Genomic DNA, 41,151 nt, shown 5'->3' with positions numbered 1-41,151 from the left:
GTTTTAGTTCTCTCTCCTAAGGTAGGAGAGAGTTAGAGTGAGGTATGAAAATGATTTTAAGTTTTTTATAAAATTACATTTTAGACTTGGACATCTATACTTAATCTTAAACTTATAATTAAATTTATTAACTATTATTCTCTATAAAATCATCAATCAGTCTTCTCGCAATACTGACCTTCTCTGGAATTTTAGGAAGGTTGTTAACATTAAACCACTGAGCATCTGCAATCTCTTTATCATCAATCACTATCTCACCACTAGCATATTCGGCTGTATAGGCTACCATCAAAGAATCTGGAAAGGGCCAAGGCTGACTACCGAAATATTCAATATTCTTAACCTCTAACCCGACCTCCTCTTTGACCTCTCTTCTAACACACTCCTCTAAGGTTTCAGCAGGCTCTACAAAACCAGCAAGCACACTATAAAATTCATTTGAAAGGCGGTGTGAGTTTGCCAATAAAATTTGATTTCCCTTAGTAATAGCTACTATAATAGCTGGTGATATCCGAGGAAAGATTATCTGATTACATTCAGTACAGATTTTAGCCCTCTCCCTCTTCAAATTCTCTGTTGGGCTTCCACACCTGCCACAATAGCGAGTATCATTAGACCACTGGATAAATTGATGGGCATAGCCGATTAATTTAAATGAATCTTCATCTATTATTCCATAAAGTTCTCTAATTTTATAAAAAGATAAACAATTGAGTACCTTATCTGGTGAGTCAAGTAACCCCACATAGCAAGGCACTCCATCTAAAGTACCAAAAAACTCTGTCACAATCGGCTCTAGATTATCTACAAATCTATTATTGATACTTGGAACAACAGGATTATTATCATTAAATTTAAGTAAAATTTGATTCTCACTAAATAAGAGCCAATAAGCTGAGTCTGATTTATTAGATATAGGTTTGATCAAAGGTTTAAATTCCATATAATATCTTCCTTCCTTTAAATATAATTATAATATTATTAAGCTATCTTATAACTTCTCCACTTCTTGATAATCACCTTGCTACCTCTTTAATTAAAATAAAGTAGATAATTTGTCGAATTAAATTTTAATGTATTAAGAGTTAATGGGGATATTGCGTCATTTTAGTAATATCCCCCACCTAACCTCCCCTACGAGTTTTTAAAAGACCAAAAACTCTTCGTGGAATCCCAATTTTTAAATGTCCCCCTTAAAAGGGGAGGAACAAAAAGAAGTTAAAGTCCTCTCCTTATCAGGGAGAGGATTTAGGAGAGGGTGGTTTACTCACACTCATAGCTCACACTCGACACAAAGTGTCACACTATCTCTCAATTGTATCATTTCTTAAAAATAAAATAGCACCTTAACAGGAGCTATTTTAACTTGTTATCTAATATCCAAATTTAAAATAATTAATTTTGCTAATCACTCGTCACTAATTACTTTGTAACTGTCAGACAATTTCGTTATGAAATTGTCTGACTATATACTCTTGCTTCCCAAGGCCTAAATCGGTTATTTTCTGATAATGATTTTGGTTGCTTAGTATAATTACCTGTGAGCAACTTCCAATCTTGATTAGTATCATCTATTCTATACTCTACACTATCACCTGAAATATTTAATAAGATTAGAAATTCCCTTTCTTCATCTGATCTAGTATAAGCCAATATATGAGAATCTTCTTCTCCATAAAGCTTAAAGTCTCCACGCTTTAAGGCATTATTAGCTTTGCGTAAGGCTATCAGCTCTTTATAATAATTTAAGATAGAATCATCCTCTTGAGACTCTTTTTCTACATTAATATTCTTATAATTAGGATTGACCTTAATCCAAGGCTTGCCAGTAGTAAATCCTCCATGACCTTGACTATTCCATTGCATTGGGGTTCTAGAATTATCTCTATTATGATTAAAGAAGTATTCTAAGGCTTCCTCTTCACTCTTGCCAGATTTTAGTGCCCACTCATACCTCTTCTTACTTGCTTGGTCTTGATAATCATCGATATTGTCAAATTTAACATTGGTCATCCCAAGCTCTTCTCCTTGATAAATATAAGGTGTCCCCCACATAGTTAATTCTAATGTAGCAAATAGCTTAGCTGACTCTTTCCAGTACTCTTTATCATCACCAAAAATTGATAGATGGCGAGGTAAATCATGGTTACTAAAAAAGATTGTATCCCATCCCTTAGGACTTAAAGAATCATACCACTTCTTAAAATAATCCCTTAGCATTGCTGAATCAAGCTTCTCTGCAAGTACATGACCAAAATGGAATACCATATCAAGCTCATTTCTGTCTTCATCTACATAAAGACTTGAAGATTCTGGGGTAGTACCACCAGTCTCACCAACGGTCATTACATCATGATTAATTAATACCTTCTCATACAGCTCTTGTAGATACTGATGAGTCTCTTCAAGATTACGATAATTCTTCTTTTCCCATTCATGTTCTGCTTCAGGAGCATCTGGTAGCCCCTCTGGCTTTCCAATATGATGGATAGCATCTAGGCGAAAGGCATCTATCCCTTTTTCTATCCACCACTCAACAATTTCATATATCTCTTTTCTAAGCTCTGGATTACTCCAATTCAAATCAGGCTGTTTATGATAGAAATGATGTAAGTAATATTCACCACTCTCTTCATCAAAGGTCCAGGCTGAATCTTCAAAGTAAGACTCCCAATTATTAGGTTCTTTAGACCAGATATAATAATCTCTTTTAGGACTATCCTTGGAAGAACGAGCTTCAATAAACCATGGATGCTCATCAGAGCTATGATTTAAAACCAAATCCATCATCACTTTAATATTACGTTTATGGCACTCATCAATCAAGAGTTCAATATCAGCCATAGACCCAAATTCCTTCATAACATCTCTATAATCAGAGACATCATAACCATTATCATAATTTGGAGAGGAGCAAAAAGGACTTATCCAAATAACATCCACCCCAAGTTCATTTATGTAATCAAGCTTAGCAGTTACCCCTGCTATATCTCCCACTCCATCACCATTAGAATCGAAAAAACTTCTAGTATATATTTGATAAACAACTACATCCTTAAACCAATCTGATTTTGTCATATTTATACCTCCAATATTATATAGTCATCCAATTTTAGAATGAAACAATAGAAAGATAGTGTGACACTTTAGTGTCAGTGTGAGTGTGGGTGTGAGTGGTTTAGTGTTATGGTTTACTCACACTCACACTAATCACTCACACTTAAATAAAGTGTCGCTATATATCCATTAACTACTTTCATCCTGCTAACTCCTTATTATTTCTAAACCTAGCAGTCCATACTTTAAATGGATTTTCCTCATAATAGAATCTCATCAAATTGATTCCCCCTCTAATCCCTTCATCTAAGATTAAAGTCAAATACATCCCCATTAGACCTAAGGAGAAACTAAAGATCATTACTGGCGATAAGGAGACTACAAAGATAGTACCAAATATCTGCGAATAGAGCATCCATTTGGTATCACCAGTACCTCTAATTGCATGACCCATCACTACATTAAATACCTGTAGATTGATATGTAACCCTGATAATCGAAGTAATGGCACTGCTCTAGCCATTACACTAGGATCTGAAGTAAAGATACCTGCCAGAAATTTAGGAAATACCAAGAATACCAATCCAAAAACTAAAGTAACTACTACAGATAATCTCTGACAATAAAAACCTATATCTCTTGCTTGCTCAAAGTCTTCATTGCCCCAATATTGCCCAACCTTCGTCATCGCTGCTTTGGCAAAACCAAGATAAATATAGAGTGCCAAAGATTGAATCCCTGCTACCAGTGAATAGATACCTATAGTCATCCCATCAATCTGATTTAATAAACGTACAATTACTAATTGTCCTAAATTCCACAGTAAAGATTCAATTCCACTAGGAATACCAATATTTAAGGTCTCCTTATATAGCTTCCAATTTGGTTTTAACAAAGCTCTTTTAGAGAACTTAAAAGGTAAATCCCGATAAAGTATAACAGCTATAAAGATTCCAATAGCTGCTATAATATTAGATATCATAGTAGCTAAGGCTGCACCCTCTAAACCTAGAGCAGGAAGACCAAACTTACCATAAATCATTACCCAATCTAAAAAGATATTACTTAAGCTTTTGGTAATTCCAAAGATCATAATCGGACGGGTAACTCCTACACCTTGGAAGATAGATCCTGCTGAAATCTCAATCCCTAAAAAGATTAATGAGACTGCTAAAATTTTTACATAAGTAACTGAGTCTTGAAGTATCTGCCCTTCTGCTCCAAAAAGTGAAAATATCCACCTCCCACCTAAAATCCATACTAAAAACAGCCCTATTGAAAATAATGTGGAGTAGAAGAATGAAGACTCTCCTAAACGCTGAACTTTATTATAATCCCTTCTTCCATAATTCTGAGCCACCAATACTGTTAATCCTGTTGCTGCAGAAAAGAAGAAGAAGTTGAGAGCATTATAAGGAATCAAGACATTACCAATTGCAGCCAAATAACGAGATTCCAGATTTCCTAGAAAAGCTCTATCGATCATAATCTGAAAATGCATTACTATATTCTGGATTATAATCGGTAAAGCTATAGTCAAAATCACCTTTAATCTACTTATTTTCTTATTTTCTTTCATCATAACCCTCCAGTCATACCTACCAGTCGGTATGTTTTTGAGATAAAAAAATTACACTTTCAATCTTATCCAATAATTATCAAACAATCTCTTGAACATATTCTGATCTTTTTTGATACTAGGATTGACAAAATTCAAATATGATAAATGCTGTAATAGAGCATCTAACTCAAAGGATAAGACCTCTGGATCTAAATCTTGGCGAATCTCCCCTCTTTTTTGTGATTTCTTAAAAACATCTGTTAAGATTCCTATCTTCAGCTTATCACACTCATCTACCGCCTTTTGGAACTCTGGATACTTTCGAGTAGCTTCATATAAGAAATTATAATAATGTAAAATCGCATCATCATTATCAGAACCTACCAAGTCCTGAATGTATTTTTTCTTCTCTTTAAGAGATTCAAAACCTTTCCAAATTATATCCTTTATATCTAATTCTATATTCTGCAGCCATTCAGGTATTCCATTTGGAGTAAAATAATCTTCTAAAACCTGATAATATAAGTTCTCTTTACTATCAAAGTAATGATAGATGCCACCCTTAGTCAACCCTGATTTTTTAGCAATAGCATTTAGGGAGGTCCCTTGATATCCTTTACGAATGAATAACTTAGACGCAGTTTTAATTATCTTCTCTTTACTATCGATTCCAATCTCCCTCCTTTAAATTAATAAATTAAGTTCAGTATTTTATACAATTATCTATATAATTATAACTAAATTAGTATAAAAATCAAGAAAATCTACAAAAATTTTAATAAATTATCTCTTTAAGTGGATTATAATTCTAATTGAAATATTTCTGTCAATCTATCATTTAATAAATTATTATTCAATCTTTTGTAAAAGTCATTAAAATCAGGTACCTCTCTAAAGTAAAATAAATGTGATTCACAATCACAATCACTTGACCCAAAGCCTGCAAAAGGAATAGAGCTACTCTCTAAACTTTTTAGTAGCTGTGCCCACTTATGTTCATACCTTTCTCTACCATAAATATACCAAATTTCAATAAGCTCTGTCACCTTTCTTAAATAATCGATATGCCAATAGAGCTTCTTATACTTTTTATTATGCCTTCTAACTCTTGAATGTACCCCTCCTGACCCAAAAGCACTCCCTACATAAGCATAGTAGCCTTTTTGAATCTTAAAATATCCTAATTTACCAACTTTAATCTCCTTATCCTCTTTAGCTTCTAAAATCAAGATATATGTTCCAGGCTCTGCTGTGATTGTCTGCTTAATCTTGCGCCATGACATTATCTTCCTCTCCTTTATAATATATAATCTATTTCTTAACCTTAGCACGATACTTTAAAAATACAACTAATATAATTAACATATTTAAAATTTTATCATACTCTGCTGGCAAATAAATAAGTAACAGCACCAATAAGGCAACTACTAAAATATTCAGTAGAACTTTAAAGATTATAATCTTCTTATTTTGCCCCTTCTCTTCTAACCTTATATATTCAGCTATAGCTATAAAGGGTAATAAGGGAATTAAGATTAATAATGGTACAAAATCCTCCATAACATATCAAACTCCTCTTTAAAAATCATCTTAAATAATTATTAAAAAAGTCTATTACCTGCTTGTACACATCCTGATGAAACTCTTGATTAATAATATCAAAGCCATGACCTTCTCCTTCTAAGATATATAGCTCCACTTGATTAGTAAATTTCTTTAAAGCATTATATAATAGCTCACTTTGCAAAAGAGGAACCTCAATATCTGCCTCACCATGAACAATCAAAAAAGGAGGTACTTCTAGACTGATATAATTAATTGGATTCGCTCCTTTTATATCTAATAAATCTGTCATACCATAGAAATTACAGACTGCTTGTACTCTGCTTGAATGTTCTAGATGCTCACCTACATCAAAACCTCTAACATCTCCTGCTGTCCCTAGTAAAGATGCCAAATGCCCCCCGATTGAACGTCCCCAAACTCCAATCTTCTCAGGGTTAAAACCATAATTCTCTTCATTAGCTCTCAGCCACCTAACAGCAGTTTTACAGTCTTCTATCTGAGCTGGAAACTCTGCTTCATTATATAATCGATAGTCTATTATCGCAACAGCATATCCATTCTCAATCAGTGGTCTAGACACACTATAAACCTCTTTATAGCCATTATTAGTACCTATCTCCCACTCTCCACCATGGAGATAAATTACCAACGGAGGCTTTTCACCAGTTAACTGAGGTACATAGATATCTAACACTAAAGACCTCCCCTCCACATTACAATATTCAAGGTTAGTAAATTTATTGACTTCCATATAAAATCCCTCCAGATAATAGCTATCACAAATAATTACCACATCTTAACATATTCTACAAAATAAAGAGGATTACCTTCTTTATTTAGCCAGAAATTAAAATATTATTATAATAGAAAAAGGACGCAATCTCTGCGCCCTAACTTAATCTTTTAATTAAACTATTTTCCTTAATCTTACTTATTCACTCTCTCCATATACTCGCCAGTACTTGTATCAATCTTTAGAATATCACCTTTGTTAACGAATAATGGAACAGTAACTACTACTCCAGTCTCTACAGTTACATCCTTAGTACCACCAGAGACAGTATTTCCTTTGACAGCAGGTGGCGATTGAATTACCTCTAGCTCTACTGCATCTGGTACAGCTATACCAATTGGATTGTTCTGATACATTTGAACTTGGATATCACTATTCTCTTTGATGTATTTATAAGAGTCACCGATCTGGTCTTTAGTCAAAGTAAGCTGTACATAACTCTCTTTATCCATAAAGATAAAGTCATCACCACTTCTATATAGGTATTGATACTCTCTTGTATCAACATAAGCTTGGTTAACTTTTTCTCCAGCTCTAAAACGTTTATTGATGATTCTTCCAGACTCTATCTCTCTAAGCTTAGTCTGTAAAAAAGCTCCACCTTTACCTGGTTTAACATGGTCATAGCCCATAATAGAGTACAGCTTGCCGTCCATTTCAATAGTCATTCCTGGCTTAAATTCACTTGTAGAAATCATTATGTATCCCCCTCGTTTTCAGTTTACAGTTTTCAGTTTACAGTTTACAGTTACTTTAAAAGATGAAATTATAAAATCACTATAGTTACTATCCTCTAATCTTAACTGTCAACTATCAACTGTCAACCGTCAACTCATTTATCTTTCTAATTGTACATTCTCCATTCTCAATTGTCAATTTTCAATTACTAGTAGCTCTTTAGGTGATTTAGTTAGAATCTCACAACCATCCTCTGTTACTACAACTATATCCTCTATTCTAACTCCACCCCAGTTAGGCAGATAGATGCCTGGTTCTACTGTTACTACCATTCCAGCTTCTAAGATTGTATCCCCCTTTGGCGATAGTCTTGGGCCTTCATGGATCTCTAAGCCTACAGCATGACCCAGTCCATGACCAAAATAATCACCAAAACCTGCTTCAGTGATAATGTCACGTGCAATCTGATCTACTTCCTTGCCAGTCATTCCGGCTTTAATTACTTTGATTGACTCCAATTGAGCCTTGAGAACTGTCTCATAAATTTCCTTATGTTTATCGCTAGGTTCAGCACCTACTACTACGGTTCTAGTCATATCAGAATGATAGCCATCATAGACACAACCAAAGTCCATAGTTACAAAGTCTCCTGCTGCTATTCTTTTACCACTGGCTACTCCATGGGGTAAGGCTGAACGCTCTCCAGATGCAACGATAAAATCAAAGGCATTATCACTAGCCCCTGCTCTTTTCATAAAGAACTCTAACTCTAAAGCAACATCGCGCTCAATAACACCCACCTTGAGAAAATCTCTAATCATAGTAAAGGCATCATCAGTAATCTCTACCGCCTTCTTAATCTTTTCGATCTCCTTAACACTTTTGACCATCCTTAATTTCTTGACTATACTCTCAGTAGGCTTTAACTCTACATCTAGCTTCTCTTTAAAATTCAAATATGTATTGTAATTCTCATAAGTAGCTTCAAATCCCAGAGTCTCTACCTGTAGTTCTTTAAGCAGTTCATTGATCTTCTCAAACTTAGAATCCTTAAACTCAACAACTCTATAATCTGGAGATTGCTTTTTGGCCTGTTGAGTATAACGAAAATCAGTAATTAAAATTGCTTCCTCTTGACTGACTAGCACAGTCCCAGCAGTTCCAGTAAATCCAGTCATATATCTGCGATTTTCAGGTGTATTAATTAATAATGCATCCAATTTTGCTTGTTTTAATTCTGTTTGTAATTTAGAGATTCTTTCTTTCATTCTATCACCTCCATATTTATTAATAATGTGTGAGTGTGAGTTGTGAGTGTGAGTAGTCAGTGTGAGTAAATTCAAAATCAATTAACCTCTTTAAAAATCTATGTATCAATTAGCTCTTTACTCACACCCACACTGTCACTAATCACTATTTCAATAATCTTATCACTTGCTCTAAAGCCAAGATATAACTACTAGCCCCAAAGCCTGCAATCTGCCCTGTAACTACAGGAGAGATAACAGATTTATGCCTAAATTCCTCTCTTTTATAGATATTACTTAAGTGTACCTCAATAATAGGAATCTCCAACATTGCTAAAGCATCACGAATAGCTATACTATAATGAGTATAAGCAGCAGGATTGATAATGATGGCTTCTACATCATGGTGAAAGGCTTTATGAATTACATCAATAATCTCACCTTCACTATTTGACTGAATAATCTTCAGCTCTACACCTTTCTTAGATGCAATATCTCGTAAACTACTATTTATATCACTTAGAGTCTTCAAGCCATAGACATCAGGCTCTCTTACCCCTAATAAATTTAAATTAGGTCCATGAATTACTAAAACCATCGCTACCCTCTCAACTCCTCTAATACTTCTCTAATTATATTATGTGGTAAATCAGACTTAATTACTACTTGACCTATCTCTTCTGCCAAAATAAATCTGATCATACCATCCTTGACCTTCTTATCCTTAGACAATGCTTTAATAATACTATCGATATTTAAATCATCAAAAAAGACTGCTAACCCAAAGTCTTCGATTATCTCCTCTTGTTTTTTTAGGTCAGCTGAATCTAAAAGATCTAACTTATTAGCCAATTTAGCTGCCCCTATCATACCGATTGCTACACCTTCACCATGAACAAATCTCTGATAGTTAGTCACAGCTTCTAGGGCATGACCGATAGTATGACCATAATTTAAGATAGCTCTAATTCCCATCTCTCGCTCATCTTGAGCAACTACCTCAGCCTTAATCTCACAACATCTCTTAATCAGATACTCCATCGTCTTAGTATCTAACTCTAAAATCTTAATTCTATTCTCTGTCAAGAAGTCAAAAAATTCTTTATCCCAGATAACACCATACTTAATTACCTCAGCTAAACCTGCTTTTAACTGTCGCTCTTCTAAAGTCTTTAAGACCTTAACATCAGCTACTACTAGCTTAGGCTGATAGAAAGCACCGATTAAATTCTTGCCTTGAGGATGATTAACAGCAACCTTTCCTCCTACACTACTATCTACCTGAGATAAGACTGTAGTAGGAATCTGTACAAAGTTAACCCCTCGCATATAGGTAGAGGCGATAAATCCTGCTATATCACCAACTACACCTCCACCTAAGGCCACTATTGTAGAGCTTCTATCTAAATTAGCCTCTACTGCTTGGTCATAAAGCTCTCTAGCAGTATTCAAGGACTTATACTTCTCACCATCACCAATTTTAGCAATGTGGACCTCAAATCCTGCCTCCTTAATAGCCCTTTCAACCTCTCTACCATATAGACTATCTACCAACTCATTAGTAATAATCATAACCTTAGAACCCAGGTTAAGTTCTTTAAGATATTCCCCAACTTGGGATAATATATCATAACCTATCTTGATATCATAACTTCTCTCTCCTAAATCTACTCTAAGCTGCTCCATACTGCCCTCCCCTTTAATGTACAATTGACAATTTACAATGTACAATCTTAAAAGAACTAATCAATTTAATATTATTTTAATTGTTAATTGTACATTGTCCATTGTCCATTATCTTCTCTATCTGCTCAACTACTTCTTCTGCTGATAATTGATCTGTATTGATCTGATACTCTGTACAATCATACTTATCTTCTCGTTCAACCAGCATACTCTTAATCTTAGCTAAAGGGTCTGCCACTTCTAAAAGCGGACGACCTCCTTCATCTTTAACCCTCTCAAATATAGTTTCAGCAGTAGCTTTCAATAAAACTACTACTCCATTACTCTTTAGATTATCAATATTCTCTTCTCGTAATACAACTCCACCACCAGTTGAGATAACCTGCTTATCACCTTGAGAGATATTTAAGGTAACCTTGCTCTCAACATCTCTAAAGTACTCTTCACCCTCTTCAGCAAAAATTTCTGGTATAGACCTTCCCTCAACTTTGACTATCTCTTCATCAATATCTACAAGTCTATAATCCAATCTTTCAGCCAAAAGCTTAGCCACTGTAGTCTTTCCCGTTCCCATAAATCCAATCAATGCTATATTCATGACTCTATCTCTCCCTTACCATAGCGAGATAATTTTCATAATTTGCTTTAATCTCTTCCATACTATCTCCACCAAACTTATCCAAGAAGGCTTGAGCCAATTCAAAAGCAACTACTGCCTCTCCGACTACACTAGCTGCTGGTACAGCAGTTACATCAGAACGTTCCACACTAGCTTTAAACTTCTCCTTTGTCTCTAAATCTACCGATGATAATGGTTGATATAAGGTAGGAATTGGCTTCATAGCAGCTCTTAAGATGATCGGCTCACCATTGCTCATTCCTCCTTCAATTCCTCCTGCATTATTGCTAGTACGATAAAATTTATCATCATAAAAGATTTCATCATGGACCTTAGACCCCCAGCGCTTACCTGCTTCCATACCTAAGCCAACCTCTACCCCCTTGATTGCTTGAATACTCATCAATGCCATAGTCAAGCGGGCATCTAACTTTCGATCCCATTGTACATGACTTCCTAAACCAACTGGTAGATTATTAGTTCTAATCTCAAAGATTCCTCCCAAAGAGTCTCCTGCCTCTTTACAATGATCAATCTCCTTAATCATCTCTTGAGTAGTCTCTTCATCTACACACCTTAATGGAGAGCCTTCACTTTTGGTCTTAAGCTCCTCTAATTCCATATCTAACTTCTTATCTAAAGCTACAGTACCAACCTGTAAGACATGACCTGCCACTTCAATTCCAAAGTTTTTAAGAAAAGTCTTAGCAATAGCACCAACAGCTACTCTCATAGCAGTCTCTCTAGCACTAGCTCTTTCTAGAATATTGCGAATATCCTCATGATTATACTTTAAACTTCCAGCCAAATCGGCATGACCTGGACGGGGCTTAGTAACCTTTGGTTTAACATGCTTAATCTTAGTCTCTTTTTTTATCACTAGCTCTTCTTGACTATAGCCACTATCACCAAAAGGATCCATAACCTCTTCCCAATTGACCCAATCTCTATTCTCTATCTGTAAAGTAATTGGACTTCCTAAAGTCTTTCCACCTCTAATCCCTGACAAGACATTGGCCTGATCAGTCTCAATCTTCATCCGACCACCGCGACCATAACCACCTTGTCTTCTAGCCAACTCTCTATCAATATTCCCTTTGCTTATCTCCAAATTTGCTGGAATACCTTCCAATATTGCTGTAATCGCTTTACCATGGGACTCTCCTGCTGTTAAATAACGCATCTTCATCTACTCCTCCTTCTCTACTGCTCATATCTAGTAATTTGTTCTTTAACATTCTTGATTATCATCTACAATTCCTGTTTTATTATAGATATTTTTTATATTATCTTAACTTTTTATAATGATAAATTTACTAGCCACAGGTTTCAACCTGTGGTGATGGTGACATGTTACACTACGGGTTAAAACCCGTAGCTAAAACTTAAACTGTCGCAATATACCCATTAACCCCCAGATCAAATCAAGAAAGTATATAGTTTATATAAATTAGGGTTAGAGATTAATCTCTAACCCTAATACTGACTAAATTCTATATTTGATCATATCTAATTTATATTCAATATTCCCCTTCAATAATATAATCTCCTTACTATCTATCTTCTCTACAACAAAATCTTCTAGTTTTTCACCTTGCTTAAGCAGGTAAACTCTATCTTCTACTTTAACTACAGCCAAAGAAACTTTACCCTTCTTTGTAACTCCTAGTAAAGTGAATAAAGAGTTATTTGAATTTAATCTATGTATACTCTTCTTATCACCTTTTACTTGATTATTATAGCTAAACTCTAATTTATTATCATCTGACTCAGTAAATGGTGACTTTCTTTTTGTGTTTTGAAACTTAAACAATTTGCTTCTTTTCGAGCTTTTAATCTGATCAACCTCTAATCTCTGATTATCTGTTTTTTTACTAATATTACCACTAGTCTCAGTCTTAGTTACAGTAACTGACTGATTACTATCATCCATTAATAATATTTTTGTCCATAAGAAGATAGCTACTACAACTAAAATTATTAACAAACTCAGCTTTACCTTCTGCTTAATAATCCACTCTCTTCTCTTTCTTCTAAGTATATTCACCTTTATTTAATTCACTCCCTTGCAGAATAGATATATAAGATAGTCTTAACCTTTAAACTTCTACCTTTATCCTTGCTAATAGATAGCTTCTCTATTGTAACTAGCCTGTCCATCTCTTCTAATTGGGATAAAAAAGTTATTAGTTGTGGATAGTCTGCTGAAAATAATAAGTTGATTGGAGCTTTAACATAATCGTCTTCTATTATAGAATCTTGAGGTGAGAGATTAGCAAGATTAATCTGATCATCATCTATCACCACTTCCAAATCTCTCAAGAATTTAGTCAGCTTCATATCAGCTGGTATAATATTATCTAATCCTAGCTTCTCTTTAAATAATCTATTTTCTATACTTTCCTCTACCTGGGGCTTAGAAGCTAACTGACTTACTGTTTTAATATCATCTTCTTTATTCTTGATAGACATCTTTAACTTTCTAATCTTAACCTCACTTGTCCTAATATTAAAGTAGTAGATTAAGCAAGCCAATAATATAGCTAAAATTAATGGAGTTAATGAGTTTAATCTCTTATCTTTTATATTATAAATCATAGGTCTAACCTCCCTGCCACCCTAAAGCTAATCTTCTCTGCTGTAGACTCTGTATAATCAAGACTAACTTCAGCAAAGTAAGGATACTCTTCTATTTGCTTGACCGTCTCAATTACCTCTCTATTATTAATGCTTCTGGCATTAACCTGAAATTGTTGATTCTGATTAATTATAAAACCTGTCAATACTACACCTTCTGGAATCAAGTGATTGAGATCTATAAGAATCTGCTGATAACTTAACTGTTGTGCCAATCTACCAATTAAGTTCTCTTTATTTCTAAGCTTTGCCTTCTCTTGTTCTAACAGCCGATTCTCTGCTATTACAGGCTTTAAAGAGTCCAATCTCTTATCAAGAACTATTATCTTCTCTTGATAACTTAAGATATTATTATAATTATAAAGGCTAAAACCAACCATAATAAGCAATATAAGCAAAGAGATGATAATATTTCTCTCTTTATTCCTTTTAGCTTTTACCTTTAGGCGATATTCTAATGGAATTAAATTCATCTTTGATCTCTCCTTTCAAACTCACTGCACCTTTATAAACCTTATTACCCTCCTCTTAATATTCTTATCTTTAATACTAACTTCTAATATCACTTTAAAGTTATGTGAAGTTACCTTAATTTTATCCTTTAGCCTAGAGTAGATAGCATCTCCAATTCCATCAACCCCCTTGATCTCATCCTTATTAGCAAAAGGCCTTCTAGCTTTGATATTTGTAGCCAAAATATCACCGATACCACTTAAAGATTTTAAGACCGAACTAGAAGCAGTATTTATATTTATTCTCCCATCTGATTTGACAGTTATATCATTTTTGATAGCTTGATAGGTCTTACTCTCATAATTATCCTCATTATCAATATCTCCTATTCTATTGACTTGAGATAACTCTTCAATGGCACTAAACTCTCTTTTTGTGATGATATTCTCTGCTATAATATCCCCTACTCCTTCTAAAGATGCTAACATCTCTTTACTAGCTTTATTAATATTAACCTTACTACTTTCATCTACTATCTTAAGCATATTATATTTAATTTTTAGCTTATGATTATCACTATCTATTACCTCTAGGGAACCGTTATTTTTGTTATATAAAGACCGCAGATTTGACTTACTAATATATCCTTTATCTACAAGTAACTTACCTAAACTATCACAGGCCTTACTCACTTCTAGATTAGTTATTCCATCTATTAAATAATAATCTCTTATACTATCTTGATAGTTCTTAGCTATCATAAACTCTGTTATAGTCAATCTCAACACCGCTGGAAAGAGCAGAGCAAATATAGTTAAAATTACTAAGACAAGAAACAAAGCATACCCATCTTCTTTAAATACCATGCTTACCACCCAGTCAAATATTATAATTGTTCAGCTCTAATCTTAATTGCTGTTTTTAGTAACTCTTCTCTACCATTTTCTTGAATACTTAGTGTAATATACAAGAGGTCATTTGACCTTTTTAAGTTAAAGGATTTAATCTTATTGCTAATAATATTATAATCAGCATTTAAGCAGAGATGACCTTCTGCTCTATAATAGATTACCTTCTCCTCTCCATTGGGATCTATATAAATAACTCTAGAATCTGATCCCTCCTTGATCTTCTTTATAGATTTAGCCTGTTGGAGATTAGTAATTATCATATTCATACTTATCCTCAGCTCTTGCTCTAAAGTAGACTCTAACTTACTAACCTTCCAAGTATCATAAATATTCTTCTTAACTATATATAAAGAAGAGATTACTATCCCTAAAATAGCAGTTACTACCATTATCTCTATAAGTGTATAACTACTCTCATCTTTTAATCTTATCTTCTTCACCTCCTACATATCCCTTACAAAAGTAAGTAACTCAGCTCTAGGAGTCTCCTTAAAATAAACCTCTACTATAACTTTTTTAACTTTTGTTCTTACATTATTAACCTTAATCAAATATTCATAATTAGTAAAGTTATCATCTTCTATCTTAGTTAAAGGTCTACTACTAATATCTCCAAAATCTTTGCTTCTTTCCTCTTCTAGCTTCAATCTAGCTAAATTAGTAGCTATAGTTAACTGCTTAGCCTCTACTATTTTAGTACTATTATCAATCAACATATCTGTTAAAGGAAGTAGTACCATCGCTAAAATTGAAATGGCTATCAGTAGTTCAACCATTGTAAATCCAGCTTCATTGTTGAAAATATAATTCATCACCCTTCACCCACTTACTCTACATTCAACTCTCCTGCATTAGAAGAATAGGTTATCTTTTTGCTACCATATCCTTCTTTGATTAGCTCTATACTGCCATTACCACCATCAATATTACCAAGAGTCTTAAAAAACACTTCTTTTTCTCCTGCACTAGATGAAAATGTTATCTCACCGAACTTAACCTTACTCCCCTTTAAATCTACCTCCTTAATTATCTCTTTACTAACTTTATCTTTCACAATCTGATATTTATTAGTAGCTTGATAGAAGATAACTCCATATTTAACCTTCTTAATAATAGATTGCTGTCTTGCCCATTGTAAATCCAGAACTAAATGATTAGTGGCAGTAATTAATTCTAAGTAGTCAAAATAGCCCTTAAACTTCGGAAAAGATAGTGAGGCTAAGATACCAATAATGGCAATCACTATCATCACTTCTACTAAGGTAAAGCCTTTTTCTTTGAACATATTATAGTTACCTTACTTTCTTTTTGACTTAATACTAGTATTTCCAGATTATAATTCCCACTAATAGTAAAATTATACTTTAGAGCTTTGATTTTTCTTAACGATTATCTTAGAAGAAGAATGAGCAAAATGATAAAAATAGAGTCTATAAGTTACTCTATGAAAGCCAATTTGAGCTAGTATCATAAAAAATCCCTAGTAGATTTTTCCACTAGGGATTTTTTATGATACTTCTATATCTTTCTAAATGTATATTATTCATCTTAGCTTTTCCATAACTTTTATGAAACTTAAATTAATAACTGATAATGAAGTACAAGGAGTCGGTTATCAGGAATCTAGAATCAGTATTAAATAAATTTAACCTATTCCAGATTCCTGATTCCTAATTACTAAACTATTGTAATATCTATTATAAGTAGTGTTAATCACAAAGTTCGTTGCTGAACCTTTATCCTTCACTTTCATAAAAATAGTAATTAATGGGTATAAATATTCTGGTAGAAAAAATAATCTAAAATAAATTTAAAAAAATACCTTCTATTCTAAAAAACCCTCACATAATAATATAAGCAGACATATACATAAGAAGCTTTAAATAAAAGTTTTACTAATTATTATTTAAATTTAATTCTCAAATTGAATGACCATAATTAATAGAGGAGGATATAATAAATGCATGCTTGTCCTTTACTCTTTATAGCAAATAAGAGCTTAATTAAAAAAAAGTCTAATTTAGATGAGATCTTATATAATAGCCCTTGCTTAACAGAAGAATGTATCTGGTTTGATAATCATAATAACTGTTGTACTATCACTAAGAACCCACAAAAGTCATATATAAAAAAGACCTTGGGTTGTATCTAACTCAAGATATAAATAGTCAACTATCTCCATCCAAACAAAATATTTGGAATAGAGCTTTCTTGAAAATTTAGGATAGATAAAATTTAGCTAATCAAGCACCAATATCAATTATCCTTATGGGTTTGTGATTTTAGAATGAAATTAAGGTTAATTGAAATAACTTATAGAGGTGATCTCATTGTCTATTCAATTATCTTCTAGAGTACCCTATTTTCAGATTTTAGAAAATAAGAGGGATTACACAGTGATAATCGATAATAAAGCTTATAAGATGAATGCTATTGGAAGTTGTGATTATCTAGGAGAATACTATAATTTGCCTCCTTCACCAGAAAAGATCTCTTTTAATAATGCTCCTACTGCTATTAAAAATAAGATTTTTGGAATCTTAGAAAAATATTATGGATACTAAAAGCTCAGGCAAGTTGCCTGAGCTTTTAATTATAACCCCAATTTCTCTTCCAATGCATTTCTCATAACTTTAATTGGTGCATCTGTACCAGTCCAAATCTCAAAGGCTATTGCTCCCTGATAAAGTAACATGCCTAAACCACTTACAGCTTTATCTCCAGCCTCTTTAGCAGCCTTTAATAATACTGTCTCAACAGGATTATAGACCAAATCATAGACAAGCAAATCTTTATGTAATGCCTTAGCACTTACCACTGGTTTAGCATCTACCTTAGGATACATTCCGACTGGAGTAGCATTTACTACTAAATCTACTTTAGCTACAACCTCATCTACTTTATTAGAATCAATGACTACTATCTTAACTGAATCTATTTTATCATTAACATCATCCACTAAAACTTGGGCAAGATCTTGATTCAAATCAGAGATATAAATTTCATCAATCTCTTCTAGAGCCAATTGGAAAGCAACAGCTCTCGAAGCACCTCCTGCTCCTATGATTAATGCCTTCTTATCTTTAGCTTCAAAATCTCCTTCTTCCTGTAATGATCTGATAAAACCTCTACCATCAGTATTATAGCCTATCAGCCGACCAGCTCTATTCTCAATAGTATTGACTGCTCCAATCAACTCTGCCTCTTCTGATAGTTCATCTAGATAAGGTATCACTGCCTGCTTATGGGGGATAGTCACATTGACACCTCTTAGGTTTAAAGCCTTAATTGCTTGAACTGCTTCTTCTACATTTTCTGGATTAACAGCAAAAGGTAGATACATATAATTCAAGCCTATCTCTTTAAAAGCACTATTGTGCATTGCTGGGGAAAAAGAATGCTCTACTGGATAACCAAACAACCCCGTTAACTTGACCTCTGCTAAATTGCCCTCTAATATAACCTTCTCCATACTAACTCCTCCTATGTTTACATTTATATCTGTTAAATTTATATTTCAAAACTCTTCACAGCTAGTCCTAATCTGTTAAATTCAAGATTAAATTTTAATTTCCTTGTTTGAAGATAAAATAAACAGCTTATTATAGAGACTTAAAGTGGGGCTTAATGGGGATATTGCGACACTTTAAGTTTTAGCTACGGGTTTTAACCCGTAGTGTAAAATGTCATCATCACCACAGGTTGAAACCTGTGGCTAGTAAATTTATCATTATAAAAAAGTGTCGTAATATCTCTATATAGCGTCATAGTTAAATTTGATTCTAGATCTACAGAACTATAAAAGAAGAACCCTACAGCATTTAGCTATAGGGTTCAGTCTCAATTATTGGTAATTTTTGAGAGTTGCGATTTCTTCCTTCAAGTCATATACTAAGCCTGTTAATTCATTTAACTGCTCTCTATCTGCTTCTAATTCATCATACAGCATAGTAAGCTCGTCATTCTCTGAATAAATACTTGAGTATTCATCCTCCATATCCTCAAAAATATCAGCCATCTTCTCCTTGCCAGTATCAATAGTTTCAGAAGCTACATCACCAGCCATCATAGCCCTCTCCATTCCCTTTTCTGCAAAGGATTTAACATTACGTTTAATCTTTGGTCCTAATAAATAGGTTAAAGTAGCTATACCAACACCAATTAGAATATTCTCTGAATTGACCGGTTTTAGAAGCTTCATTTTTATCCCCCTATCTAGTTAATGATTCTACATAGATAATTTCTTCTAATAATTATCTTAAGTGAATAGATAGACCTTAAAGCTCTCCATCAACTCTTAAACTCCAACTCTGCTATAATAGTCCTTTGTCACTTTCTTTAATTTCTCAATATAGCTGTAAAGTAAAGTGACAACCACTCTGCCCTTACATAATATTATGTATCTACCAAGTGAAAAGAATACAGAAAATTTTAAGATTTTAATATTCTCTTATCTTTAAAAATTTAACATAATAGTTACTTTTATCAGTCAATATATTAACTACAATATCTATATCTGTCAAATTAAAAAGCCTCTCCAATATTTACATAAACTTTAGTATCATCTTGCCCAAAGGCTATATCAAATCTTAGGTTAATACCCTCTTCTTCATCCAAATTATATCTAACACCTAACCCATAGCTTTCTTTTAATTCATCTATCTCAAAATCTTGATTGTATACCTCTCCTATTGAAACAAACACGATACCATCAAATTTCTTATAAACTGGATATCTATATTCAAGCTGAGCAGCAAATTTATTCTTATCTATATACCTTCCATCTAAAATCCCTCTCATAATATCACCATTACCAAGAGAAGATAATTTTTGAAAGGGCACATTCCCTCGATTAAGTTCTAACATAGTTTGAAAACCTATCACATGATGATTATATAACTCTGTAAAAACTCTATAATCAAGCTTATGCTTAATAAATTTATAAGCTGTCAAGCCATGATGATAGGTTTCTGCTTCATAATTAAAATACTGGCCATTTCTTGTATTTGTTTGCCTATCCCGAGAATCATAAGCATATTTAAGACCTAAACCAAATAAATCTATGCCTTCAGTTCCTTCAATTCCTTCTACCCTCTTATCCAAGCCCAAGTTATAATCTTCATAACTTGTGATAATTCCTAAATAATTGTTCTGCGTGACCTCCTTACTAAAACTTCCTCTAACCTTAAATCCTTTACGATTATATTCTTCTTCACTATCAGAGTCTGTATTATTTCCTAGACCATAGAACTTTGAGAACCAATCTTGATAACTAATCGATAATCTTATTTTTTTACCACTATATTTTTTATTACTCACTACAAATATATTGGTCTGCTTCTCTTGAGTATACATCGCTCCTAAATCTATCTTGAGTTTCTCTTGCTCTTCTTTCTTTAAATAGATAGCCATCCCACCTAACATCACTCCTGTTTCGGGGCTACTAGCTATTATTGGGACTGAGATTGTCTTAATCTCTGGCTCTTTTGCCCACACAAGGCTTGTACTCAAAATAATTAAGGTAATTGATAACAAGACTTTTTTCATTATTTCCTCCTCCTTTAATTTTCTTAAATTGTTCAAACTTCTTCTAATTCATATTTAGTTCTTATGAGGATATTGCTACAGTTTCGGTATGAGGTGGACGAGTATCTAGTTATCTATACATTTAATAATCGGAGCAATTGCCTCTTTATCAGTCCAATCTACTGGCTTATCATAGATATCTAGTAAGTCTTTATCATCTTCATCTAACTCTCTTTTTTGCATCTTTATCTTAAATTTTAGAGCAAGCATCATCAGCTTATCAATCAAGTTCAACTCTTGATAGTTAAAAGCACCTCTTAGATAGAAAAAATCTATTTCTTCCTTCATCTCTGCTCTAAAATTATGATTAATAATATGATTAATAGTCTCTTCTTTGGCAGGTGAGCATCCAACTGCAAAGACTATAAGCTGCTTGTCCTGTAATTGCTCAAAGTTCTCGGTAAGTAGCTTAACTCCTTTTATCCCTACTGCATGTAAAGATCCTCCTAAAACTATAGTATCATAGTCCTTTAAATCATTAAGCTTAATTTCAGAGTTATTCACCAAATCTCCATCTAACCTTTCAGCTATCCATTGTGCATACCTCTTTGTACTTCCATACTTAGATTTATAGATGACAATAGTTTTATTGTTCTGCTCTCCCATTATTAATTCCTCCTTTTTAAATATAATTGTGTGACTTCAAAAATATCTTTATAGGTAGATAAAAGAACGCTTTGGTTGTTAGAAAAATGGGTTGGTAGAAACTGCCTAACCAACTAAATCTCTAACTCCTAACTATCAAAGAAAATAGGTATGAATTTTTTATAAAAAAAGCAAGAAACTTTAAAGTCTCCTGCTTTTAATTAAATTCCTTTATTTTCTTATTACTTATCAAGATCTTTTTAATATTTTCAAACTTTAACTCAGCCAATAACATTCCTAATACAATTAAAACACCGCCCCAATATCCTCTTACACTGATTAGCTCACCAAGGTAGAGATAGGCAAATAAGGCACCAAAGACTGGTTCCATTACAAAGATAATTGCCGTTCTCGTTGCAGTAGTAAACTGTTGAGCCTTATTCTGAATAATGAAGGCTAAAGCTGTGGCAAATAAGCCCATGTAGATTACATTCATCCAAACATTAGTAGCTATTACTAAGAAATAATCACCTTGAACTAAAGTGATTATTCCACTTAATAAAGCTACTGTTCCAATTTGAACAACAGCAAATAAAATTGCATCTTTACTTTTAACATATCTGTCGACTAATAGTATATGTATTGCCAAAGAAAAGGCTGACAGAAAGACTAGAAAATCTCCTAAATTGAATATTAGATTTCCATTAAAGCTTAATAATCCCAATCCTATAGTAGCTAAGAGGACCCCTAAAGATGTAGTTAACTCTGGCATCTTCTTAAAAATAATTGCTGATAAAATTGGTACTAATACTACTGCCAATCCTGTAATAAATCCAGCCTTAGAAGCATCGGTCAACTCCAACCCTGTAACCTGTAAAGCATAACCTCCAAAGAGAAATACTCCAGCAAACATCCCATACTTTAATGTATCTCTATCTAATTGCATAACCTTTTTATAGAAGATTAATCCTAAAAACAGTGTTGCAAAAGTAAATCTTAAGGTTAAAAAGTAAAATGGAGTAACCGTATTAAAGATATTCTTCATAAAAGCAAAGGTACTTCCCCAAATTACAACTACAAATAGTAATGATAAATCAGCTTTGACACGTCTTGATAGAAATTTTTTCATAGACTTCTCCTTTCTATATATAGTTTAAGGAAGAGTTGCAACTCTTCCTTAAACTATATATATTCTTAATTCTTCACTCATTATTGACCTTAACAGCAATCAGCTTTTTCTAATTCTTCTATATCTACTTCTACATCTGTCACAAAATATCTTGTATATAGATAGGTAAGCATTACTGCTAAAATCACTCTAGAACCTAGCATAATTAACCCATTACCACCAATAGCTACAAATAAGAGTGTATCTTCAACTACAGCATGGCAGACCATTAGAAATACAGCCATGGTCATTAACTCTCTAGGAGATAATTTATCCTCCTCTACACTTCTGATAATCAGTCCAGCACCATAGGTAATCCCAAAGAATTGGGCTACAATCAATGGTAAACTAGCATCTTTAGGTAGTTTAAATACTCTTAAGATTGGTATAAATAAGCTAGAGAATTTATCTAATAGACCAATTTCATCTACTACTTCAATACCGATAAGTAATGGAAATAAGATTACTGCTACTGTCTTTAACATCCCTATACTTCCATTAAAAACTTCAGAAAAAAATCCTACCCAATCCATCTATATAAGTCAACTCCTTTACAAAAGTATATTCAAGATAATTCCAGAAACTATAGATAATATTATCCTTAAACTTATTAAGGGTAACAACTTTACCTTTATCCTTTTGATGATAGCTCCTTCAATGATTAAACTATGGGATAATCCTAGCATAGTCCCTAAGATAGTAATCTCCCTTGCACCCAAATCTAAACCAGCAATTACTCCCAAAGCTCCATAGATATTCATTAGATACCCTGTTAATAATGCTAAAGCAGCCTCACCTGGTAACCCTACAATCTTCATCATTGGACTAAAAAATTGGTCTAGATAACCTATAACTCCTGTATATTTCAAAAAAGTCACTAATATATAAACTGGAATAATAATCTTCATCAAAGATAAATAAGTACTACAAGATTTTTTGAATCCTCTTGTAATTGCTTCAACCACTCATCTTCCTCCTTCTTTTAACAAGTTTATTTATTAAGTATTTATTAGTTTCCATCCTATTTTATAATTAATTACTTATATAAGCAAGGATATCATTATTTTTAGAATATTAAAATATTTTAAATTAACCTAATCATTTTTGAGAATTAAATTTTAATATAAGTGGTGTTTGTTTATGGGGATATTGCGACACTTTTAAACCCCAGTGTATAGTGTATAGTTGCGAGTGGATAGTTAAGTACAAAACCTTAAATCACAAAGCTTTTAATCTTTTTACTATCAACTATACACTATCAACTATCAACTGAAACGAAAGTGTTGCACTATCTCTATATTATCTCCCTTTTAATAGTAAAATATCTTATGTATGAAAAAAAGTAGTGACTATTGATAGTCACTACTTTTTAAAACCTAGTTTCAACACCCATATATACACCTTGAGTTACACGGTCAATATCGGTGATATTATAACTATCAAGAATATTATTACTATCTTGAGTATCTAAGTTCACACTAAAAGTTTTGTTTTTAAGATTCTCTTGCTTGATTTTATAGCCAACTTTAGCAGTCAAATCCTCTGCTAGAGTAAAGCTGAATCCAGTTTCTAAAGAATAATTATTATTAATTTCATAATCAGTTAAGCTATCTCCTTCAACCTCATTATTATTCTCTAATAACGGTGAGGATACAGTATAATCACCAGCTAGACCATACTCTCCATCTACAAAGAATCCAATACGGTCAGTTAAATCTCTTTTTAGACCAAATAATAGATTAGCACTCTTACTTTCGATAGTAAATAACTCTTGATTGAAAAAGTCTGTTTTAAAGTTGGAGTAATGCCCACCAACACCTAAATAGAACTTGGTATCTGGAATAATATTAAGCTCCTTCTTTAAACCTAAACCGATATTTTGAAAATCTGAATCGATATAATTATTATATCCACCAAAGGAGTAATTAGCTTCTAGAGCTAGCTCATCAGTGAATTTAAAGGAACCCCGCAACTGCTTTGCTTCCATATCTTGATCTAGGTTGTTATTATACTTATAATTTAGCTTCATATAATCAAACCCCATACCGATTCGGTCATTAGCAAAGGCTATTGCAGTATTTACTACTACGATTAAGGCTACGACTATTACTGCGATTTTTTTCATCATTTCCCTCCTCCTATGTAGGTTTTCTTCTCTGCTCACTATTAATTTTACCGTAAATGGTTCTCAAATTAAAGAAGTAAATATTAGTAATAAACTGGGTTTTTTAAGCTTCTTTATTACATATTGGTTCTTTAGTTATTAGCGTTTAATGTGGATAAAGCGACACTTTTTCACTTTGAAAATGGGCAAAATTATTAAAACATTTTTCGGGAAAGCTTATCAGCTTTTTTCCCGAGTGACTTTTAGCATTGCCCTAAAAGTAACCAAAAAGTCTAGAAGAAAATCAAACTCTCTCAGCAATCAAATTCTTTAATTATTATTAATATTAGACTCTCTAGTTAAGATTTTGGTTACCTCTAAGTTTTAATTCAATTTTTGCTTCGTTCAAACAATAATTTTCTTCACCTTTAAAGACTTTAACTGTCAACCATACACTGTTAACTGTAAACTGAAGTAAAAATATCGTAATATCTCTATAAAAATCCATCTTTAAATTATATTTTAAAACCACAAATCTATCTGTAGTCAGCCAACTTTAGAATGAAACAATAGAAAGATAGTGTGATACTTTTGTAATCAGTGACGAGTGATTAGTAAACCACCCTCTCCTAAATCCTCTCCCTGATAAGGAGAGGACTTTAAATTCTTTTTGTTCCTCCCCTTTTAAGGGGGAGGTTAGGTGGGGGGATATTACTAAATTGTCGTAATCCACCCATTAAATTAAACTTTAGACTTTGGTGTCTATATTTATAATCAAGAACTATAAACCATATAAATTTTATTAGTCATCTGCTCTAACTCTTTAAGTTTTCTCTCTCTTTCGCAATATAACCTCTGTGACTCTTCAATACTTGATAAAGAAAAAGATATCATCTCCCTAGGCTTCATCTGAGCCAAAGTAGCTATATCAACTGAAATTACATTAGCAATCTTAGTATAGCCACCAGTAGTTTGATGATCAGACATCATTATTATTGGTTGACCATCGCCTGGTACTTGAACCGCCCCCAGAGATATACCTTCTGAAATAATATCAGCACCTTGAAAAGGCTGAAGTTTTTCCCCTTCCAACCTATAACCCATTCTATCTGATTGGAGTGAAATACTATACTGGCTATTAAAGAACTTATCAATCTCTTGCTGAGAGAACTCTTGAAATTGAGAACCTTTAACTACTCTAATTTCAGCTTCTTCTTTGTATTCAGAAAGATACTGCTTAGGTACTTTGAGGATTCCAGAAAAATCTCCTTTATCAGTATCCACTACCTTTAAAGAGTCACCAGCCTTTAAGCTTCTTCCCTGATAGCCACCTAGTTGACCTCGCAAATAAGTAGAAGAACTCCCCATTACCTCTTCAACCTCTATCCCCCCTGAAACTGACAAATAGGCTCTACACCCCTGTTGAGCTCCTTTAAAGGTCAATCTGTCTCCAGAATTAACCTTGACTGAAGACCATGAATAAATCTTCTTCCCATTAATTTCTGCTCCCAACTCAGCACCAGTAATTGCAATCCTAAAAGCACCTAGAAAGATGATCTCTGGTCCTAAGAGTGTAATCTCAAGTGCTGGAGCATTTCTCCTATTACCTACTAATAAATTAGCAATTTGAAAGGCATAAGAGTCCATTGCTCCTGCTACTGGCATCCCATAGCGTTGATATCCATATCTTCCTAAATCTTGAACAGTCGTCAATAATCCAGGCTTATTAACTCTCAAACTTCCCATTACAATTAACCTCCTTTCTGAAGTTCAGTGAACAGTAATGAGTGATAAGTGACAAGTAACAGACTAGCAATCATTATCAATCTTCTTTACTGAAATTCGATATTCTCCCATCTCTATTTGCTCTTCAATTAATTCAACCTCTTCGTTAAAAACTGGTACAAACCTAAGATAAGAACCTGCTTCCAATAAAAAGGGTGCCTCTCTATTTGGATCAAATAATTTAACAGGAGTTCTCCCTATGATCTGCCAACCACCAGGGCTACTGATTGGATAAATTCCAGTCTGATGATCAGCAATCCCTATACTTCCAGCAGGAATCTTCTCTCTAGGATTCTTTAGCCTTGGGGTAGCAATCTTCTTTGACATTCCACCTAAATAAGGAAAGCCTGGGGTAAATCCTAGCATATAAATTAGATAATCTCTACTACTATGTATTTTGATTACCTCTTCAACACTCAAACTATTATACTTAGCTACTGTTTCTAAATCTGGACCATATTCTCCACCATACATAACTGGGATTTCAATTATTTTAGTAGAGGGTGTAGTGAAGATATCAATTTTTTCTTTTAACTCTCTTAATTGAGCTACTAAAGTATGATAATCTATAATTAAGGGATTGTAGACTATCATCAGCTTAGTATAACTAGGAATATACTCTATTACTCCTGTTATCTTTTCTTCTTCCAATAAATAGACCATTGCCTGAATATCTTGATTAATCTCTCTTTTAATCTCATCTCCAAATTTTACAAGTATTGAGTTATCACTAGCAGGAAAATACTCTAACTGCTCTACCATAAAATCAACTCCCTTCTATAAAAATGGTGCTACCTCTATATCATTCTCACCTAAAGTCTGATTAATCTGCTCCACTAAAGCTAACGCAGTTACAGTATCCCCGTGAACACAGATAGTATCTGCCTTAATTTCAATCTCTTCACCTGTAATTGCTTTAACTTTATTCTCTATTACCATCTTTAAGACCCGCTTAGCTACCAAATCATTATCTTCAATTATTGCTCCCGATTCTCTTCTGGAAAGTAGTTTACCCTCTTTAGTATAAGCCCTATCAGCAAAGACCTCATTAGCTACCTTTAGTCCTACATCCTCACCAGCTCTAATCAACTCAGAATTGGCTAATCCCACAAGTACTAACTCACTATTGATATCATAGATAGCCTCAGCTATCGCCCGAGCCAAATTATAATCACTAGCCGCCATATTATATAAAGCCCCATGAGGCTTAACATGTTGTACCTTCCCACCTAAGGCTTTCACAAATCCATCCAGTGCACCTATTTGATAAATCAGATAGCTTCGTGCTTCTTCTAGGGTAAGCTCCATATTTCTTCTACCAAAACCCATTAAGTCAGGCAGGCCTGGATGGGCTCCAATTGCTATCCCTTCATTTAAAGCAAATTTGACTGTCTGCTCCATCACCAGTGGATCTCCAGCATGAAAGCCACAGGCGATATTAGCCGAACTGATTATTTTAATGATCTCATAGTCATTTCCACAACTATATCTACCGAAGGACTCACCTAAATCACTATTTAAATCAATCTTGTTCATATGACATCTCCCTTTTTGCACTTTTATTAAACCATATTATACCTTTAGAAAGTACAGATTTCAATATTATATATTAAAATCAAAAAAAGAGTCTCAAGCTTATGCTTAAGACTCTTTATATTCCACACCCATCACATTCTGAACATTTCTTTAATAATATCTTAAAGCAACGAGGACACCGAATTACTGATTTATCTTTGACCTCATATCCGCATTCTGAACAGACTCTTACCTTCTTATTGGTATTACATTTCATATTTTTACACCCCTTATTTTAAAATTGAATATGTCGTTATAAGAGGATAGTGCGACACTTCGTGTCGAGTGTAAGCTATGAGTGTGTGTAAAATCTCTTTTTATTGAGGTTTACTCACACACACCCACTCACGCTAATTTTAAAAGTGTCCCAATATCTCCATAAAATCTATATTAATAAAAAAGTGTGAGCACTGAGCTAAACTCTAAGTAGTCTACTCACACCCACACTCTACACTCTATTAAAATAATGCTAATAATTTAGCAACAATACCACCTGTGACAAAGGCTGTAATCCAGCTTCCAAACCAGATATAAATACTTTCTTTCCAGCTTCTCTCTTTAATCATGATCAACATTGCTGCAATACATGGTACAAATAATGTAATTGTAATCAAAGCTACTGTAGTCTGAGCTGGTGTCATAGCTAAGCCAGTTAAACCAGCAGCACCAAAGTCACGGCGAACAATTCCCATAATAAACGCTGTAGCAGCTTCCTTAGGTAGCTCTAACCACCCTACAGTTATTGGAGCTACTGCATTTTGAATAGCATCTAAAATTCCAAACTCTTGCATTAAGGTAATTGCCACTGCACCAACTGCAAAGATAGGCCCTGCCTCTTTAATGAAGGATTTAGATTTGATAAAGGTCTTTTGCATAACATTACTCAATCTTGGCAGACGAAGTGGTGGTAAATCGATTAATAAATCTGTAGATTCACCAGGTAATATCTTGTTTAAAAAAGTTCCAGCCAGCACATAAACAGCAAAGATAGCTGCCACATAGACAATAAAAAACTTAGCACCCAATGGAGCAATTAACCCTGCAATAACCCCTAGCTGTGCAGAGCAAGGAATTGCTAATCCTAATAAGAAGACTGCAATAATCCTTTCACGCTTAGAGCCTAGTAATCTAGTGGTAATGGTAGCCATAGTTACACAACCAAAGCCTAATAACATCGGAATTACTGCTCTACCATTCAATCCCAAGGATGTCAACATCCTATCAACTAAAGCTGCGATTCTAGGCAAGTATCCTGAATCTTCTAAGATGGCCAAGAAGAAATAAAAACCAACGACTAACGGAAGTAATAATCCAAAGGTATAAGTAATAGTCATTGTCAATATTCCAAACTCTCCTACCAATAATTGACCTAATAATGAACCAGGTTCCACTATATTATGAACAATCCCTCTAATAAAAGGCTCATAAGTATTGATAAAGATAGTCTCTTCTGTAATTCCTACAACTGTTTGAGCGATAAATACTCCTACAAACTGATATAATCCATATAAAGCCAATAATAACATCGGAATTCCTGTTAACGGTCTTAACATCAATCTTCCTATAGTAGTTCGTAAGTTTGTTCCTTCATTTGTTTCAGTAACTACCTTATCAACAATCTCATTAACTCGCTCTCGACGATCTCTATAAATAGTCTCTCTATGCTCTAAAGGTTCAATATTATTCTTCTGGGCTACATGAGGGTCTCCTTCTAAAATCAATAAGGACTCTGATCTAGTTACTCCTTGAAATTTTACCTCTTCTAACTCTTCTTCTAATTTCAAGCTACTATTTCCAACCTTAGCAGTCCAAACCGCCTCTTTTACCTCACTTAATCCTTCACCTTTAATTGCAGTCGTTGGAATTACTGGTACTCCTAGTTCTTGACTTAAAGTATCAACATCTATATCCAACCCACTCTTTTGAGCCTCATCCATCATATTTAGAGCTACCAAGACTGGAATCCCCATATCGATAATCTGTTGGGTTAAAAACAAATCCCGTTCTAAATGGACTGCATCCACTATATTTACTACTACATCAGCTGAAGCAATCACATCTCTAGCTACAATCTCTTCATCATTAAAGGAAGATACTCCATAAACACCTGGAGTGTCGATCACTACATCATCTTTATACTTCCCTGAACTGATATCTAAAGTCGTCCCTGGATAATTAGATACATCGACATAAATTCCTGTAAAAGAATTAAAGAAGATCGATTTCCCTACATTTGGATTTCCTGCCAATACAATCTTTTTTGCACCTGCTGGTATATCAATCTGGTGACTTATATTACAACAATCCATTATATCCTTCCTCCTATTACTTATCAGTTATTTTTATAATTATTACTTGACTTTAATCTTTTGTGCTAATCTTCTTCCAACTGCAATCTCTTGTAGATTCCTCTTTAAAATCACTGGTCCTCCTGGTATCTTCTCTGCACAAACTACATTAGAACCTTCCGAAATTCCAAATCTCATTGCTTGAGCTCTAATCATCTCATCAGGAATCAAATCAATTTGGAACTTATCTCCTCGCTTAACATCAGCTAAAGTCATCTTAATGTCCCCCTTTTAATTATATACTTATTTTTAATATATTGATAACTAAAATAAAAATCATTATCATGTATTCAGATTAAAATACCTTTCAAAGTACTATATAACCATTATACTCCTGCAATAAATTACTTAATATGATAATAGTCACAAAACAGAATAAAAATCATTCTCATTTGTACTAATAATATTATAATAAATACTATTCTAGAAGTCAATGATTATCATTAATAACATTTTATTGAAAATAATAATCATTATCAATATACTTCGAAAAATATATATCAATTCTTTAGCTCTAGCTTTAGTACATTCTCTTCTTATGGATTATAAATTGATATATTAAATTTAATAAATTACTTATAAAAAAATAACCCGACAATGAGAGTTACTTCAAAAATTTTATAGGTCTAATCCTGCTTGTGCTAATGCTTGCTTTAAAGCAGAATTATAGGCATCAGTACTCACAGTAGCACCAGAGACTATATCTATATCTGTAGATTGCTGTTGAACTGCTGCCTTAGGAAAATCATTATATAACTTTTTAGCTGGATAATATGGATATCTAAAACCCTTATCCCCTGCTAATTCTTCTTTTTTCTCATCATGAGCCGGAATAATCTCTACCCTTTTAATCATCTTTTTATCAACTGTCACCTCTAGTAAAACATAGCCATGGTCTTCATAATCTTTGGCTATCCCATAATATAACTTCTCCTTATACTCTCCAGAAGCTATGGCTAAAGCCATATTTGTAGCCTCTCTATATTGATTATAACTTCTTGTTGCTCCTGAAATTAAATCAACCTCTGTCGATTGCTTTGCAATTACCTTGTGAGGGAACTCCTTAAAGAATTTTATTGCCTCTTTACTAGGATAATTCTCCCCTTTTAGAGGATTAATAATTTCCACTTGATCGATTTTGCCTTCTGTTATTGTTACTTCAATAACTACATCTCCATGCTTATCAGGTACATAACCAATATAGCTACCATCACGATAGTTACTAGCCGCTATTACTGGACTTACCACTCCAAATAATAAGATTAAAATCAAAAATATATTAGATGACCTCTTCATTTTAATGACCTCCTTTACAAGTAAATATGGGTCTAAAGTAAAGCGTAATTAATTCTTACAAATGTATGAATTTGAAATAAAATTTAATGGGTATATTGCGACACTTTTCACTTTTACAAAGTAAACAAATTCTTCATTGATCTAATTAAAAAAGTTACGAGAAAGCTTATCAGCTTTTTTCCCGTGTTACTTTTGCCATTGCCGCAAAAGTAACCAAAAAGTCTAGAAGAAAATTAAACTCTCTCAGCAATCAAAGTACTAATTATTATCATTGATTATATTCTTTATTTAAAATCTGATCAAACTCTAAGTTCTAGCTCAATTTTTGCTTCGTTCAAACATTAATCTTCTTCAGCTTAAAAATCTTCAAAATCTTTTAATTCTTAACTTTTAACTCTTAATTTTTAATTGTAAAAAGTGTCGCAATATCTCTATATAACGCCATATCTATATTTCACTCTCCAACTTCTTACCATGCTCTAAAATAATCTGTCTTTGTGCCAACTGACCAACCTTAGGGTCATGGGTTACCATCAAGATACTGTGCCCTTGCTGATGTAGCTCTTCAAATAAGTCTACTACTATCTGTTCATTCTCTTTATCTAGATTACCAGTAGGTTCATCGGCTAAAATCAGCTTAGGATAGTTGATCAAGGCTCTAGCAATACAGACTCGCTGTTGCTCTCCTCCAGATAACTCTTTAGGCAGGTGATTTGCCCGATGCCCTAAACCTACTCGTTCTAAAGCCTTTAACGCTTCTTCTTCATCAGCCATACTATGATAATATTGAGCTACCATTACATTCTCTACAGCAGTCAGATAAGGAACTAAATGAAATTGTTGAAAGACCAATCCAATCTTCTCTCTTCTAACTTTTGTAAGCTCTTTCTTATTCAGCTTAGAAATATCAATCCCATCTATCTTAACCACTCCCTTACTAGGAGTATCCATACATCCAATCAGATTTAACATAGTACTCTTTCCAGAACCAGAAGGTCCCATGATAGAGACCCATTCACCATGCTTTATCTCTAAACTCACATCATCTAATGCCCGTACATCACCATCATAAATCTTTGATACATTCTCTAATGTAATTAAACCCATCTTTAACACCTCGCCTTTATAATTTACAGTGTTAGTGTAGGTGAGAGTGTGAAAAAACTTAATAAAAATATACTCACACTGACACTGATCACTCACACTAAATTTTTATTCACCCTTCAACGTAACCGCTGGATCAATCTCTACCACTCTACTTACTGGTAAAGTAGATGCTATACAAGAGACTATAATCGATAAAGCAAAAGAAGAAATCATCACCATAGTTCTAAAAGAGATAGCTGAGTCAAAGACACTCTTACCAATCAACTGTGCTCCTAAAAATCCTAAACCATAACCTACTAAACCACCGATTCCACCTAAGATAATCGCTTCTGTTAAAAATTCAATGATTACATCCTGATTCTCAGCACCTAAAGCCTTCTTTAAAGCAATCTCCTCTTTACGTTCAGCTACTATTGTCATCATCGTTGTCGATACACACAATAAAGTAGAGAGTAAGATTACCATTACTACCAAGTACATTAATGATTTAATCTTATCTAAGACCTTACCTTCAGAACTAGCGATCTTTTGAATGGTATCTAACTCTACCCCAGATAGCTTCTGATTTATCTTAGCTGCCTTCTCCTTTAAATCTTCACCTTTGCTGATTACACTAAGGTAGGCTGTATTAACCTGTCCTTCTTTAGCCAATAATCTTTCAGCTACTCCTAGATTCAAGAAGATACGATTATCTGCATTATCACCAGTCTCTACTATCGCAGTGACTAGAAACTCTTCACTACCCCAGGTGTTCTCGGTAGCCAACTTCAGCTTATCACCGATATCATAGCCCAACTTCTCAGCCACATCCCTTCCAATTACTACTTCATCCTTTATATCATGATTTGTAGGTAGTTCACCTTCAATCTGCCAATAGGGATTGATCTTACCAATTTGATCAAACCAAGTTCCTACCAAAACAACAGGCTTGTTGCTTTTAAAGACAGAAACCTGTGATTCTACCTCAGCTATACCGTAAAGATTAGGACGATAACCGACTAGCTCTTCTTGACTAAACTCTGCAATCACTCTCTTTAATTCATTTAAAGAAAGGTTTTGAGCTTGACCTGAATTAGGCTTTAAAGCCAGATTTGCTCCATAAGTCCTTAGTTCTTTACTCATCTTGATATTGATATCATAATAAACACTAAATAGAGCTGAGATTACTCCAATTCCAACCACTATAGCAAAAAATACAATAGCAACCCTTGATTTTCTCTCCTTTAATGCTTGAGATATCATTCTCAAGAACATCTTCCACTTTTTCATAAGATCACTTCCTCTAACCGTGTAATACTTCAGCTGGTTCTAATTTTAGTGCAATCCTCAATGGAGAAATACTACCACACAAGGCTACTACACTTGCCAATAATAAGATAAAGGGCATTACTATCAATTTAACAGCAATAGCCATCCCAAAGACCTGTTGACCAATCAATCCCGCAAAACCGATACCTAACAGATAGCCCAATCCGCCACCAACAATACCAACCACTACAATCTCAATCACAAATAATGCTATCACTGCAAAATCACTGGCACCAATCGCCTTCAATAATCCAATCTCCTTCTTTCTTTCCAGCACCTTGGTAGTCATAATACTGGAAATTCCCAAACCAGAACTGATTAAGGAAGCTATAGTTACTAATAACATTAATAGCTGAATCTTATTTAAGACCTTCCCTTCAGATTCTGAAATCTGACGAACCTGTTTGGCTACAACTCCAGGAATCGCCTCTTCTATTTGGAAGGTTATAGAGCTAACATAAGCTGTACAATACCAAGTTTCAAATTCTTCATCACTCAAGGCTTCAGGATCTGCTTGAGCCTTTCTCGCTAAGTCATTAACTGGTGTAGTCAAGGCACTGACCTCTATCTTATCCACCTTACCCTCTAGCCCTACTGCCTGCTGTAAAAAATCTAGAGGTAGATAAATCTGCTTCTCGGCATCATCACCACTATTAATAATTCCAGCAACCTTTACTCCTTTACTAACTAGATTTTCTCCTTGAGCAAAGTCTAACTTAATGGTGTCACCTACCTGTAAGTCAAACTTATCAGCTAACTTCTCACCAATCATAGCTTGATTCTTATCTTTACCATCTTTAATCCAACTTCCGTCTACTTTCCACCATGATTTAATCTCCTTAACTCCAAATCTAAACTTCTCTCCTGTAGGAATCCTAATTTCATCATCAAACCAAGTACCAACTACAGGTATCTGTTCTCCATTCAAGCTTGCATTAGATTTTAAGTAAGGTGCTAAATTAACTATATTGTGGCGCCAAAAGATTACCTTTATTGCCGCAACATCCTCCTCTGCAATATAATCTTTCTTAGCTCCATGAGCATTGAAATCAACACCATCAATTTCTACTGGCAAAGACTCTGATTCTGGAACTACAACTATATTGGAACCATAGGATTTCAACTCTTGATTCATCTTATCTCCTACATCTAAGGATACACTCAACATTGCTGTAGCCAAAGATGCACCAAAGGTAATAGCTAAAATAGCCAATAATTTAGATTTAATCCCTCTAGTAAAAGAGCTTTTTAACATTCTAATTAACATAATTTACACCTCCTACTTCGCAAAGAAATCCTCTCTTGCTAATAAATCATTTAAATTGATTCTAATACTATCCTGATCAACTCCATAAGGTAGCGGAATAGGATTACATCCTCCTGGGAAGTTGATTGTCATCTTATTCATTACTACATCACAACGCTTACAGACCACCTCATCATCACGTTGATAGTATCCTGCTACTCCACAGATTTCGCAGGCATCATAGACTACACCATAAGCATCATCTGCCTTCTTAATTAAGAAGAATTTAATTAATGTACCCCTCTCTGTCTGATAAGAATAACGGTGTATCTCTCCATCCTCTAACTCTGCCTTAGAAACAATAAATTCACCTTTCTCTGGCTGCACTGCTATAGCAGGAACTAGCTCTATCTCCTGATTAGCATAAATATAACTTACTCCTAATATGGCTATACAGAATAATAATACTCCTACCCCAGTCTTAGCCCAAAACACTTTACTCTTTAAGTCCCCTTTAATCTTTCTAGCTTCAGCAGGATTTAAAGCTCTAAGGTCTGTTAACCTTTCCTTCTTGAATAGATTGATAAATAATGAAATAACTATTATACCTACTAAAATATAGAAAAATCGTTCAATATTATTATAAAGTGGTGCCAGTTTAGAGATCAGCTTTGGAGTAGCTGTAATAAGACCCTTAACTATAAAACCATAAAAGGCTAAAATACTTAAACGTACTAAATTAATTAGATAAATCAATATAGTTAAATTGCGACTCCCCACTATTGTCAGTTTCTTATGAGATTTAACCAAAGTAAAAGCAAAGGCTATACCCAAGACTATCCCTAAAACTCCACCAAAGTACTGCAATAATAGGGCTGTATTAAAACCAGTTGTCAGCATCTCATTTTGTGCCATCTCTTTTGGAAATAAAAATAGCCTCGTTTCAAATTTTACTCCTAAATATAAAGTAAATAGAAAGACCATAATCTCTGAAAACAAAGAACTCTCTAGCTGTATTTTACTACCATTAGCAGACTTGCTTCTATATTTATTACTCTGATAATAAATCCACCCAATCATCACTATAGTTAGCACAAATCCAGTAAAGGATAAGAAGATTTCAATCTCCTTAGCAATCCTAAGATGATTCAATGAGTAAACCAATAAAGCACTGAATAGCAAAGCTAACGATAATCCACCATAACCATAATTAGCTAATCTCTTCCTCTTAATCTTATAGATAAATCCAAATAATAGTCCACTTAAAATTGCCAACTCTAAACTATCCCTTAAGGTCAAGGCTAAAGTTTCTAACATAACTAACACTCCCTTCATAAAAGACTAAATCCCCAGGCTTAATTTCCAAAACCTGGGGTTAGTCTATGATAGTTGATTAAATATTACCTGTATAAGTGAAGTCCCACTCAACTTTGATAGGCTTCTTCCAGAATCTCTTTTCAACACCTGTCTCTTTATCAACATGTTGTAAGAAATCTTGTTTAGCTGGTGAATAGATAATGAAAGCCAATTTATAATTACCAATCCCCATCATCTTAACATTTGCACCATAGTGAGGTCCATCACTAGCTACCATGGGCATGAAAGTACCTTCTTGTACTTCACCAGTCTCTACATTCTCTAATCTATAATCTACTGTTAAATATGGAACCCATGCTCCAAAAGGAATACCATATGGATTTCCTAATAATGCTGCAATATCTGCTTCAATATGAAGGTCAGACTCATTTACAGCCAAACCTGCCTTATCATTTGGCTCCATGGGTACTGATTGGAAGTATACTGCTGCAATCTGCATATGATTAACTTCCTTTGCCTCTCCAATTGGATATTCTGTAAATGCATATGTATTAACTCCTACTCCTACTAACAAAGCCATTACCATCACAAAAGCCAATATCGATCTTCTCAATTTCATCTTAACCCCTCCAAAAATTTCATTTATATTTTTAAGCTACTTGCTCATTTCCTTTAAAGGAATAGACTAAACCAATAATCGCTGCTATAAGTAATAGCACCTGTAAACTCAAGGTCTGCCAGGTCGGATAGACTCCTAACCAAGTTATAGTTGGTAATCCATCAATTCTGGTTGTTCCTAAAACAGATGCTTCTTGTAACTCTCTCATTCCTTGACCAGCAAATACAAAGGCAAGATAATAAAGTAGCCCACTAGTTACCATAAAGAATGGTTTTAAAGGCAACTTCAAGCTTCCTTTCTGTACTATCATATAGATAATTGCTAAAGCCACACAACCTACTAAAAATCCTAAACCAATCATCCCATAAGCACTCTTATCAGTCTTAGCAAATAAGGCTTGGTAGAAAAGAACTGTCTCTGCCCCTTCACGATAGACTGCTAAAAAGACCGCACTCCATAAAGCCCAACTATTACCAGTAGCCAAAGAATCCTTGACCTTACCCTGAATATACTCTTCCCATTTCTTAGCCTCTACCTTGCTGATTAACCAGAAACTCACTGAGAACAATACTACCATTGCCAGTAACATCGTAATACCTTCTAGTAACTCTTGACCAAATCCACTGATATGAAATACATATTTAAATAAAATTGCTGTCAAGAAACTGGCTATAATTGCTACTATTGTACTGTTATATACTGTCTTAAGTTTATCTTTATTACCAGATTTGATTAAGTAAGCAAGAATAGCACTAATAACTAAGATTGCTTCAAATCCTTCTCTGACAATAATCATAAAGGAGTAAACAAATTTAGCCAAAGGACTATCATCTTCTCTAGGTGCTAATTCATTTAAGCTTGTAGCATATACCTCTAGTTCTTTTTCTAACAAATTTGCTAATTCTTGTACTTGTTGTTGACTAGCCCCTTTATCCATTAGCTTCTTAATTTGGCTGAACATATACTCAACCTTAAAAGCATTCTGACCACCTATGTAACGTTGTATAGCCTGTTCCATCTCTTCACCTTCAAAAGGAATAAAGTACGCATCAGTAACACTCTTTTTAGCCCCTTCTACATCACCTTGTCGATATAGCTTAAGGCCTTTATTGATTCTAACCTCAATATCCTCTGTAACATCATGCCAAGAAGCTGCATAAGTATCAACAGTAAAATTTACTATTAGCACAGATAACATGAAGAAGATTAATAATAACCTATTAAATCTATTATTCATCATTTTCCCCCTTTCTCTAATCTTGATTTTAATTTTGAAATTCATTATCAATGCGAATCAAAAAAATATACTTCTTCTAATCTGATTCAATCCGAGTTAGATTAAAATGAAACTCGTTATCAACATTTAACATTATAGTTAATTAATCTTATTTTGTCAAGGATTTAGTTAAATTAGTTTCTTTAACTAAATTTGAAAAATATAGTTTTCCAACAAAAATTCTTGGTTTTAATTCAAAAAGCCACAAATATCTAACTTCTTATAGATACAAGACCACGATCGACGACAAAATACAACTGGAATGTCGCAAGACTTAGCCTTACACTTGACATTTTCACAGAGATTATGGCTGATAAAATCGGTCATAACTAAGACCATATCTGCATCTGTACTCAGCTGAAATTTATAAGAGTTTCTACCAGTAACATGCTCTATCTCCTTAAAACCTAATTTACTAAGCCTATCTGGAATATTTCCTAGCCTATCGCCTCCTACAATCACAATCGACATAGCTGTCCTCCTCCCCATCTCAAATGATATCAATTATCATTTATACTTATTATATCTTATCCTCTAAAGTCTTGTTGTGAGATATCTCACAAAGACCTTTAAAAAAATTATTCCCTCAAATTGTTAAAACAAGAATGATTCTCATTATATGTTATTATAATAAATTGATTATTTTTTGTCAAGAAAATACTTGGAGTTTATATTTTTTCCATAATTAAGCTGTATTGTGGTAGTATTAAAAGTAATCCCTTCAAATTTCTCAATAATAATCTATCTCACAACTAGAACTCTACTTTCAAAAATCTTTCAAGTATCACTTCCCTACTACTAGTTTTTCTCCTTCTAAAAATTTAATTTCAATTAATTCTTTAAATCAATTTAATGGAGTTTATTCTAATTTTTTAAAAGGATATATTGGTAAATTAGTGAATTATTTAAATGAACTATTAATTATAGATATCCAAGTCTAAAGTGTAATTTAATGGATATATTGTGACACTTTCGTATTAGTGTAAGTTATCAGTGTGAGTGTGTGTGAAGTGCTTTTATATTGGGGTTTACTCACACTCACACACCCACTCACACTGATATTTAAAAGTGTCGCATTATCTCTATATTGTTTCACTCTAAAGTTGGATGACATACATCGTTAATATAAAGGTTATATAAAATAGCCTCTATAAAGGTAGGTACTGTTAAAAGGTTAAACACCAATGTATATGAATATGGATAGTTCATTTTTAGAATTTAAAATTATTTTAAAGTTATATATTTAGTAAAAAGCTAGAAAAACAGGTGAATTTGAGGTGAATATATTATGAAATATCTATTTAAAACTAAGGTAAAGAATCAACTTATGTCCAAGGATAACTCCCCTGATAATAACTATCGTATTCTTCGAGCAGATTGTGAAAATTGCTTCGGTTTATGCTGTGTTGCACTCTATTTTTCAGTTACAGAAGGCTTCCCTATTGATAAAGAAGCAGGACAGCCTTGTATTAACTTGCAAGAAAATTTTAGTTGTTCTGTTCATAAAAATTTAATAGAACAAGGGCTTAAAGGATGTGTTGCCTTTGATTGTTTTGGGTCAGGACAAAAAGTTGCCCAAGTCAGCTTTAGTGGACATAACTGGAGGAAAGTTCCTGAATCAGCAGAACAGATGTTTGATGTATTTTTAGTCATGCGACAACTGCATCAACTACTATGGTATCTTACAGAAGCATTGATGTTAGAAGAAGCTTCTTCTATTCATGGAGAAATTAGTTCTATGCTTTATAAGATAGAGGGTCTTACTTATCTTAGCCCAAACTCACTTATGGAATTAGACGTTGAAAAACATCATAGCAATGTTGATAATCTGCTTTCAAAGACCAGTCAACTCGTCAGAGTTAGAACTTGTAAAGCAGAAAATAATATCTCAGTACATAAAAAAAGACTTGGAGGAAGATTAGACTTTATTGGAGCAGATTTAAGAAAAGGTAATCTAAAAGGACAAAACTTTAGGGGTGCTTACCTTATTGCATCTAACCTTAGAGGAGCCGATTTGAGTGGTGCTGATTTCCTTGGTGCTGACCTCCGAGATGCCGATCTCAGAGGAGCTAACTTAAGCAAGAGTATTTTTCTTACTCAAGCTCAAATTAATGCAACTATGGGGGATCATAGTACAAAACTCCCCTTATCACTTATTAGACCAATACACTGGGAAATTAAATAAGGTTAAATGAAACTAGTCCTTTCTTGCCTAATAAAACTCCATATAAATTGCTTGTCTACCTATTATACCAACATGAGGTTAAGAGCTTTACCCAAGATAATTTTATAGTTATATGATTATAGAAAGGAATTGATTCTAAATGAGAACAGGATTAGATAAATTATATGAGAAAGATTTAGATTCCTTGCAGTCCCCATAAAGGCTAAAAAGGTTGCTGCTCTACCAATTAGAGCTTTTGTAGAAATTTTAAAGTAAGAAGATAATAGAATCTATGTGGTGAATTATATGGATTTAATTTAACAAAATTTAGATAAAAATTATGATATGGAGGTATTTAAATGAATAAAGTGAAGGATATTAAAGTATTAATTTTGTTACTATTACTTGTCATATTAGTAGGATGTGAGAATACTGAATGGACTTTAGGTAAAGAGGAAT

The 41,151-nt window shown here is 33.6% G+C and carries 45 protein-coding genes; 3 read left to right on the top strand and 42 right to left on the bottom strand.

Features of this window, described 5'->3' with window-relative positions; all coding sequences use genetic code 11:
• Positions 1–127: 127 nt before the first annotated feature.
• From nudC to ACTCDL_RS02810, 20 genes are all read right to left on the bottom strand, one after another.
• A complete protein-coding gene (gene nudC / locus ACTCDL_RS02905; RefSeq protein ID WP_463173866.1) occupies positions 128–943 on the bottom strand; it encodes an NAD(+) diphosphatase in 816 nt (271 codons plus the stop codon).
• A gap of 506 nt (positions 944–1,449) precedes the next feature.
• Positions 1,450–3,078, bottom strand: a complete 1,629-nt coding sequence (locus ACTCDL_RS02900) for a glycoside hydrolase family 13 protein (protein ID WP_463173864.1) — start codon at positions 3,076–3,078, stop codon at positions 1,450–1,452.
• A gap of 178 nt (positions 3,079–3,256) precedes the next feature.
• The gene (locus ACTCDL_RS02895) at positions 3,257–4,636 is read right to left on the bottom strand and encodes an MATE family efflux transporter (RefSeq protein WP_463173863.1); all 1,380 of its coding nucleotides are present in this window, start codon (positions 4,634–4,636) and stop codon (positions 3,257–3,259) included.
• 51 nt (positions 4,637–4,687) lie between these two features.
• On the bottom strand, positions 4,688–5,266 hold the full coding sequence (locus ACTCDL_RS02890) for a TetR/AcrR family transcriptional regulator (protein ID WP_463173868.1): 579 nt from the start codon (positions 5,264–5,266) through the stop codon (positions 4,688–4,690).
• A 152-nt stretch (positions 5,267–5,418) separates the two neighbouring features.
• Positions 5,419–5,901, bottom strand: coding sequence for a GIY-YIG nuclease family protein (locus tag ACTCDL_RS02885; RefSeq protein ID WP_463173862.1), 483 nt, complete (start codon positions 5,899–5,901; stop codon positions 5,419–5,421).
• A gap of 28 nt (positions 5,902–5,929) precedes the next feature.
• Entirely contained in the window at positions 5,930–6,178 is a 249-nt protein-coding gene (locus ACTCDL_RS02880; RefSeq protein ID WP_463173861.1) for a hypothetical protein, read from the bottom strand.
• A 25-nt stretch (positions 6,179–6,203) separates the two neighbouring features.
• On the bottom strand, positions 6,204–6,935 hold the full coding sequence (locus tag ACTCDL_RS02875) for an alpha/beta hydrolase fold domain-containing protein (protein WP_463173860.1): 732 nt from the start codon (positions 6,933–6,935) through the stop codon (positions 6,204–6,206).
• A gap of 176 nt (positions 6,936–7,111) precedes the next feature.
• Entirely contained in the window at positions 7,112–7,675 is a 564-nt protein-coding gene (gene efp / locus ACTCDL_RS02870) for an elongation factor P (RefSeq protein ID WP_463173859.1), read from the bottom strand.
• A 174-nt stretch (positions 7,676–7,849) separates the two neighbouring features.
• On the bottom strand, positions 7,850–8,923 hold the full coding sequence (locus ACTCDL_RS02865) for a M24 family metallopeptidase (RefSeq protein WP_463173857.1): 1,074 nt from the start codon (positions 8,921–8,923) through the stop codon (positions 7,850–7,852).
• Between the two features lie 145 nt (positions 8,924–9,068).
• Entirely contained in the window at positions 9,069–9,500 is a 432-nt protein-coding gene (gene aroQ / locus ACTCDL_RS02860; RefSeq protein WP_463173856.1) for a type II 3-dehydroquinate dehydratase, read from the bottom strand.
• Between the two features lie 2 nt (positions 9,501–9,502).
• Entirely contained in the window at positions 9,503–10,588 is a 1,086-nt protein-coding gene (gene aroB / locus ACTCDL_RS02855; protein ID WP_463173855.1) for a 3-dehydroquinate synthase, read from the bottom strand.
• Between the two features lie 76 nt (positions 10,589–10,664).
• Positions 10,665–11,186 carry a shikimate kinase gene (locus ACTCDL_RS02850; RefSeq protein WP_463173854.1) on the bottom strand — a complete coding sequence of 174 codons (522 nt, stop codon included), beginning with the start codon at positions 11,184–11,186 and terminating at the stop codon, positions 10,665–10,667.
• 4 nt (positions 11,187–11,190) lie between these two features.
• Positions 11,191–12,390, bottom strand: coding sequence for a chorismate synthase (aroC, locus tag ACTCDL_RS02845; RefSeq protein WP_463173867.1), 1,200 nt, complete (start codon positions 12,388–12,390; stop codon positions 11,191–11,193).
• A gap of 303 nt (positions 12,391–12,693) precedes the next feature.
• Positions 12,694–13,254, bottom strand: a complete 561-nt coding sequence (locus ACTCDL_RS02840) for a hypothetical protein (protein ID WP_463173852.1) — start codon at positions 13,252–13,254, stop codon at positions 12,694–12,696.
• 11 nt (positions 13,255–13,265) lie between these two features.
• Positions 13,266–13,805, bottom strand: coding sequence for a type 4a pilus biogenesis protein PilO (pilO, locus tag ACTCDL_RS02835; protein ID WP_463173850.1), 540 nt, complete (start codon positions 13,803–13,805; stop codon positions 13,266–13,268).
• A complete protein-coding gene (locus ACTCDL_RS02830; RefSeq protein WP_463173849.1) occupies positions 13,802–14,317 on the bottom strand; it encodes a PilN domain-containing protein in 516 nt (171 codons plus the stop codon). The genes pilO and ACTCDL_RS02830 overlap by 4 nt, the downstream gene beginning before the upstream one ends.
• Positions 14,318–14,338: 21 nt before the next feature.
• The gene (locus ACTCDL_RS02825; protein WP_463173847.1) at positions 14,339–15,163 is read right to left on the bottom strand and encodes a helix-hairpin-helix domain-containing protein; all 825 of its coding nucleotides are present in this window, start codon (positions 15,161–15,163) and stop codon (positions 14,339–14,341) included.
• 20 nt (positions 15,164–15,183) lie between these two features.
• Entirely contained in the window at positions 15,184–15,648 is a 465-nt protein-coding gene (locus ACTCDL_RS02820) for a PilW family protein (protein WP_463173846.1), read from the bottom strand.
• A gap of 3 nt (positions 15,649–15,651) precedes the next feature.
• On the bottom strand, positions 15,652–16,020 hold the full coding sequence (locus ACTCDL_RS02815; protein ID WP_463173844.1) for a type IV pilus modification PilV family protein: 369 nt from the start codon (positions 16,018–16,020) through the stop codon (positions 15,652–15,654).
• A 14-nt stretch (positions 16,021–16,034) separates the two neighbouring features.
• Positions 16,035–16,493: a prepilin-type N-terminal cleavage/methylation domain-containing protein gene (locus ACTCDL_RS02810; RefSeq protein ID WP_463173843.1), complete on the bottom strand. Its 459-nt coding sequence runs from the start codon at positions 16,491–16,493 to the stop codon at positions 16,035–16,037.
• A 675-nt stretch (positions 16,494–17,168) separates the two neighbouring features.
• Here ACTCDL_RS02810 and ACTCDL_RS02805 point away from each other — a divergent pair.
• Both ACTCDL_RS02805 and ACTCDL_RS02800 read left to right on the top strand, forming a co-directional pair.
• Positions 17,169–17,360: a hypothetical protein gene (locus ACTCDL_RS02805; protein WP_463173842.1), complete on the top strand. Its 192-nt coding sequence runs from the start codon at positions 17,169–17,171 to the stop codon at positions 17,358–17,360.
• 244 nt (positions 17,361–17,604) lie between these two features.
• A complete protein-coding gene (locus tag ACTCDL_RS02800) occupies positions 17,605–17,772 on the top strand; it encodes a hypothetical protein (RefSeq protein WP_463173841.1) in 168 nt (55 codons plus the stop codon).
• 29 nt (positions 17,773–17,801) lie between these two features.
• Here ACTCDL_RS02800 and ACTCDL_RS02795 read toward each other — a convergent pair whose 3' ends face one another.
• The 22 genes from ACTCDL_RS02795 to ACTCDL_RS02690 all read right to left on the bottom strand — a co-directional run bounded on the left by ACTCDL_RS02795 (position 17,802) and on the right by ACTCDL_RS02690 (position 38,999).
• Entirely contained in the window at positions 17,802–18,680 is an 879-nt protein-coding gene (locus ACTCDL_RS02795; protein ID WP_463173840.1) for a shikimate dehydrogenase, read from the bottom strand.
• A 372-nt stretch (positions 18,681–19,052) separates the two neighbouring features.
• Positions 19,053–19,409 carry a hypothetical protein gene (locus ACTCDL_RS02790; RefSeq protein ID WP_463173838.1) on the bottom strand — a complete coding sequence of 119 codons (357 nt, stop codon included), beginning with the start codon at positions 19,407–19,409 and terminating at the stop codon, positions 19,053–19,055.
• A gap of 323 nt (positions 19,410–19,732) precedes the next feature.
• Positions 19,733–20,755, bottom strand: coding sequence for a BamA/TamA family outer membrane protein (locus ACTCDL_RS02785; RefSeq protein WP_463173837.1), 1,023 nt, complete (start codon positions 20,753–20,755; stop codon positions 19,733–19,735).
• Between the two features lie 105 nt (positions 20,756–20,860).
• Complete coding sequence (locus ACTCDL_RS02780) at positions 20,861–21,400, bottom strand: flavodoxin domain-containing protein (RefSeq protein WP_463173836.1); 540 nt, start codon at positions 21,398–21,400, stop codon at positions 20,861–20,863.
• 196 nt (positions 21,401–21,596) lie between these two features.
• Positions 21,597–22,508, bottom strand: coding sequence for a DMT family transporter (locus tag ACTCDL_RS02775; RefSeq protein WP_463173835.1), 912 nt, complete (start codon positions 22,506–22,508; stop codon positions 21,597–21,599).
• An 89-nt stretch (positions 22,509–22,597) separates the two neighbouring features.
• Positions 22,598–23,080 (bottom strand): nucleoside recognition domain-containing protein, encoded by a 483-nt coding sequence (locus ACTCDL_RS02770; protein ID WP_463173834.1) that lies wholly within the window; start codon positions 23,078–23,080, stop codon positions 22,598–22,600.
• An 18-nt stretch (positions 23,081–23,098) separates the two neighbouring features.
• Entirely contained in the window at positions 23,099–23,512 is a 414-nt protein-coding gene (locus ACTCDL_RS02765; protein WP_463173832.1) for a nucleoside recognition domain-containing protein, read from the bottom strand.
• 404 nt (positions 23,513–23,916) lie between these two features.
• Positions 23,917–24,675: a hypothetical protein gene (locus ACTCDL_RS02760; RefSeq protein ID WP_463173831.1), complete on the bottom strand. Its 759-nt coding sequence runs from the start codon at positions 24,673–24,675 to the stop codon at positions 23,917–23,919.
• Positions 24,676–25,425: 750 nt separating this feature from the next.
• Entirely contained in the window at positions 25,426–26,397 is a 972-nt protein-coding gene (locus ACTCDL_RS02755; RefSeq protein ID WP_463173830.1) for a 5-oxoprolinase subunit C family protein, read from the bottom strand.
• A 63-nt stretch (positions 26,398–26,460) separates the two neighbouring features.
• Complete coding sequence (pxpB, locus tag ACTCDL_RS02750) at positions 26,461–27,198, bottom strand: 5-oxoprolinase subunit PxpB (RefSeq protein ID WP_463173828.1); 738 nt, start codon at positions 27,196–27,198, stop codon at positions 26,461–26,463.
• Positions 27,199–27,213: 15 nt separating this feature from the next.
• Positions 27,214–27,972 carry a LamB/YcsF family protein gene (locus ACTCDL_RS02745; RefSeq protein WP_463173826.1) on the bottom strand — a complete coding sequence of 253 codons (759 nt, stop codon included), beginning with the start codon at positions 27,970–27,972 and terminating at the stop codon, positions 27,214–27,216.
• 115 nt (positions 27,973–28,087) lie between these two features.
• Positions 28,088–28,228 (bottom strand): hypothetical protein, encoded by a 141-nt coding sequence (locus tag ACTCDL_RS02740; protein ID WP_463173825.1) that lies wholly within the window; start codon positions 28,226–28,228, stop codon positions 28,088–28,090.
• 241 nt (positions 28,229–28,469) lie between these two features.
• The gene (feoB, locus tag ACTCDL_RS02735; protein WP_463173824.1) at positions 28,470–30,320 is read right to left on the bottom strand and encodes a ferrous iron transport protein B; all 1,851 of its coding nucleotides are present in this window, start codon (positions 30,318–30,320) and stop codon (positions 28,470–28,472) included.
• Between the two features lie 42 nt (positions 30,321–30,362).
• Positions 30,363–30,575, bottom strand: a complete 213-nt coding sequence (locus ACTCDL_RS02730; protein WP_463173823.1) for a FeoA family protein — start codon at positions 30,573–30,575, stop codon at positions 30,363–30,365.
• Between the two features lie 402 nt (positions 30,576–30,977).
• Positions 30,978–31,655 carry an FMN-binding protein gene (locus ACTCDL_RS02725; protein ID WP_463173822.1) on the bottom strand — a complete coding sequence of 226 codons (678 nt, stop codon included), beginning with the start codon at positions 31,653–31,655 and terminating at the stop codon, positions 30,978–30,980.
• A 447-nt stretch (positions 31,656–32,102) separates the two neighbouring features.
• Positions 32,103–32,762 carry an ABC transporter ATP-binding protein gene (locus tag ACTCDL_RS02720; RefSeq protein ID WP_463173821.1) on the bottom strand — a complete coding sequence of 220 codons (660 nt, stop codon included), beginning with the start codon at positions 32,760–32,762 and terminating at the stop codon, positions 32,103–32,105.
• 105 nt (positions 32,763–32,867) lie between these two features.
• Positions 32,868–34,031, bottom strand: coding sequence for an ABC transporter permease (locus ACTCDL_RS02715; RefSeq protein ID WP_463173820.1), 1,164 nt, complete (start codon positions 34,029–34,031; stop codon positions 32,868–32,870).
• A 13-nt stretch (positions 34,032–34,044) separates the two neighbouring features.
• Entirely contained in the window at positions 34,045–35,337 is a 1,293-nt protein-coding gene (locus ACTCDL_RS02710; protein ID WP_463173818.1) for an ABC transporter permease, read from the bottom strand.
• A 12-nt stretch (positions 35,338–35,349) separates the two neighbouring features.
• Positions 35,350–36,633: a Fe-S-containing protein gene (locus ACTCDL_RS02705; RefSeq protein ID WP_463173817.1), complete on the bottom strand. Its 1,284-nt coding sequence runs from the start codon at positions 36,631–36,633 to the stop codon at positions 35,350–35,352.
• Between the two features lie 76 nt (positions 36,634–36,709).
• Positions 36,710–37,252 carry an iron transporter gene (locus ACTCDL_RS02700; protein ID WP_463173815.1) on the bottom strand — a complete coding sequence of 181 codons (543 nt, stop codon included), beginning with the start codon at positions 37,250–37,252 and terminating at the stop codon, positions 36,710–36,712.
• 31 nt (positions 37,253–37,283) lie between these two features.
• Positions 37,284–38,489 carry an FTR1 family iron permease gene (locus ACTCDL_RS02695; RefSeq protein WP_463173814.1) on the bottom strand — a complete coding sequence of 402 codons (1,206 nt, stop codon included), beginning with the start codon at positions 38,487–38,489 and terminating at the stop codon, positions 37,284–37,286.
• Between the two features lie 228 nt (positions 38,490–38,717).
• A complete protein-coding gene (locus tag ACTCDL_RS02690; RefSeq protein WP_463173812.1) occupies positions 38,718–38,999 on the bottom strand; it encodes a DUF2325 domain-containing protein in 282 nt (93 codons plus the stop codon).
• 817 nt (positions 39,000–39,816) lie between these two features.
• On the opposite strand from ACTCDL_RS02690, the gene ACTCDL_RS02685 reads away from it, so the two are divergent.
• Complete coding sequence (locus tag ACTCDL_RS02685) at positions 39,817–40,713, top strand: pentapeptide repeat-containing protein (RefSeq protein WP_463173811.1); 897 nt, start codon at positions 39,817–39,819, stop codon at positions 40,711–40,713.
• Positions 40,714–41,151 lie beyond the last annotated feature (438 nt).

Source organism: Orenia sp. (assembly GCF_055140805.1).
The sequence above is the reverse complement of the archived record's forward strand: the minus strand, read 5'-3'. Positions and strand labels throughout refer to the sequence as shown.

Excerpts from the sequence above, each read along its gene's own strand:
- nudC (WP_463173866.1), bottom strand. The coding sequence starts at position 943 with ATGGAATTTAAACCTTTGATCAAACCTATATCTAATAAATCAGACTCA.
- ACTCDL_RS02900 (WP_463173864.1), bottom strand. The coding sequence starts at position 3,078 with ATGACAAAATCAGATTGGTTTAAGGATGTAGTTGTTTATCAAATATAT.
- ACTCDL_RS02895 (WP_463173863.1), bottom strand. The coding sequence starts at position 4,636 with ATGAAAGAAAATAAGAAAATAAGTAGATTAAAGGTGATTTTGACTATA.
- ACTCDL_RS02885 (WP_463173862.1), bottom strand. The coding sequence starts at position 5,901 with ATGTCATGGCGCAAGATTAAGCAGACAATCACAGCAGAGCCTGGAACA.
- ACTCDL_RS02880 (WP_463173861.1), bottom strand. The coding sequence starts at position 6,178 with ATGGAGGATTTTGTACCATTATTAATCTTAATTCCCTTATTACCCTTT.
- ACTCDL_RS02875 (WP_463173860.1), bottom strand. The coding sequence starts at position 6,935 with ATGGAAGTCAATAAATTTACTAACCTTGAATATTGTAATGTGGAGGGG.
- efp (WP_463173859.1), bottom strand. The coding sequence starts at position 7,675 with ATGATTTCTACAAGTGAATTTAAGCCAGGAATGACTATTGAAATGGAC.
- ACTCDL_RS02865 (WP_463173857.1), bottom strand. The coding sequence starts at position 8,923 with ATGAAAGAAAGAATCTCTAAATTACAAACAGAATTAAAACAAGCAAAA.
- aroQ (WP_463173856.1), bottom strand. The coding sequence starts at position 9,500 with ATGGTTTTAGTAATTCATGGACCTAATTTAAATTTATTAGGGGTAAGA.
- aroB (WP_463173855.1), bottom strand. The coding sequence starts at position 10,588 with ATGGAGCAGCTTAGAGTAGATTTAGGAGAGAGAAGTTATGATATCAAG.
- ACTCDL_RS02850 (WP_463173854.1), bottom strand. The coding sequence starts at position 11,186 with ATGAATATAGCATTGATTGGATTTATGGGAACGGGAAAGACTACAGTG.
- aroC (WP_463173867.1), bottom strand. The coding sequence starts at position 12,390 with ATGCGTTATTTAACAGCAGGAGAGTCCCATGGTAAAGCGATTACAGCA.
- pilO (WP_463173850.1), bottom strand. The coding sequence starts at position 13,805 with ATGATTTATAATATAAAAGATAAGAGATTAAACTCATTAACTCCATTA.
- ACTCDL_RS02830 (WP_463173849.1), bottom strand. The coding sequence starts at position 14,317 with ATGAATTTAATTCCATTAGAATATCGCCTAAAGGTAAAAGCTAAAAGG.
- ACTCDL_RS02825 (WP_463173847.1), bottom strand. The coding sequence starts at position 15,163 with ATGGTATTTAAAGAAGATGGGTATGCTTTGTTTCTTGTCTTAGTAATT.
- ACTCDL_RS02815 (WP_463173844.1), bottom strand. The coding sequence starts at position 16,020 with ATGAATTATATTTTCAACAATGAAGCTGGATTTACAATGGTTGAACTA.
- ACTCDL_RS02810 (WP_463173843.1), bottom strand. The coding sequence starts at position 16,493 with ATGTTCAAAGAAAAAGGCTTTACCTTAGTAGAAGTGATGATAGTGATT.
- ACTCDL_RS02805 (WP_463173842.1), top strand. The coding sequence starts at position 17,169 with ATGCATGCTTGTCCTTTACTCTTTATAGCAAATAAGAGCTTAATTAAA.
- ACTCDL_RS02795 (WP_463173840.1), bottom strand. The coding sequence starts at position 18,680 with ATGGAGAAGGTTATATTAGAGGGCAATTTAGCAGAGGTCAAGTTAACG.
- ACTCDL_RS02790 (WP_463173838.1), bottom strand. The coding sequence starts at position 19,409 with ATGAAGCTTCTAAAACCGGTCAATTCAGAGAATATTCTAATTGGTGTT.
- ACTCDL_RS02785 (WP_463173837.1), bottom strand. The coding sequence starts at position 20,755 with ATGAAAAAAGTCTTGTTATCAATTACCTTAATTATTTTGAGTACAAGC.
- ACTCDL_RS02780 (WP_463173836.1), bottom strand. The coding sequence starts at position 21,400 with ATGGGAGAGCAGAACAATAAAACTATTGTCATCTATAAATCTAAGTAT.
- ACTCDL_RS02775 (WP_463173835.1), bottom strand. The coding sequence starts at position 22,508 with ATGAAAAAATTTCTATCAAGACGTGTCAAAGCTGATTTATCATTACTA.
- ACTCDL_RS02770 (WP_463173834.1), bottom strand. The coding sequence starts at position 23,080 with ATGGATTGGGTAGGATTTTTTTCTGAAGTTTTTAATGGAAGTATAGGG.
- ACTCDL_RS02760 (WP_463173831.1), bottom strand. The coding sequence starts at position 24,675 with ATGATGAAAAAAATCGCAGTAATAGTCGTAGCCTTAATCGTAGTAGTA.
- ACTCDL_RS02755 (WP_463173830.1), bottom strand. The coding sequence starts at position 26,397 with ATGGGAAGTTTGAGAGTTAATAAGCCTGGATTATTGACGACTGTTCAA.
- pxpB (WP_463173828.1), bottom strand. The coding sequence starts at position 27,198 with ATGGTAGAGCAGTTAGAGTATTTTCCTGCTAGTGATAACTCAATACTT.
- ACTCDL_RS02745 (WP_463173826.1), bottom strand. The coding sequence starts at position 27,972 with ATGAACAAGATTGATTTAAATAGTGATTTAGGTGAGTCCTTCGGTAGA.
- ACTCDL_RS02740 (WP_463173825.1), bottom strand. The coding sequence starts at position 28,228 with ATGAAATGTAATACCAATAAGAAGGTAAGAGTCTGTTCAGAATGCGGA.
- feoB (WP_463173824.1), bottom strand. The coding sequence starts at position 30,320 with ATGGATTGTTGTAATATAAGTCACCAGATTGATATACCAGCAGGTGCA.
- ACTCDL_RS02730 (WP_463173823.1), bottom strand. The coding sequence starts at position 30,575 with ATGACTTTAGCTGATGTTAAGCGAGGAGATAAGTTCCAAATTGATTTG.
- ACTCDL_RS02725 (WP_463173822.1), bottom strand. The coding sequence starts at position 31,655 with ATGAAGAGGTCATCTAATATATTTTTGATTTTAATCTTATTATTTGGA.
- ACTCDL_RS02720 (WP_463173821.1), bottom strand. The coding sequence starts at position 32,762 with ATGGGTTTAATTACATTAGAGAATGTATCAAAGATTTATGATGGTGAT.
- ACTCDL_RS02715 (WP_463173820.1), bottom strand. The coding sequence starts at position 34,031 with ATGAAAAAGTGGAAGATGTTCTTGAGAATGATATCTCAAGCATTAAAG.
- ACTCDL_RS02710 (WP_463173818.1), bottom strand. The coding sequence starts at position 35,337 with ATGTTAATTAGAATGTTAAAAAGCTCTTTTACTAGAGGGATTAAATCT.
- ACTCDL_RS02705 (WP_463173817.1), bottom strand. The coding sequence starts at position 36,633 with ATGTTAGAAACTTTAGCCTTGACCTTAAGGGATAGTTTAGAGTTGGCA.
- ACTCDL_RS02700 (WP_463173815.1), bottom strand. The coding sequence starts at position 37,252 with ATGAAATTGAGAAGATCGATATTGGCTTTTGTGATGGTAATGGCTTTG.
- ACTCDL_RS02695 (WP_463173814.1), bottom strand. The coding sequence starts at position 38,489 with ATGAATAATAGATTTAATAGGTTATTATTAATCTTCTTCATGTTATCT.
- ACTCDL_RS02690 (WP_463173812.1), bottom strand. The coding sequence starts at position 38,999 with ATGTCGATTGTGATTGTAGGAGGCGATAGGCTAGGAAATATTCCAGAT.
- ACTCDL_RS02685 (WP_463173811.1), top strand. The coding sequence starts at position 39,817 with ATGAAATATCTATTTAAAACTAAGGTAAAGAATCAACTTATGTCCAAG.